This window comes from Mycolicibacter sp. MU0102, assembly GCF_963378105.1.
In the GTDB taxonomy this organism is placed as follows: Bacteria; Actinomycetota; Actinomycetes; order Mycobacteriales; family Mycobacteriaceae; genus Mycobacterium; species Mycobacterium holstebronense.
Window position 1 is genome coordinate 3376969 of record NZ_OY726398.1, and the last position, 53042, is coordinate 3430010.

Consider the following 53042-nt stretch of genomic DNA (forward strand, 5'->3'; position numbering starts at 1 on the left):
TGCCCAACGCCTCGCCGACTACCTGCACCCCGACGGCAACTACACCGACGAAGACCGCGCCAAACGCCGCGGCCTGACCCTCGGCCCCCAGGACCGCGATGGCATGACCCCCATCAAGGGCTACCTGGACCCGCAAGCCCGCGCCACCTGGGATGCGGTGCTGGCCCGCTGGGCCGCCCCCGGAATGTGCAACCCCAACGACGACATCGCCTGCACCGCCGGCACGCCGACTCAAACCCAGATCGATGCCGACACCCGCAGTGCCTCCCAACGCAACCACGACGCACTCACCGCAATGGGCCGCGCCCTGCTCGCCTCCGGAGAATTAGGCCAGCACAACGGATTACCGGCCACCATCATCGTCTCCACCACCCTGGCCGACCTGGAAACCGGCACCGGAAAAGCCCACACCGGCGGCGGCACCTGGCTCCCCATGTCCGCCGTCATCGCCATCGCCAGCCACGCACACCACTACCTGCGGATCTACGACGGCGCCAAAGAACTCGCCCTGTTTCACACCAAACGCCTGGCCTCACCGGCCCAACGCATCGTGCTCTACGCCAAAGAACGAGGATGCAGCCACCCCAACTGCCCCATATCCGGCTACTACTGCGAAGTCCACCACGACGACGACTACGCCAAAACACGACGCACCGACATCAACGGACTCACCCTGCGCTGCGGCCTCCACCATGAGCTCATCACCTCAGGCGGCTGGAAAACCCGCAAGCGCCACGACGGCACCACCCAAACCCTGCCCCCACCCCACCTGAACCGAGGCCAACCCCGAACCAACCACTACCACCACCGGAGAAAAACTGCTTCGGGACGGTCCAGACGGCGACGACGTTCCCTAGCCGGTCCGGTCGGGCGATCCGATGGCCCACACTTTAAGATCGTTTCTTATGACCAGTGTTACTGAGCACTCCGGTGAGGCCCACGTAGAGGCGCAAGCCGAGCATGTCGTCGACATCCACACCACTGCGGGCAAGCTCGCCGACCTCAAGCGTCGGACCGAGGAGACCCTGCACCCGGTCGGTGAGGCCGCTGTGGAGAAGGTGCATGCCAAGGGCAAGCTGACCGCTCGCGAGCGGGTCTACGCCCTGCTTGACGAGGGCTCTTTCGTCGAGCTCGACGCGCTGGCCAAGCACCGCAGCACCAACTTCGGCCTGGCCGACAAGCGTCCGCTCGGCGACGGTGTGGTGACCGGCTACGGCACCATCGACGGCCGCGAGGTCTGCATCTTCAGCCAGGACGCCACCGTGTTCGGCGGCAGCCTCGGCGAGGTCTACGGCGAGAAGATCGTCAAGGTCCAGGAGCTGGCCATGAAGACCGGCCGGCCGCTGATCGGGATCAACGACGGCGCCGGCGCCCGCATCCAAGAGGGTGTGGTCTCGCTGGGCCTCTACAGCAAGATCTTCCACAACAACATCCTGGCCTCGGGCGTGATCCCGCAGATCTCGCTGATCATGGGTGCGGCGGCCGGCGGTCACGTGTACTCCCCCGCCCTGACCGATTTCATCGTGATGGTCGATCAGACCTCCCAGATGTTCATTACCGGCCCGGACGTGATCAAGACCGTCACCGGCGAAGAGGTCACCCAGGAGGAGTTGGGCGGGGCGCACACCCACATGGGTAAGTCCGGCACCGCGCACTACGTCGCCTCCGGCGAGCAGGACGCGCTGGACTACGTCCGCGACCTGCTGAGCTACCTGCCCCCGAACAACTACGCCGACCCGCCGCACTTCCCGGTGCCAGCCGCCGAGGGTGCCATCGAGGACAACCTCACCGCCGAGGACCTCGAACTGGACACGCTGATCCCGGACTCGCCGAACCAGCCGTACGACATGCACGAGGTCATCACCCGGATCCTCGACGACGACGAGTTCTTGGAAGTCCAGGCCGGTTACGCGCAGAACATCATCGTCGGCTTCGGCCGCGTGGAGGGCCGCACCGTCGGCATCGTGGCCAACCAGCCGACCCAGTTCGCCGGCTGCCTGGACATCAACGCTTCGGAGAAGGCCGCCCGGTTCATCCGGACCTGCGACTGCTTCAACATCCCGATCGTGCTGCTGGTCGACGTGCCCGGCTTCCTGCCCGGCACCGAGCAGGAATACAACGGCATCATCCGGCGCGGCGCCAAGCTGCTCTACGCCTACGGCGAGGCCACCGTCGCCAAGATCACCGTCATCACCCGCAAGGCCTACGGCGGCGCGTACTGCGTCATGGGTTCCAAGGAGATGGGCGCTGACGTCAACGTGGCCTGGCCGACGGCCCAGATCGCGGTGATGGGCGCCTCCGGTGCGGTCGGCTTCGTCTACCGCCAGCAGCTCACCGAGGCCTCGAAGAACGGCGACGACGTCGACGCGCTGCGCCTGCAGCTCCAGCAGGAGTACGAGGACACGCTGGTGAACCCCTATGTTGCCGCCGAGCGGGGCTACGTCGACGCGGTGATCCCGCCGTCGCACACCCGCGGTTACATCGCGACGTCGCTGCGGCTGCTGGAACGCAAGATCGTCCAGCCGCTGCCGAAGAAGCACGGAAACATTCCCCTGTGAGCGGAACGAGTGGAGTGAGCTTGTGAGCGACGAGAACGAAGCCACCACTGCGGTCGAGGAGACTCCTGCGGTCGCCGAACCGCACATCAAGGTGCTGCGGGGCAACCCCACCGACGCCGAGATCGCGGCGCTGGTCGCGGTGCTCGGCACGGCAGGCGGCGCTGGAGCCGAATCCGGTGCACGGGACCGTAATCTCTGGGGCCACCCGGTCGACAAGCTGCGGATTCCACTGTTCAGCTGGCAGCGGATCACTCTGCTGGAGCGCACCCACATGCGCCGGTGACCAGCCGGTGACGCGGCTGGTCCTCGGCTCGGCCTCGTCAGGTCGGCTGGCCGTTCTGCGCGGCGCCGGAATCGACCCGTTGGTGGTGGTCTCCGGTGTCGACGAGGACGCCGTGATGGCCGGTCTGCCCGCTACTGCGTCCCCGGATGCTGTGACCGGCGCCCTGGCCGCCGCTAAAGCGGAGCAGGTCGCCTCCACACTGCAGCCTCCGGTGAGCACCGATTGCGTTGTGATCGGCTGCGATTCAATGCTCTATTTCGACGGCAAGCTGTGCGGCAAACCCCCAACGGTCGATGAGGCCCGCATCCGCTGGCGCGCGATGGCCGGAAATTCCGGGCAGCTCCACACCGGCCACAGCCTGATCCGGTTGCGCGACAACGAGATCACCCATCAGATCACCGAAACCGCCGTGACCACAGTGCGTTTCGGCCGCCCGGATGACGACGATCTGGAGGCCTATCTGGCCAGCGGCGAGCCGCTGCGGGTCGCCGGCGGATTCACCCTGGATGGCTTGGGGGGCTGGTTCGTCGACGGCGTCGACGGCGATCCCTCCAGCGTCATCGGTATCAGCCTGCCCATGCTGCGTCGGCTGCTGCGCCCAGCCGGGCTCTCGGTCGCTGCACTGTGGGCGGCCAACCCGGTCACCTGAGCCAGGTAACGCGCACCTGAAGTCAGCGAATTTCCGGCCATGGGAGTGGCACAACGGTTACCGACCGGTAGGCTCGGTTTTGTGCCAGTGCCTGCCGACCCCGCCCCCGCCCTGCAGTCCTACGCTCACCCGGAACGGTTGGTGACAGCCGACTGGCTGGCGGGCAATCTGGGCACACCCGGCCTCGTCGTGGTGGAGTCCGACGAGGATGTCTTGCTCTACGACATCGGCCACATTCCCACCGCGGTCAAGATCGACTGGGTCACCGATCTCAACGATTCCCCGGTCCGCGACTACATCACCGGCGAGCAGTTCGCCGACCTGATGAACCGCAAGGGCATCTCGCGCGACGACACCGTGGTGATCTACGGCGACAAGTCCAACTGGTGGGCCGCGTACGCGCTGTGGGTGTTCACCCTGTTCGGACACGAAGACGTGCGGCTACTCGACGGCGGGCGCGACCTCTGGGTGTCCTCGGGCCGCGAGACCACCCTGGACGTGCCGTCGAAGACCACGACCGGCTACCCCGTCGTCAAGCGCAACGACGCCCCCATCCGGGCCTACAAGGACGACGTGCTGGCCAACATCGGCCAGGTGCCGCTGATCGACGTTCGCTCGCCGCAGGAGTACACCGGCGAGCGCACCCACATGCCGGAATACCCGGAGGAGGGTGTGCTGCGCGGCGGCCACATCCCCACTGCGGTCTCCGTGCCGTGGAGCAAGGCGGCCGACGACGCCGGCCGGTTCCGCAAGCGCGAGGAATTGGAACGGCTCTACGATTTCCTCAAGCCCGAGGACAAGCCGATCGCCTACTGCCGCATCGGAGAACGCTCCAGCCACACCTGGTTCGTTCTGACCCACCTGCTCGGTCTCGACGATGTCCGCAACTACGACGGGTCCTGGACCGAGTGGGGCAACACCGTGCGGGTGCCCATCGTCGACGGCCCCGAACCCGGACAGCTGTCCGGAGCCCCGGGGAGCCCCGCCAGCTGATGAGCCTGCCGGAGGGACTGGCGCAGGTGGTTTCCGACTTCGCCGAGGTCGAAGGCCAGGACAAGCTCAGGCTGCTGATCGAATTCGCAGACGAACTGCCCGATCTGCCCGCTGAGCTGACCGAATCCGCCATGGAACCGGTACCGGAGTGCCAGTCGCCGTTGTTCATGCATGTCGATGCCGCCGACCCGCAGCGGGTGCGGCTGTATTTCAGCGCGCCAGTAGAGGCGCCGACCACGCGCGGCTTCGCATCGATCTGGGCGGCCGGCCTCGACGGCGAACCGGCCGACGTCATCCTCGGCGTGCCGGAGGATTTCGCGTCTCGGCTTGGGTTGGCCACCCTGATCAGCCCGCTGCGGCTGCGCGGTATGTCGGCCATGTTGACCCGCATCAAGCGGCATTTACGCGCCGCGTAAGGGGCACTGGAACAGGTTCAGCGGTCGCGCTTTACACTGCCTGAAGCTAGATTCTTAAAGACATTTCTTATACATGCCATCAGGAGGGCCAGTGGCGAACCATGCCAGCTCGAAGATCTCCAAGGTGCTCGTCGCCAACCGCGGGGAGATCGCCGTTCGAGTGATCCGCGCCGCGCGCGACGCCGGATTGGCCAGCGTGGCCGTGTACGCCGAGCCCGACGCCGACGCTCCGCACGTCCGCCTTGCCGATGAGGCGTTCGCCCTGGGCGGGCAGACCTCGGCCGAGTCCTACTTGGTGTTCGAGAAGATCCTCGACGCCGCGGCCCAGTCGGGCGCCAACGCGATTCACCCCGGGTATGGCTTCCTCTCCGAGAACGCCGACTTCGCCCAGGCCGTGATCGACGCCGGGCTGATCTGGATCGGGCCGAGCCCGCAGTCGATCCGCGACCTCGGCGACAAGGTCACCGCGCGCCACATCGCTGCCCGCGCCAAGGCTCCCCTGGTGCCCGGCACCCCGGACCCGGTCAAGGACGCCGACGAGGTCGTGGCGTTCGCCAAGGAGTACGGCGTACCGGTGGCGATCAAGGCCGCGTTCGGTGGCGGCGGTCGCGGCATGAAGGTGGCGCGCACCCTCGAAGAGATTCCCGAGCTGTTCGAGTCGGCCACCCGTGAGGCGATTGCGGCCTTCGGTCGCGGCGAGTGCTTCGTGGAGCGCTACCTGGACAAGCCGCGCCACGTCGAGGCCCAGGTCATCGCCGACCAGCACGGCAACGTCGTCGTCGCGGGAACCCGCGACTGCTCGCTGCAGCGCCGCTTCCAGAAGCTGGTCGAGGAGGCCCCGGCGCCGTTCCTGACCGACGCACAGCGCAAGGAGATCCACGAGTCCGCCAAGCGGATCTGCAAGGAGGCCGGCTACTACGGCGCCGGGACCGTGGAGTACCTGGTCGGCCAGGACGGCCTGATCAGCTTCCTGGAGGTCAACACCCGTCTGCAGGTGGAACACCCGGTCACCGAGGAGACCTCGGGCATCGACCTGGTGCGTGAGCAGTTCCGGATCGCCAACGGCGAGACGCTCGACCTCACCGAGGACCCCGAGCCGCGCGGCCACTCGATCGAGTTCCGCATCAACGGCGAGGACGCCGGTCGCGGCTTCCTGCCCGCCCCCGGCCCGGTCACCCGCTTCGACCCGCCGACCGGCCCCGGCATCCGGATGGACTCCGGCGTGGAGACCGGTTCGGTGATCGGCGGCCAGTTCGACTCGATGCTGGCCAAGCTGATCGTCACCGGCGCGACCCGCACCGAAGCCCTCGAGCGTGCCCGGCGCGCCCTGGACGAGTTCCACGTCGAGGGTCTGGCCACGGTCATCCCGTTCGACCGTGTGGTGGTTCGCGACCCGGCGTTCGTCGGCGACGAGAACGGCTTCACGGTTCACACCCGCTGGATCGAGACCGAGTTCGAGAACAACATCGAGCCCTTCACCGGCGGTGAGCCCCTCGACGACGAGGACGTGCAGCCGCGGCAGAAGGTGGTCGTCGAGGTCGGCGGCCGGCGCCTGGAGGTGTCGCTGCCGGGTGACCTGGCGCTGGGCGGCGGCGGAGCCGGCGGCGCCGCTGGAGCCATCCGGAAGAAGCCCAAGGCCCGCAAGCGTGGCGCGCACGGCGGCGCGGCGGCGTCCGGTGACGCTGTCACCGCACCGATGCAGGGCACCGTGGTGAAGGTGGCCGTCGAGGAGGGCCAGGAGGTCGCCGCCGGTGACCTGGTCGTCGTCCTGGAGGCCATGAAGATGGAGAACCCGGTCACCGCGCACAAGGACGGTGTCATCACCGGTCTGTCGGCCGAGGCCGGATCGGCCATCACGCAGGGCACCGTGCTCTGCGAGATCAAGTAACCGACATAGAGCCCGTCGAGATCAACGCCGGCCCGTGGTATCTGCGGATACCACGGGCCGACGATCGTATAGACGACCGTGTGACCCTGGCCGATCTCGGTGAGACCGACCCGGACTACGTCGTGAAGGCGGAATCCGGCTGGGCCGACGACTCGCGCTATCGCTGGGCGGTCTGCGAGCCGACGACGGGCGAACTGTTGGCCGAGGTGACGCTGAATCCCGCCTCGGGCGAGATCGCCAGTCGCCACCGGCCAGGTTATGGACAGGCAGCAGTGACCGGGGCACAGGCGGTGTCCCGGTTCGCCGCGGGGGCGTTAGGTCTGACGCCGGTGGTGACCGGCGTGGGTGGTCCGGCTTCGCCCGACGAAAACCCAGGTCAGACCGCCGATCGCCAACGCTAGGACCGCGATCCCGAAGCCCAGCGTCCACCCGGCGTCGTGCTGCGCGGCGGCGCTCATGAAGCCCACCAATGCCAGTGCCGCCATCAGCAGCATGGCCAAGCCCGGCAACTCACGGCGGTCCTTGAACACCAGTCCGGCCCGCGGCTGGGTCGTACGCCTCTGATCGATTCCCTCATCGGTGTCGCTGATGTCGCCCATGAGGCCCCTTGTACCCTCGGCGCTGCGACCCGAAACTCTTACGGTGCGTCGCGCAGTGCCGCCAGCAGCGGCTCTGCGGCCTCCTTGAGGAAAGCCTCCTGGTCCTCCCCACCGATCTGGATCAGCGCGATGTCGGTGAAGCCAGCGTCTCGGTAGGCGCCGACCGCATCGACGATCGGATCCAGTTCCGGCCCGCAGGGTATGGCCCCGGCGACGTCGCGCGGCTGCACGTAGCGGGTGGCGGCCGCGAACGCCGCCGGTGTCGGCAGCTCAGAGTTGACCGACCAGCCGCCGCCGAACCAGCGGAACTGTCGGTGGGCGCGCTGTATTGCCTTATCCCGGTCGGGATCCCAGCACACCGGTAGCTGCCCGATGATGCGGCCACCCGCCAATCCGGCCGCCTGCCGTGCGGCGTGCCAGGACTGGACCAGATCGCGGTCGGGCTGCACCGCGATCAGGTGATCGGCGGCCGCGGCGAATCTGTCCACGCCCTTGGGCCCCGACATGGCCACGGCCAACGCGACCGGGATGTCCGGCAGGTCCCATAGCCGCGCCTGGTCGACTTGGAAATAGTCGCCGTGGTGGTCGACCGTCTCCCCCATCAGCAGCTCGCGGATGATCTTGATGGCTTCACCGAGCATGGCCTGCCTGCGCACTACGTTGGGCCACCCCGCTCCCGTCACGATGTGCTCGTTGAGGTTCTCCCCGCTGCCCAGCCCCAAGGTGAACCGGCCCTCGGCCAAAATCTGCACGGTGGCAGCCTGCTGGGCCACGATCGCTGGGTGGTAGCGCATCGTCGGGCAGGTCACGTAGCTGTAGAGACCTATGTCCTGCGTGGCGTGCGCGACCGCGCCCAGCAGCGCCCACGCGTTGGGAGCGTGGCCCTGCGACACCAGCCACGGCGAGAAATGATCGCTGCACACCGCGAAGTCGAAACCGCGTTCCTCGGCGGCAACGGCGTAGCCGACCAGCTCTGCGGGCCCGCTCTGCTCGGTCATCAGGGTGTAGCCGAAGCGTGTCATGCTGCCGGAATACCCAACGGCCGACCACCGAAACGGGGCGCCGTTTGGCGCGGTCCGGGTGGCGGGTACCCGCAAGCGTGTCCACCGCAACGATCCACACCGAACCCCGCCTGCCCGCCGCGTGCGGGCCGTTGTCCGCGACGGTGTGCAGCCTCTTGCGTCGGCCTGCCGGCACGGTCCCCGAGCTCATCCCCCCGACCACCGGCGCCGACCCGTACGGCCGCGACCTGCAACTGGCGCTCTACGTCTGCTACGAGTTGCATTACCGCGGATTCGCCGATGTTGACCCCGGTTGGGAGTGGGACGTCACGCTGTTGGGACTACGCACGCAACTCGAATGCGCGTTCCTCGACCGCGTGCGTCGCGATGTCGGGGTGATACCGCCACATGCGACGGCCGATGCGGAAATGGAGGCCGCGGCATCCGAGCCCGTGCACGGCGCCGGACCGTCGTGGTTCCTGCGTGATCACGGCACCTGGGAGCAGGCCCGGGAGTACTTCGTCCACCGATCGCTCTATCACCTCAAGGAGGGCGATCCGCACGCCTGGATCATCCCGCGCCTGACCGGCCAGGCCAAGGCGTCGTTTGTCGCGGTCGAGTTCGACGAGTACGGCGCGGGGCGGGGTCCGCGGGTGCATCAGCAGCTCTTCGCCGACCTGCTCACCGCGGCTGGGCTGGATGCCGGTTACCTCGCCTACCTCGATGTTGTCCCTGCCGAGTCGCTGGCGGTGGTGAATCTGATGTCGCTGTTCGGGTTGCATCGCCGGTGGCGGGGTGCGGCCGCCGGGCACTTCGCGGCGACCGAGATCACTTCACCTCCGGGCTCGAGCCGGCTGGTCGCGGCGCTGCGGCGGATGGGTGCGCCGGAGCCGTGCGTGGTGTTCTACGCCGAGCACGTCGAGGCCGACGCGGTACACGAACAGGTGGTCCGCAATGACGTGATCGGCAACCTGCTGGAAGGCAATCCGCATTTGGAGACGGATGTCGTATTCGGTATCCGAGCTCTCGCCGCTGTGGAAAATCGGCTCTCCGATGTCATGCTCTCGGCCTGGTCTGCGGGGCGTTCGTCGCTGCTCACAACGTGAAAATTAAGGTTTCACTGGGATTTTCCAGAAATTGTCGGGCACCTCTTTGCCAATCCCGGCGGAGCTGGGTAACGTCTGGTTCCTCCGGTTGAGTTCACAGCCGCAGTGAAACGTCACCGCGTAAACGCAGCCCCGGAAGTGATTACGTTGACGTGATCCAACAGCACGATTCGTCGACTGATGGAGCCACAACATGACGATCAGCAAGGTTACTCAGAACGCATTCGCCACTCCTGCAACGGAAGCCACCCAAGTTTGGCGCAATCACGCCGCCAAGTTCACGGTTCATTGGGGTCGCACCGGAGCCGTCGTTGCCGTCAATGGCGAGATCGACGCGGCGAACGCCAGCCCATTCGCGGACTACGCCAAACGCTGCGCCGAGTGCTGCGAGTGGCTGGTGGTGGATCTCTCTGAACTGACATTCATTGGGACCACCGGGTTTTCAGCTCTTCAGTCGATCAGCGCGCAGTGTTCCAGCGCGCAGACCAACCTGAAGGTGGTGCCGAGTCCCGCGCTGACCACCTTGTTGCGGATCTGCGATCCGCACTCGCGACTTCCGCTGGTGGACTCGCTGACAGACGCGTTGGCCGAGGTGCAGCGGTCTGGTCGGCCGCTGCGCCTAGTGCCGTGAGCTAGGAATCTAGGCAGGAACCGCGTCGGCAGCGCGACTCCAAGCGCGGTGCTCGGCGAGTGCAGCGGCGAATGCGTCGAAGAACTCGTCATCCAAGTCATCAGCCGCGGCCGTCGTCGTCACCACACCGGTGGCGACGACGACCCCGGTGTCTTCGGCCGGTTGCTCGGCGATACCGGCCTTGGGCAACAGTTTGACGCCGGCACCGAACGCCCCGATGACCTTGAGGTGCTTGTAGGCCTCCGTGACGAAGTGCACCGCATACCCGTCGCCCGACAATGCCTGCACGGCGTCCGGCCCGCACGGCACCACCACTGCGTCGTAGAGCACCGAGGCCATCGTCGTGAAGGCCCGGTCGACACTCAACCGGCCGCCGGAGCCACCGTCCAATTCGCCGCCGGCGATAGGCGCCAGCACTTCGGCGATCGCGCCGCGTTCCCGCATCGCCGCGACGAACCGTTCCACGCCCACCACGTCCACACCGTCGGCGGCCAGCACAGCGATCTTGCGGCTTTCGATGCCGGGCGCATCTTCGCCAGCGGGGGTACCGGCATCGCTCAACTGCGAGAGCGCCGGTGAGAGCACCACCTCGTCGAGGGACTGCTCGTCGGGGGTGGCCAGGCCCAGTTTCTCGGCCACGCGGCGCGCCAGATCGTGGTCCACCATGTTCAGCTGTTCGAGGGCGCGCTGCCGAATCTCGACGTGTTCGCATTTCCCCAGTTCAAAGGCGTAGGCGGCGACGATGTGCTTCGCCTCGGGCTCGGTCATGCTGCGGTAGAACATCCGCGCCTGGCCGTAGTGGTTCTCGAAGCTCGCGGCACGCTTGCGGATCTTGGCCCCGTCCAGCTTCTCGGTGTAGTGCCGGAACACGCCCTCGTCCGCCAAAGCTGGGCAGCCACCACCCAACGAGTTCTTGAAGTAGCTGGACTTCCCCTGCGGAATCGCATGTTGGCTGTAGCCGTCGTGCTGGTTGTTGCGCACCTGCGCCACCGGCCGGTTGACCGGCAGCTGAGCGAAGTTCGGGCCGCCGAGCCGGATCAACTGCGTGTCCAGGTAGGAGAAGTTGCGGAACTGCAGCAGCGGGTCGTTGGTGAAGTCGATTCCCGGCACGACGTTGGCCGTGTGGAACGCCACCTGCTCGGTTTCGGCGAAGAAGTTCTCCGGGTTGCGATTGAGCACCATCTTGCCGACCGGGCGTACCGGAACCTGTTCTTCGGGAATGATTTTGGTGGCGTCCAGCAGGTCGAAGTCGAACTTGAACTCGTCGGCTTCGGCGACCAGCTGGACTCCAAGTTCCCATTCCGGGAATTGACCGGCCTCGATGGCGTCCCACAGATCGCGCCGGTTGAAGTCGGGGTCTTTACCGGCGATCTTCTGGCATTCGTCCCAGATCAGCGAATGCACGCCCAGCTTCGGCTTCCAGTGGAATTTCACGAACGTTCCCTCGCCGCTTGTGTTCACCAAGCGGAAGGTGTGCACGCCGAAGCCCTGCATCATCCGGTAGCTGCGCGGCAGAGCGCGGTCCGACATCAGCCACATGATGGCGTGCAGCGTCTCGGGCTGCAGCGACACGAAGTCCCACAGTGTGTCGTGAGCGGACTGGGCCTGGGGAATCTCGTTGTCCGGCTCGGGTTTGACCGCATGCACGAAGTCAGGGAACTTGATGCCGTCCTGAATGAAGAACACCGGAAAGTTGTTGCCCACCAGGTCATAGTTGCCCGCCTCGGTGTAGAACTTGGTGGCGAATCCGCGTACGTCACGCACGGTGTCGGCCGAACCGCGCGAGCCGGCCACGGTGGAGAACCGCACGAACACCGGCGTCCTGGTGCCCGGTGTGGTCAGAAAGCGTGCCGCGGTGTACTGCGCAAGCGAGTCGTCATAGGGCTCGAAGTAGCCGTAGGCGCCCGCCCCGCGGGCATGCACCACGCGTTCGGGAATCCGCTCGTGATCGAAGTGGGTGATCTTCTCCCGGGCGTGGAAGTCCTCCAGCAGCGTCGGCCCACGCTCACCGACAGTCAGCGCGTCGTCGGTGTGGTCGACGCGCACCCCCTGCTGAGTCGTGAGGTATCCGGACTGCCGGTCGACCCGGTAATCGTCGAGTTGTCGCTGCTTGCCGTCACGGTCCTCGGTAGCCACCGCTTTTCCTCTCGTCGGTATTTGGGAAATCCCTGGATGGGTATCCCAGCCAGGTCATCCGCAAACGACCGGGACCATCCGCGAACGAGAGGGGAAGATCGTGAGCACCCAATCGGCCGTGTTGTTCGACGTCGACGGCACCCTGGTCGATTCCAACTATCTGCACGTGCACGCCTGGCGGCGCGCGTTCGCCGAGCTACACCACGAGGTGGAGTCGTGGCGGATCCACCGCGCCATCGGAATGGACGGATCGGAGTTGGTGCGCCTGCTGTCCGACGACGCACCCGACGACGTCCGCCGGCGCCTGGAAGACCTGCACTCGCAGTACTACCTGCAGTCATCGGACTTGCTGGCGCCGCTACCGGGCGCACGCAAGCTGTTGGAACACATAGTCGCTCTTGATCTTCCGGTGGTGCTGGCCACCTCGGCACCCGAGAACGAGTTGGCGGTGCTGCGCAAGGTGCTCGGCTGCGACGACCTTGTCGCGGCGGTCACCTCCTCGGCCGACGTCGATGTCGCGAAGCCGAATCCGGACATCATCGGGATAGCACTCGACCGGGTCGGCGCAACGGCGGAGCGCGCCGTCTTCGTGGGCGACGCGGTCTGGGATGCCCAGGCGTGCGTGCGCGCCGGGGTGCCCAGCATCGGCCTGCTCAGCGGCGGCGTCTCGCGCGCCGAATTGGAAACGGCCGGTGCAGCGTTAGTTTTCGACAACGCCGAGGATCTGCTGGCGCACCTGGATCAGACGCCGATCGCTGGTCTGGCCGACGGGCGGGGCTAGAACGGCCGCCAGCCGGCTATTTGCCGCGGACTCGGCGATTGTGTTTCTTGATCGCCGTGACCAGTTCGGATTTCCGCATCGTCGATCGTCCGTGAATGTCCAGCCGGCGGGCGACGCCCAGAAGATGCTGCTTGCTGGCGTTGGCGTCGACGCCCTCTGCGGACGGCCCGGAGTTGTTCGGGCCGCCGCCGGTCGCGCGCTTGTCCGACGGGCCAGGCTTCTTCTTGGGTTCCCAGTGATCCCCGACCTTTTCGAAACTGTGCTTGAGCGCGGCATATGCGACCCGGTGCGCACGCTGCTCGCTGCCGTACTCCTTGGCGGCGGCGTCGTGCGCCTTGGCGAAAGTGCGCTGCGCCTTCGCTCCTGAGCGCTGCAGCGTACTGGGCAGCTCGCCGCGTTTGACGGTGCCGCTCTTCGTCGTCTTGGGCATGAGACCTCCAATCAGCGAATGCAATCGGGGTTGGTTACCCCATGAACTGGCCCAGCAACCATTTCGGGAGCGTGCGCGATTATCGGCACGCCGATCGGCCATCAGCTCTGGCCTGGGCGTTCACCAGCCCGTCGGGTCGATTTTTGCCGCGGCGTCCGAGGCGTCTGAGGGCTGCCGCATGGCCAGGTCGTCGTCGTTCAGGACGGCCAGTGGGCAGTGGCAGCGCGGCGTCAGCTCCGAGCCCACCGAGCCGAACAAGAGATGCCGCAACCGCCAACGGCCGCTCGACCCGACGACAACCAGCTCGGCTTGCCGGGACAAATCCTCCAGCGCGTCAACCGGATCTGTGAACTCCACTTTGGTGTTCAGCTGCGCGGGCGCGCCATCTGAAGAGCTGTCGGTTGCGACTCCGACGGCGTCATCGACAATCCGTTGGACGCGCCGGTGCGGCAACTCATGTTGACCGAACACGACCCATCGGGCCATCAGCGGGGACAACCGGGTTGAGGCCGCGTGTACCAGGGTCAGCGGTAGGGCACGGCGTTCGGCCTCCTGGGCTCCCCACCGCACCGCAGCCCGCGATGCCGACGACCCATCGACACCGACAACGATTCCGGCACTTGCAGTATTCGAAGGCATAGTGCCGGAGGTTAACCATCGCGGGTTGCTGTCAAACCCCGCCGCTCAACGCGGGCGGCGTGCGGCCAGAACGCCGGCTCCGGCCATCCCCAGCGCGGTCGCGGCCCCGGCGACCAATCCGGCGTGACGGGCCGCCCAGATCTGCGGGCTGTGCGCGTGCGAGGAGTCGTCGAACGCCCCGCGCGCACCGTGGTCGCTGCCCGGCCGTTCGTCGAGCGGTTCCCAGAGGTTGTACGGCTTGTCGCCGTCGACGCGCTCGCCAGTCTGCTGCGAGTCGTAGCCGGTGCGGGCCAAATAGCGATCGAGCAATGGCGCGGCGAATCGCTGAGCCAGCAAGGTGGCTACGGTGCTTTCGCCCACCCAGTACTGCTTGCGCCGGGGATGGTCGGCGGCCCGCAGCACCGCCTTGGCCACCAGCTGCGGCTGGTAGATCGGCGGCACCGGCTGCGGGTGGCGGGGAAGCCGCGACAGCACCCAGGAGAACTGTGGGGTATTGACCGCCGGCATCTGAACGAGCGTGATGTTGACCTTCGAACCGTCGTGCAGCAGCTCGCAACGCACCGATTCGGTGAAGCCGTTGACGGCGTGCTTGGCACCGCAGTAGGCCGACTGCAACGGGATCGACCGCTCCCCCAGGGCTGAGCCCACCTGTACAACAGTGCCGTGGTCGCGGGGCTTCATCCGGTCCAACGCCGCCATGGTGCCGTAGACGAAGCCGAGATAGCAGACCTCGGTCACACGTTTGAACTCCGCGGGCCCGATCTCGGTGAACGGCGCGAAGACCGATGCGAAGGCGACGTTGATCCAGGTGTCGATCGGCCCGAACTCGGCCTCGATACGATCGGCGGCGGCCGCCACCGCGTCGGGGTCGGCGACGTCGGTGGGAATGGGCAGCGCGGTGCCCCCGGCCTCTTCGACATCACGCGCCGCGCCGCGCAGGCCTGCCTCACCGCGCGCGAGCAGGGCGACATTGGCGCCGCGTTTGCCGTACAACTGTGCAACGGCCCGGCCGATCCCGGCGCTGGCTCCGGTGACGACGACGGTCTGTGTCATGGCTGGACTCCCTTCTTCGAGATGCGCTTTCCGGCAAGGCGTTCGGCGAGCCGAGAAGCCAGCGCCATGATGGTCAGCGCCGGATTGGCCGACCCCTGCGTCGGGCAGACCGAGCCGTCGGCGATGAACAGGTTGGGCACCCCCCACACCCGGTGGTCGGCATCGACGACCGAGTTCTCCGGCGCAGTGCCCATCCGGGCGCCGCCGATCAGGTGGGCGTAACGCTGGATGGTCAATACGTCCTGGGCGCCGGCCGCGTGCAGGATCTCCGTGATCACCCGGGTCGAGTAGGCCATGTTCGCCTTGTCGTTGTCGCAGCGGGTGTAGTCCATTCGGGCCACCGGGATCCCGTAGCCATCGACTTCGTCGGCCAGGGTGATCCTGTTTTCCGGCAGGGGCAGCAGTTCGTTGAGTACGCCGATCGTGCTCCAGTGGTTGTAGTCGCGCATGTACTCACGCAGCGCTCTGCCCCAGTGTCCGTCGGCGAGCACGTGCTCCGACCAGCCGATCGGCAGCGGCGACACGGTCTGGATGGAGAATCCGCGGGCGAATCCCCGGCCGGTGTCGGTTTCGTAGAACTGTTCGCTGGTCACCTGCGGCGGCGGGGCTTTGTACATTCGCAACTCCTCCGGCCATCGGCCTGCGGTCTGCGCCGCGCCTTGGACCATGACGTAGCGGCCGACTTGATCGGAGTTGTTTCCCAGCCCATGGGGGAACCGCTGGCTGGTCGAATTGAGCAGCAGCCGTGGGGTTTCGATTGAGTAACCGGCGACCGCCACCAGCTTGGCGCGCTGCAGATGCTCGGCACCGGTGTTGTCGTAGTAGACGACGCCACGTGCCGCTCCGGTGTCGTCGAGTTCGATGCGGGAGGCCATGCAGTCGGCACGGATCTCCACACCGTGTGCCAGCGCGTCGGGCAGGTGGGTGACGTACGGGCTGGCTTTGGCGTTGACCTTGCAGCCCTGCAGGCAGTAGCCACGGTAGATACAGTGCGGGCGGTTTCCAAAGGTGCCGTTGACGATTCCGACCGGACCCACCCGCATCTCGATACCCAGATTGCGGGCGCCCTCCCACAGCTTGGACGCGGCGCCGGAGATCGGGTGCGGCGACGACGGATAGCGGTGCGGATATCCCCATGGCCAGTTCTGTCCGGCGACCGGCAGTTCGGCCTCGAGCACTTCGTAGTGACGACGGATGTCCTCATAGTCGATCGGCCAGTCCGCCCCGACACCGTCAAGGCTGAATGTGCGTAGATCGCTGGGGTGAAAGCGTGGACAGTAACCGGCGTAGTGCACCATCGAGCCACCGACGCCCCGGCCGGAATTGTTCTTGCCCAACTCGATCGGATCGTCCCCGCCGATGATGCGCTTCTGCGTCCAGTACAGGGGATGCGATCCGGCTTCGTCGGAGACCCAGTCGGTGTCGGGATGCCAGAATGGTCCCGCCTCAATGATCACGGCGCGCCAGCCGGCCCGCGCCAGGCGCTGCGCCAACACTGATCCCCCGGCACCGGCGCCGATGACCACGAGGTCGACCTCGTCATTGAGTGCATACCGGCGCATCGTCTTCTCTCCGGGCAGTTCCCGCGACTGCACGTCCAGCAGGAACCGCGAGTCGTTGTCGGGTGGGCCCAACGATCCCTTGAGCAGGCCGCGCCAGAAGTCGCCCACTACGAATCCTCTTCTTGCACCAGTTCGACCGGGTCTTTGTCGATGGCACCACGCGTTTCGAACGGCTCACGCGCCGCTGCCGGACCGCTCGGGCCGCCGAGCCGCATGTATCCGCGCGGGTAGGCCGGGCCGCCGAAGCCGATCTCGTTCCACGCCCAGGGATGGGAGTAGAACGCCGACAGGGTCATCCGCATACACACCGACCACGCTCGGGTCGCGTTCAGCTGCGACCAGGAGCCGCCCTGCAATCGGCCGCGGGAGAACTGATCGACCAGAGCCAGTTGGGTGGGAATCTCGGCCTGGGCGAACGACGCCTTGCCGTATCGCTGTCCGGCGGCCTCGTCCAAGCCGCGCAACACCAGACGCCAGGTGTCCCGGTCGTCGGGCATGTCGGCGTACTGGTAGCCGTCGAGCTGGCCGTCGGCCAGTTTGGCGTCGACGAATTCGGCGACCGGAACCCGCGGTTCGGCGTCTTGTGCCAGCACGATGTCGCAGAACGACCGCAGGGTGGGTTCCTCGGCAGGGGTGAAGAACCGTAGCGGCCCCGGCGGTTCCAGCCGGGCCAGCACCACCTGTCTGGTGGCCTCGTCCCAGCGGTCCTTGGAAGCGAGTACATCGAAGTCCGGATAGCGCCCGATCATCTGCGGTGTGACGCCGCGGCGTTGCCGGGGCAGCCAGGACGGATGCGGTGGTTGACGATCGGCACGTAGGTTCGGCAGGTGGTCGGGACGGGAGGTGTCGGCCATGGCTGCCGGCCCCTCAGCGTTCGCGGCGCAGCACCGCAGCCAGCAAGCCCATCCCACCGACCATTGCCATCAGACCGGGCGCTGCGATCGGCGGCCCCATCGGAACGTTGTAGGACGCCATCTTCCAGCCGCCGGGCTTGCGAGCGACCCCGCGAGCGTGCAGGTACTCCCCCAGCAGGCCGTTAGCGGCGTACACCCCTGCGGTCAATGGCAGCCAGCGCTTGGCCCAGCGGCGGGAGAACACCCCTGCGACCCCGGCGACCACCACCGGCGGCGTGACCAGGACCGGGCTCCACATCCACTTGTTGCCGAAGCCGGCCTTGTAATGCTCGAGATAGATCTCGGCGGTCGTGACAATCGCCGCGAACGCCGTCAGCGCCGACAATGATCTTTCGAAGCGGCCGTGAGCGACGTTGCGGAGCATCCGGTCGACAATGTCACCGGCTTCACCGATCCACTCCGCGTGACTGCCCACCCGCACACCGGATTCGGCTGTCTCCAGCAACGTCATCTGCGCACCCCCGTTCGTTCGCCGATGTTCCACCGAATCCCCGCAGTACCCCGGCGCCGCGGCGGCCAAACATCGCCCGGCTCCCGTGAGGATTGCCAGGTTTCGAGCGCGTTCGAATGGGGAACTGATCGGGGTACAGATGAATGGAGGACGGATGCGATTCGGTGGATTGGCCGGGACTATTGTGCTGATCTGGCTGCTGATCGGCGTCTTTGCGGCATGGCAGCGCGACTATTTTCACGGCAGCCAAACGAGCTGTGCAACTGCCGGAACCATCGCTGTCACAACATTGGCGGGTCCGTTGAACTACCTCGGGTTCAACCCGGTTGTGTCCGATTGTCATTTACCGCAACCCTCTTCGTTGGGTGCGGTCGGTTTGATTGTCTGAGAAAGGATTGGCGATGATTGCCCTCGGAGTGGTCCTGCTTATTCTGGCGCTCATTTTCAAGATCAATATCCTCTGGACGATCGGCGTCATTCTGCTGGTCGTCGGTGCTGCCCTGTGGATTCTGGGCGCGGTCGGTCGTCCGGTCGCGGGTCGGCGTTACTGGTACTGATGCCAACCGCGGGATAGCGCAAACAGTCGGATCGTGCCTCGCACAGTTGGGGTTGGCGTAGCTGTGCGGCCGATTCGCGTTGGATGACAGGGGCACTCTCGATGACTGTCGCCGCCGGCGCTGATCGCGGCTCCTTCAGTCATATCGCGCTGTTCTACCGCTCACCGCAGGAATATCTCGACTACCTGGTGCCGTATATCGCCGACGCGGTGGCCGCCGAATTTCCGATCTTGGTGGCGGTGCCAGAACCAAACCTCTCGCTGCTCCGCAATGCCCTTCCTGCGGGCGCACCCAAGACGGCGAGCCTGTCCGATATGAGCCAGGTCGGACGCAACCCGACTCATATTCTGGGCGGTGTACTGGGGGCTTTCGCGGCCCGACACCCGTCGGGTCCGGTACGGATGGTGGCCGAGCCGGTCTGGAGCGGCCGGTCAAAGCTGGAATATCCGGCCTGCGTGCAGCATGAGGCTCTGGTCAACGAGGCGTTCACCGGACGAGATCTCACCATGCTTTGTCCTTACGATGCAACGCATCTGGACTCCGACATTCTCGTCGATGCCGAGATCACCCACCCGAGCCTCGGGCATTCCGGCCACCCGGAGCAACCCAGCTCCGGCTTCGCTCCCGACGCCGCGTGGGAGCGCTACAACGAACCACTGCCGGGCAGTGCTACCGCCGCAAACTACACCTTGCACCGACTGTCCGATCTGGCCGGGGCGCGCCAGTTCTCCGCCAAGTACGCCCGGTGGTTCGGTTTCGCTGCCGCCGAGGTCGCGGATCTGCAGTTGATCGTCAACGAGCTGGCATCCAACAGCCTGCAGCATGGCCGGGGCCCGTGCACTTTGCTGCTGTGGGCGGAGAGCGACCAATTGATCTGTCAGGTACGCGATTCCGGCCTCCTGACCGATCGGCTGGCCGGGCGGCGGCCCCTTATCAGCGACTACGACCACGGATGCGGACTGTTCGTGGTCAACGCGACAGCGGACCTGGTACGCATCCACACCGCGGCGAGCGGAACCACGGTGCAGGCGCATCTGCGGATGAGGAAGTCGGCGTGATGAGGGCGTATCGAGCAGATCGGTCCGGCGAATTCGGCCACGTCGGTTGGGAATACCAAGATCCCGGGGAGTTCCTGCTCCGTGCGGCGGAGTACGTCGCGGATGGATTGAACCTCGACCAACGCGTCGGCTATGTCGGCGCGGACGATCCCGCCACGATGCGGGCAGCCTTGGCCGCGGCCGGCCTCGGAAAGGACGCCCGCGAGGTACACGTTAAGACCGTGCCGGAGCACTTCTTGTTCCAAGGCGAGGTCGTCGACGCCGAGCGTATGACCGAGCGCTATGCGGCGGCTGCGGTCGCTGCGGTCGCCGACGGCTACAGCGGATTACGAATCGTCATCGATGTCACGCCGGTAGTGCGCACACCCGCACAGCGCGACGCGCAGGCGGCTCTGGAATTCCTCGGTGACCGGCGAATCTCCACCCTGCCGGTCGCGGTGATGTGCGGCTACAACGTCGCCGAGCTCGGCGACGCCGCGGCCGGGTTGTTGTGCCTGCACCCGGCGGCCGGACCCAGTTCGGTACCGTTTCAGCTGTATGCCCAGCCCGCCGGGCGCAATGCCATCGCCCTAGCCGGCACGCTCGACGCCGCCAGCGAGCCGTTGTTCCTGACCACCCTGCAGCGGGTCCTGCCACTCTTGTCGCACGACACCCTCGAGATCGACGCGCGGGAACTGGAATTCGTCGGTCACCGGCAACTCTGCCTGCTCGACCGCTACTGCGCCGCCCACGGCAGAACGGCCCTACTGCGCAGCGATCGCGCAGTCGTGCACCGGCTGGTCAATTTACTGGGCTTCGCCAACGTCCGCCTCGAGACGACGGTGTGACGGCTGCTGTTCGGATTCGGTCAGGGCGGCGGGGCCCGCTGCCGCGGAGAGCACTGCGGCAGCGTGACCCCGTCAGCCCATACGGTGATATCACGCGCGGCTAAGCGTATTTCGCTGCCACATCGGTGGCGATGCGCACGCAGTCCCCGGTCTGCGTCGAACGCTCACAATGGTCGAATAGCTGCGAGCGACACACGACTCACCGCCCGGCGGCGTCACGGAGGGGACCGCTGCGTCGGCCACACCCTCCTGGTACGCCGCCGCGTGGCCGACCGGTGTCGGCGCCCAGACGGCAGCGACACGTCGCGCCGTCCACTAGGGAGGCCGCACAGGACGAGCTTCGGGGGACGAGGCCGGGCGACGGGCATGTCGGTGGAGACCGCGGTCCAATACCCGGGCACTGCGGCGGTCAACAGGCGCAGCCATTCGGCGCGCACAATGCTCTCCGCCTCGTCGAGCACCTCCGCGGTCAAAGTGTCGGTGGTCATCGCGCACACCTCCTTCACCGGTTAGCAGGCCGCCGCCCGGCCTCTTGCAATCAGGCGTTAATGGCCCGTTCGCCGTGGCTACTGGCGATCTTGATCCGCCGGGGCTTCGCCTTCTCGGCGACCGGGATTGTCAGCCTCAGCACGCCGTCTTGATAGCTGGCCTGGATCTGGCCGGCATCCAGATTGTCACCGAGGAACAGCTGGCGGCTGAACACACCGCGTGGCCGTTCCGCGGACACCATCTCGCGGCTTTGATCCAGACCCGGGCGTTCGGCGTGCACCGTCAGCACATTGCGTTCGACATCGAGATCCAGGGAATCCTCTGCCACCCCGGGCAGGTCGAACTCGACGATGAACTGGTCGCCGTCGCGCCAAGCATCCATCGGCATGACCGCCGGCCGCGCCGCGGTGCCCAACACCTGCTGGGTCCAGCGGTCGAGATCACGGAACGGGTCGGTACGCATCAACATCATCTCCACCTCCTCTGTCTGCGGCAGATCATCTATGTCTGCCGACATAGATTTTTATATAGCACCGGTGGTAGGTTCATGCAAGGGGTGTACGAGAAAATTTCGACGAGTGGAAGCGACGCGCGGTGGACGACGAGATGAATGCCCGATCCGGGCTTGGGGTATACGGCATCTCGGTGGCAGCTGAGTTGTCCGGTATCGGTCCGCAGACCTTGCGGCTCTACGAGAGCCGCGGCCTGCTCACCCCGGCGCGCACCGCGGGCGGCACACGCCGCTACAGCGATGACGATCTTGCGCGGCTTCGACGGATCACAGAGCTGGTAGAGATCGGCATCAACGTGGCAGGTATCGGACAGATCCTCGGCCTGGAAGCACGTAACGCCCGATTGGAGTCCGACAACAGCCGACTGGAATCCGACAACACCCAGCTGAGGTCGGACAACTCCCAACTGAGAACGGACTATGCGCTGCTCGCCACCCAACGCGCCGACCCGGCCCGAACGCGGAAACGAAAGGGGTCATGATGACCAACCCTGATGTTCCAGAGGCAGATCTCGCCGAACAGCAGATCCCCGCCGACGGGAGCGACGACGACGGGCTCGATCCCGCCGTTCTGGAGAATGCCGACGACACCGATGCCAATCCGGCCGATCTCATTGATCAGGCCATCAGTGTTCCACTGCCCGACGACGACTACGACGCCGACCGATGAGCCAACCGCCCGGTAGTTACTCGGCTTTGACACCGTCTGCATCGGTACGACGGCGTGATGTTTTCCGGCAACGGTGACTGGTGTCGCACAGTGGATAGTTGCGGCTGCGCCCACATGCGCAGACAGCCACCATGAAGCGATCGGATTCGACGACGCCCTCGGGCGTCTCGATCCGGACCGGACCCGCGATCAGAACCGGGCCGTTGCGGACCGGTTGTACCACTCTTTTCTCCGGCGTCGTCATAGCTTGTCCGCCCGGATCACCACCAGTTGTTCCACGCGGCAACCGTGCGACACCCGGCCCGTGGATTCCAGCCAGCTCGCGTGCGCCGAGAGCACCGGCCCGAACGGAATATTCCTGACTGCGTCAATCTCGGCTGACAATCCCGAGTCCCGCAACATCTCCAGTGAATGCGTGACGTCGGCGAGGGCGGACTGCACCAGCAGCAGGGAACCGCCGCGGCGCAACAGCGCCGCCGCCGACCGGCAGAGCGGATCCAACACAACCCGCCCGTCCACGCCACCGTTCCACGACCGTTCCGGGCCGCCCGCTGACGGAATGGGTCCGCCGTCACGCGGCGACGGCACATAGGGCGGGTTGGTCACCACGAGGTCGAAAGGGGCGCAACGCAACGCGTCACTCCATGGCCCCCGCCGCACCGCCACGTTTACGCCGGCGGCACGCGCGTTATCCCGAGCACACCGAACGGCACGCGAGCAGATATCGAACGCGGTGACACTGTCCGCGCCCAGCTCCGCCGCCGCGATGGCCGCCACCCCACTGCCGGTGCACAGGTCCAACACCCTGGCCCGGCGGGCCAGCCCAGTGCTTTCCATGGTCTCAATGAGAAGATGCGAATCCTCTTGCGGCACATAGACACCATCTAGATTCGGCGGCCGACGCCGCAGGGCTCCGGGCACCCCCAACGTAGTCATCGACGATTACCCGCCGTTCTTGCTGCGGATATCGCGCACCGACTGCTTGGCCGATTCGGTGAACTCGTGCATCTTCTGCTTCGCACCCTTGGTGACCACGCTTACTCGGTCGGGATCCTTGATGATCGCTTTGGCGGTGTTCTTGGCGATCATCTTCTCGATGTGCGGCGGCACCGGCGGTATGTCGGGGTCCACCACGACTTCCAGCACCACCGGCCCGGGCGCAGAGAGCGCTTGATCCCAGGCCTGCCCGATCGTGTCCGGGCTGTCACATCGAATTCCGGTCAGTCCCAGAAGTTTGGCGAACTCGGCATAAGGCACATCCGGGATCATCTGCGAGTCTTCGAACTTGGGCTCACCGCCCATCGCCCGCTGCTCCCAGGTCACCTGATTGAGGTCCTGGTTGTTGAAGACGCAGAAGATCAGCGGACCATCGGACAACCGGTCCAGATAGCGCTTCACAGTGATCATCTCGGCCATCCCATTCATCTGGAACACGCCATCGCCCACGACGGCGATCACCGGCCGGTCCGGGTGAGCGAGCTTGGCGCTGATCGCATAGGGGGTCCCGGGACCCATGGTCGCGAGATTCCCAGCCAGCGAGGCCGCCATGCCGCGCCGCAGCCGCAAATGCCGCGCCCACCAGTTGGCGACCGACCCCGCGTCGGTGGTGACGACGGCGTTGTCAGGCAGGCGCTTGGAGAGCTCGTGGACCACCAGTTCGGGATTGAGCGGGTTGGCCTTGTCGTGCGCCCGGTCGTCGAGAACCCGCCACCAGGTCTCCACTTCGCTTTCGATCTTGCGACGCCAGGACCGATCCTCCTTGCGGTTCAGCAACGGAATCAGTTCGGCCAGAGTGTCTTTGGAGTCGCCGATTAGGTTGGCCTGTACCGGGTAGCGCACCCCGATCATCCGGCCATCGTGGTTGATCTCCACCCCGCGGGCCTGCCCTTCCTTGGGCAACCACTCGGCGTAGGGAAAGCTGGTCCCGATCATCAGCAAGGTGTCGGCACCCGACATCATGGCCTCGCTGGCCGTGGAGCCCAGCAGACCGATCGGCCCGGTCACATACGGCAGTTCATCAGGGAGCGCGGCGCGCCCCAACGACGTCTTGGCGACACCGGCGCCCAGCAGGTCGGCGGCCTCCACCACTTCGTCGGCGGCATCAGCAGCTCCCGCACCCACCAGGATCGCCACCTTCTCACCCTCGTTGAGGATCTCGGCGGCTTTGCGCAGCTCGTTCTGCGGCGGGATCATTCGCGATTTGGTCCACCCGACACTGCTGAAGACGGCCCCATGCTGGCGCGGTGGCGAGGGGACCGCCTCCTCCTCGGCAACGTCCTCGGGAAGGATGATGGTTGCCACAGTTCGATTGGTCAGCGCCACCTTGCAGGCCCGGTCCACCAGGTGGCGTGCCTGTACCGGCGCCATGCAGGTCTGGACGAAGTCCGACGAGACGTCTTTGTAGAGCGAGTTCGGGTCGATCTCCTGCTGGAAGGCCGCGCCCAGCGACATCCGCTTCTGCTGACCGATGATCGCAACCACCGGTTGGTGGTCAAGTTTGGCATCGTAGAGACCGTTCAGCAGGTGTATCGCTCCGCCGCCGGATGTGGCCAGGCAACATCCGAGTTCCCCGGTGAATTTGGCGTGGCCAGTGGCCATGAAGGCCGCCATCTCTTCATGGCGCGGCTGGATGAGTTCTGGGTCTCCGCCGGCGCGGTCCAGGGCGCCGACCATCGAAAGAATGCCGTCACCGGGGTAACCGAAGATCCGGTGCACCCCCCACTGACGGAGCCTATCGAGGATGAAGTCCGCGGTTTTCGGCATTGATTGCTCCCTTCAACAGGCACACGGTTACCCGCCACCGGCTTTGTCAAACGGTGGAGTGCACCAGCGGTGCACCACCTCCGGTCACGGCGTTACGGGCCTTCCGCAGGTCGTCGACGAATGCTTCGTAGGCCTGCGCACGCTGGTCGCTGCGGTCACGCAGCACCGCCGAAGGATGAACGGTGGCCAGGACCCTCGGCCGGCCGTTGGACCCCGCTAGGCCAGGCAGGCACAGCAGCTCACCGCGCCCGGTGGAGATACGGAACGAGGGCCCGAGCAGCGACTGCGCGGCCGTGGCGCCCAGGCAGATCACCACTTCCGGCCGCACCGAGTCGATCTCGGCGATCAGCCACGGCCGGCACGCCACCACCTCGGTGCGGCCTGGCTTCTGGTGGATCCGGCGTTTGCCCTCGCGGCGGGTGAACTTGAAATGCTTGACCGCGTTTGTGACATACGCCTGCGCCGGATCGATGCCGGCGTCGCGCACCGCACGGTCCAACAACCGCCCGGCCGGGCCCACAAACGGGTGGCCCTCAAGATCCTCGTGATCCCCGGGTTGCTCACCGACCAGCATCAGCGGCGCACCCCGCCGCCCCTCGCCGAACACGGTCTGTGTCGCGTCCCGGTACAGGGTGCAACCTCGGCACTGCGCAGCCGCCTCACGCAGGGCTCCCAGCGTCCGCCGCTCCGGTAGGTAGCGCTGCGCCCCAGGCTCTTTCGCCGATGCCATGACACTTACGCCGCCAACTCGCGCGAAGTCGCCCGGATCTCCGGGCGAGCCAGTTCCGTGGGACGAAACTTCTCCCCCCACAACGAGCAATTCAGGGACGTCATGAGTCAGACATACCCGTCGTGGCCGTGGCTAACCGTGGCTACCGGCAGGGCCGGTGGGCAAGCCAAGCGAAACTGGGCCCGATCCGAAGATCGGGCCCAGCTCAACGCCGGCGTCAGGCCTTGCTGGTCCAGACCAGTACGTCCTGGACACCGTCGTTGTATACGACTCCATCCGGCGCCGGACCGGTGACATCGAAGTAGATCTTGCCGTTCGCCGCAGCGCCCTGCGCGATCGGTCCGGGATTGATACCGCCCGGAGTGGGCACCGTGTTGATCACCCGGTAGGTGTCGCTGTTCGCCGCTCTCGCGTTGAAGTCGGCGACCACCGGGGTCACCGTGCCCCGGTCGGCACGAGCCGTCACGTCGGCTTGATACAGCTTGCCGTGAGGCTGGTACCCGGGAATGGTGACGTTGGCGGGCCCCAGGTTGCTGACTGTGTAGGACGTGGCCATCGCACCGTCATTGAGCTGTTCGGGCGTGCCGAACGGTTGGATCGCCGGCTCGGCCGTGGCGGTGGTCGCGGAGAAAACACTCAGCGCGGCAATTCCGGCCGCGCCGGCGGCGGTCTTGGCCGCAGTCTTGGAGAGCTTCACTTCTGACTCCTTCCATCGAGTCGATATTTCGTGGCGGTCCGCTTTGCTGGAACACACCTGTCACAGCGCTTACCCGGCTCGTCCGACGGGGAAACACAGTGGTAGTTGCGCAGCGCGACGAAATTGTGGATAGTTACGTCGCTCGGGCGTTCAGGAGGCAGCGCCAGTCTGGATCGTCCGTGCGTTCATTCCTGCGATTCCAGGCTGCGGTTTGCCCCGCCGGCCATTGGAATCAGCTCATACTGTTGGGGTACGAGAAGGCGGGTATGCGGTGGTCGGGGATGTCAACGCTTCGTTCGCGATGCCAATGGGCGACGACTCTGAGGTCCAGAGTGATCTCGATCTGGTAGTCGGCCACGGTGAGCCGCAGCGGGTCGGCCGGTTCCGTTACTGGCTCGGCGAGCAGCGCTGGGAGTGGTCGGATACGGTAGCCCGCATGCACGGCTACGAGCCGGGCACGGTGACACCGAGCACCGAGTTGCTGCTGCAGCACAAGCATCCCGAGGACCGCGCGCAAGTGGCTGAGGTGCTGGAACGCGTGGTGGAGGGCGAGCCCTTCAGCAGCCGGCACCGGATCATCGACACCGGCGGGCAAGAGCACTGGGTGATCGTGGTCGGCGACCGCATGCTCGACGACGCCGGCACGGTGACCGGCACGGCCGGCTTCTATGTCGACGTCACCAATGTGCTGCAGGCCGATGTCAGCGCCGCGGTCTCCGAGGTCGCCGAGTCCCGTGCGGTGATCGAGCAGGCCAAGGGCGTGCTGATGGTGGCCTACGGCATCTCCGCCGAACGCGCGTTCGACATCCTGGTGTGGCGCTCGCAGGAGACCAACGTCAAAGTGCGAGACCTGGCAGCTCGCTTCCTGGCCGCTTTCACCGGCAAGCTGCCGTCTGAGGTGCTCTCCGATCTGGACCACACCCTGTTGACTGTGAGCTGAAATTGCGACGGCACGACAGGTGAACTTGTCGCCACGGGCGGGTAATTAGCCCCTCAGTGGTGTACGAGTGCGATGACGGACTGCAGACCGGGTGCGGCCATGACTAGGGCGCCAGGTCAACTCACTGTGTCGGCAAGTGACGTGGGCGGGGTGTGCCTGCTGACCGCTGTCGGAACCCTGGACAGCAGCAACTACCTCCAACTGCGCGACAGCGTGATCAAGGCAGCGCTCACCGAACCGCCCGCGGTGCTGGTTGACGTCGGCGAACTGCACGTCCCGGCGCTCTCAGCGTGGGCCGTGTTCACCAGCGCCCGTTGGCATGTGAGGGTCTGGCCCGATATCCCAATCCTGTTGGTCTGCGACCGCCTCGAAACAATGGCGCGGCTCGCCGAAACCGGCGTGACGCGCTACGTCCCGGCACACCCGGACCTTGAGACTGCGTTGGGCTCGGTGCCACGCTCCAACCGCACCCGCTGCAGGGCCAGCACAGAATTGCCACGCCGCTTGAGCAGCCTGCGCCGCGCCCGTGACTTCGTCGCGGAATGGCTGGCTAGCTGGTCGCAGGATCAGTTGATACCAACGACCAAGGTGATCGTGGACGTGCTGGTGGAGAATGTATTGCGCCACACAGAAAGCTCACCGACGGTGCTGCTGGAAAGCGCCGGCTCCACGGTCACCATCGCGGTCCAAGACGCAGAGGCCGCCCCGGCGGTGCTCCACGAAGCGACTGACGGCTTCCCGGCCCGGGCCTCGGGCCTAGCGGTTGTCTGCGCGCTGAGTCGCGCATGGGGCAGTATCCCCACCCCTCGCGGCAAGACCGTCTGGGCGGCGATCAGGGCGGAAAGCCGACCTTAACGCGCTGCCTAGCTCCTCCGTGCCTGCGCGACCCACCAGTTGCTGTGCCACCTCAGCCAGCGGCGTGTTGGAGGTCTGCGATAGTCGCTTGAGCAGCTCGAAGGCTTGTAACGCGTCGATGTCGAACCGCTCCATGAGCATGCCCTTGGCCTGGCCGATAACGTCACGGGAGGCCAGCGCGCTGCGGAACTGTTCGTCGCGGCGAACCATATGCCAAGCCAGGGCGGCGTGGGTAGCCAAAACCAAACCCAACTCCACCGAGTCGTCGTCGAAAACGTTCGCGGACTGGGAGTAGAAGTTCAGGGCACCTGTGGTGCCGTCACCGGTGAATATTTCGAATGCCAGAACGGAACGGATCGGAGTCGTGGCTGCGACCTCCCGGCAATACAACTGCCAGCGCTCCTCGCTGCAGATGTCATCCAGGCGAATGACGTGATGCTTCCATGCCGCGGCCAGACAGGGCCCCTCCCGCTGCCGGCGCTGGATGTCGTCCAGCACCGCCGGGTACCGGTCAGTCGCGGCCAGAGTTCGCACCTCGCCACCCGATGTCGTGAGCGTGACACCAGCGTGTTGCGCACAAGACATGTGCCCCAACAGATTCGCCACCAGTTCATCGAGCGCACCGTCGGCGTCGACACGTGCTCGCTGATTCAACGTCTGCACCAGCTCCGCCACGTCGCGCATCATGTCACTGCGGCTCGCCACCGCCATGTCTCGGCTCCGCCCAGGTCCCCCGTTAGATGCCACCATATTCCTCCGATCATCCGGCGGCGACAAGCACTTCAGCGTCGCGGAAGGTAAACCGTGTTCCAGAACCAAGGGTTAGCCAAATAACGCTCAGGCCCTACATATTTGGCGCGCCGGCCATCACCCAGAGCCCGAGACCCGAGCAGCCATCCGGACCGTGGATACGGCCATGACGTTGACGGCTTCGCACATGCCGGCGTCGACTCCGCCCAGCGCTGCCAGCCGGCTGGCATGTTCGGAAATCATTGCGACCTTCACGGCAGTACTCCCCCGCTACTCCTGGCGCTGCATTGCGCTTCGATGACCTGGTCCCACTGACGCAGGAATCGGTCGAGTCCAAAGTGCTCCATGGCGTAATTACGGGCCGCCTTGCCGACCACCTCGGCCAGATAGCGGTCGGCGACCAGACCGCTGAGCGCAGTCCGCAAGGTGTCGAGGTCCGCGCTGACGACGCCCGCCTCGGGGGGCACCACGATCGGGGCCATCGTGGCGGCCACCGACACCACCGGCATTCCCAGGAACATGGCTTCCAGCAGCGACAGGCCCAGCGACGTCCAGCGCGCGGTGTGCAGGTAGACCCGCCGGTGCGCCAGTTCCTTCATCAACTGGTCGGTGCGCAGGTCGCCATGGCCGACGACGCCTGCGCACCGATGCGCCGGATCGTTGAGATCTTCGGTGCCGATCCCCCAAACGTCGACCGGCACCGATTGCCCCAACGCGCCCAGCAGGTCCGCGCCGACGGTGCGCCACCGCCGCAGCGGCTCGTTGATCAGGGCTCCGGCGGCCGCGATGTCCCCGGTGTACAGATGGCCTGGGTCGGCGATGCCATGATCGATCACCATGGTCGGCGCCCGGCCGTTGTCCCACATCAGCTGGTTGAACGCGGTGACGTGGATCAGCGGGATGTCGCCGCGATCCGCGATCGGGTGCAGGCTCTCCACCACGAACGGCCGCGGGGTGTTGTGCTCGACGTACACCGCGGGAACATCGATTCCGGGCCGCCGGCCCAGCAGGCGTGCGGTGAGCTCAAGCTCGTGTGGTCGCTGCAGTACCACCAGGTCGATGTCGTGTTCACGCAGTTCGGCCAGGGGAATTTCTTGCGCATGGGGCCAGTCGCGACCGCACAAACCGCGACCGTCGGGATCATGCGGAACGTTGACCGGAATGAGGTAGCGGTGTTCGCCGGCGACGAAGGAGTCCATCCACGACCCGTGCACATGCCAGACGAGCAGCGAACGCTGGGTGGTCTGCGGAAATGCCATAATCGGTTGTTACCCGCGACACCGACGCCTAAACGTGGAAATGGTCCCCGAAGCGGTTTGCTGCAAGGCCATTCGGAGGCGATCAAAATAGGTACCGTTACCGAATCGTTGCAGTGCGCCGAAGACCGGCGTAGGTTCGTTAGCAGGTTGAGTTCACAGCCACCCGGAAAGACGCGTCACCCACGCTAGCCAGGGAGGCTTCCTCCCTGCATCTCATCCGTGAAGGTGTAACTCGCATCGACGCGATCCACAGTACGAGTTTCGACTGATGGAGTAATTCAATGCCCGCTTTGAAAGCCGCCGGATCGGTGTTCCCGGCGAACCGAATACATTCCCTTCCCCCGTCCGATACCTGGGCGAGCCGCACCGCCCGTTCCGTCACCCGCTGGGGACGCTCCGGCGCGGTGATCAGCGTGGGCGGCGAACTCGACGCCTCCAATGCCGGCCAGTTGGCCGACTACGTGCAACGATGCGCGAGCTACTGCGAGTGGTTGGTACTGGACCTCAATGATCTGGAATTTATTGGCACCGCTGGCTTTTCAGCCCTGAAGACCATCACCGACCGATGCGCCGACGCCATGGTCTACTGCACGACGGTGCCCGGCGTCGCCGTGTCACGACTGCTGCGGATCTGCGACCCGGGCAACGCCGTGCCGACGATGTCGTCGGTGGCCGACGCGCTGGCCGGCGTGCAGGGGTTTCGGCACGTCCGCTAACCCTCACGTCCCGCGGCGAGTTCGCGTGCACGTGCTTCGCTCTCTACCGCCGACCCCGAGCCGGGTAACCGCCTGCCAGCGACCTCGGGGGTGAATACCAGCGCGAGCGCACCGATGGCCCCGGCTACGACCAAAAGGTAGGTCGGGGTCATCGGATTGCAGGTGGCCGAGACCAATGTCTCGGCTATCAACGGTGTGGTACCTCCGAACACCCAGACCGACAGGTTGAAGCCGATCCCAGCGCTCCGTAGCGCACCGGGGCGGGAAACAGTGCGGGCAGGGTCGCCGGCAAGGTCGCATCGAAGCACAGCAGCATCAGCCCGATCAACAGAACTCCGGCGCATGCCGCCGGATAGTTGCGGGCGGCGCGTATCAGACCGAACGGCCGAAACCGAAAAGGCCAGCAACATAGCGCATCCCGTACCACGCCACGAAGTTGTCGACGGCGGTTCCGTGGATGGAGCGGCGGACCTGGTCAGGATCGGTGACCCGGATCCGCTCGCCGCCACCGTCGGCGGCGATGTCTGCGCCCGACCAGCGGACTATCCCACGCGGCCCTGGAGCTGGCGGGCGGCGAAGTCGGCCCCCTGTTGGACCATCGTTGCGTCGTCGCCGGCGTAGCTGTCGTGCGCCGCGAAGTTCATGCCGTCGGAGCACACCGCGTCCTCGACGGCGCACACCTGCAGGGTCTTGGCCTGGTACAGGGGTCCGATCGCGATCGTGGGCTCTTTGAGGAAGTTCATCGCCCGTTCATTGGGCATAGCGAACAACACGACCGCGGCGACATGTTCGGCGACGTCGGGGTCCAGCGGCTTGGGAACTATCGCCGGATCGACCCCGTCGGGCACCTGAGCCGACGTGACGAAACCCATCACCGCCGCGCCCTGGGAGTAGCCGCCCAGCACCATCTTGGTTCTGGGACAGCTGGTCGCCCGGGAGACGACGTGAGCACCCGCGTCCCGAATGCCGTCGACGCCGGTGTCCCAGTGGTCGTTGGCCGGGTAATTGACCGCGTAAACGGTTGGGCTTGTTCCCAGGCGTGCGTTCAGCGCATTGAGGAACGCTTGACCGGTCGGGCCCACGCCCGGCGGCTCACCGGTTCCCCGCGCGAAGACAACCTCGGTGTCGGGGCACGGCGCAGCCCTAGCGGTGGGAGCGCCGGAAGCCAGAAGCATCGCGGTACCGGCTACCGATACCGCGATTGTCAGCGGGCCAATGGAATCGAGGATGGTACGCGCGGACATGTCGGTGTAGGTGCCCACCGCGCACTCGACTCAAACCGCTTGCGCGGAATTTTTTATCGCGGCAGTGCTTTGACGAACACTCTGGACAACGGTGCCCCACTTTGTTAAGACAAGTAGGTCAGATATCTGTCTTCAGACTGCAGGGCAGCCATCCGCGGATTTTCGCAATGCCGACGGGTGGACCCAAAGCCTTCGGGACCTGTGTCGATCTCTCCCCTCTCGCACACCCGGCCGACGGGCCTTGGCGCTCGGGTCTGCGCGAAAGGGGAGAACGATGTGGAACAACGCAACGCACCGGCCGCGCCGGGTCAGCGCGGTCGCAGCGGCGGCAGCGTTGCTGCCGGCATTGATCGGCCTGGGCGCATCGGCCCCGCCCGCCGGCGCCGCCGGGCCCGAATTCCTGTCGGTGCCCTCGCCGAGCATGGGCCACAACATCACCGTTGAATTCCAGGGCGGCGGCGCGCCGGCCGTTTACCTATTGGACGGCTTGCGGGCTCGCGACGATCGCAGCGGCTGGGACATCGAGACGCCGGCGTTCAGTGAGTACGCCGGTTCCGGGATGTCGGTGGTGGCACCGGTTGGTGGGCGTTCCAGCTTCTACACCGACTGGTATGGGTCGGCCAATGGGCAGACCTACAAATGGGAGACGTTTCTGACCAGTGAGCTGCCGAACTTCCTTGCCGGGAAAGGCGTGCGCTCCACCCGCAACGCGGTGGTGGGCATCTCCATGTCCGGGTCGTCTGCACTGATCCTAGCGGCCTACCACCCGCAGCAATTCGCCTATGCGGCCTCACTTTCGGCGCTGCTGACCCCGTCCAGCGGCAACGGACCCACGTTGATCGGGATGGCGATGGGCGACGAGGGTGGGTTCAACCCCCAGGACATGTGGGGACCGTCGGGCAGCGCGGGATGGCAGCGCGACGACCCGACCGTCCAAGCCGGGCGCCTGGCCGGCAACGGCACTCGACTGTGGATCTACAGCGGCAACGGCACTCCGTCTGAGATCGGCGAGGGCAGCCTGCCCGGCCAGGTGATCGAGCAGGTCGTCATGCAGAGCAACGTCGCCTTCCGCGACGCCTACACCGGGGCGGGTGGTCACAACGCGACGTTCAACATCGACGCTGCAGGGGTGCACAGCTGGGGCTACTGGAACGCCCAACTGGTGGCCATGAAGGCGGATATGCAGGGCACGCTGGGCGCGGGGGGCCGCGTCTGACAGGCGGTTCTGAATGAGGAAGTTGAACACCAAACGGTGACGCCACGCAAGCGATCAATACCAGTAGCGTCTACCGCCGACCGGCCGCCCCACTGCCCCCAACAGCCAGAACACCGCACCGACGACCAGTAGGACGATCCCGACCGCCCACAGGACGTAGACGTTGAAAACCAGACCCAGGATCAGCAGCAGCAACCCGAGGCCGATCATGAGTCATACCCCAGGATCGCGTCCCGTGCCCGGTCCATCATCGAGGCAAAGGGCCCGACCAACGCATTGGCCAGTGCACCCTCCACCCCGGCGTGCGGCCTGGTCGGGGCGATCGCCTCGGCGAGCGTGACCGCGCGCTCCAACAGCTTCAGTTCGGATTCGCTGAGTTCGTCACGCAGCTGGGCGAATTCGTCACGTTCTTCGTGGCCGGCATGTTCGAGGACGTCGTCGCGAAGTTCCCGGAGCTTTTCGGTGAAGAACTCCGAATCGACATTGACGTTCTCCAGCTCGCCCAGGACCTCTTTGGCCTTCTTCTCCTCGGCCAGCCGTGCGTCAATCATCGCGCGGCCGTTGTCGAGCTCGTGGGCAGCCCGCGGATGCACGATCTCCTCTTCTGCCGTCTCGTGAACGGCCAGCAGCCTGCGCAGCCGGACGAACGACTCGTCGCGCTCGCCGCCAGCGGCCAGCAGCGTCTCGTCAAACAGCGTTTTGATGCGCTGGTGCTGTTCGGTGAGGAAATCGACCACGTCTGTCCGGCTGTGCAATGTCGTCTGTGCCATGGCTATGGGCTACCCCGACGCAGTTGGGGCAAAACCCGCGCCTAGGCCACCACTCGGATCTGCTCGAGTGACGAGTCGGCGGCGTCGGGCAACGCCATCCCGGCGGCCAGCCCGGACCGCAGATAGTCAATGACGGCGGTGTCGAGGCGCTCGCCGGGCACCACTGCCGGCACGCCCGGCGGATACGGCGTGATCTGCTCTGCAGCGATACGTCCGGAAGCCCGCTCTGCGTCGATCATCTCGGTAGGGCCGAAGAATGCATCCCGGGGCAACTGCACGGTCTCCAGCTGCAGTTCCTGCGGCGAGGGCAAACGGATCTCGGGCGGTCGCTGGAAGGACGTTGCGGCGTCACGCCACCCTCGCAGCGCGTCCAGCAGCCGGTCAGCCGTGCCGGGGTCATCGGCGAAGGACATGGTGATCAGGATGCGCCGGTGATCGGCCAACCCCACGTCGAGGCAGCGCTGCTCGCGGAGCCAGTCCCTGGCCTGATAGCCCGACGTCCCGGTCCCCGACACATCGACCAGCACCTGCAGCCGGTCCAGATCGTGGGAGGCCTCCGCACCGAGCAACGCATGCTCGAGCACTTCGACCTCCGGAATCTCATCGATGCGCCCGCGCACATCGCGCGCCAGTTTCAGTGCGGCGTCCAGCAGTTCATGCCCGTGGTACACCATCTGGCGGCGCCAGCCGTCCAGCGCTGCGTAGATCGGCACGCTGGGGCTGGTGGTCATCAACAGATCGGCGCACGCCGTCAGTCGCTCCCGGTCGATGAGGTCGCCCTGGATGTGGTAAACCGAGCCCTGCTCGAATCCCGCTCCCATCTTGTGCACGCTGACCACGCAGACATCGGCGCCGGCGTCCATCGCCCAGGTCGGCAGGTCTTCATGGAAGGGCAGGTGCGCACCCCACGCCTCGTCGACGATCAGCGGCTTGCCGCGTTCATGGCAGATTTCGGCGATGGCGGCCAGGTCCGCGCAGGTGCCGTACGGCGACGGGCTGACCACCAGCGCGCCCGCTGCGTCGGGGTTCTCCTCCCACGCACCGGCAACCCGTTCGGGTGACGGCGGATGGCACAGATGCCGTTCGGCGTCCCAGCGCGGAACGATCCAGCGCGGTCGGATGCCGGAGAAGATCAGTCCACCCACCACGGACTTGTGGCTGTCGCGGGGCAGCAGCAGTCCGCCGTCCGCACCGCCGGCCACCGCCATCATCGCGGCACGAACGGAAAGCGAACTGCCACAGGTGGAGAAGAATGCCGACGAGGCACCGACGGCGTCGGCCATCAGCTGCTCGGCGTCGGTCAGGAACTTCCCGCGTGCTTCCCAGTCATCCAAGCCACCGCGGGGCGCGCACATCGGCGCGGAACAGATCGGCCCCCAACACCTCGAGGACTGATGTGTCTGCGCCACGTCCCCGGCGGTGTCCGGGCGGGCTGAACCCGTACCGGTTCTGGCGTTGGTAATCGGCCAGGGCTTCCAGCACAGGTGCTCGGCGCTGATCCATATCGACGAGCCGCCTGTCTCTTTAGCGCCGAAAGGCGATCACCAGCGCCAACAGATCGACCCCCAGCAGCGCCCAACCCGCCAGCGGGACCAGGAATCCACGCCGGCGCCCCGCTGTGAAGAACGAGACAAGGATGGTCAATGCGGCGATGGCCGGCGCACCGTAATAGAGCATTCCGAAGACCACTCCACTGGGCCCGAGGTCGGGGCACTCGGCGGTGCTGCAGGCGGCGGTGCTCATCACTGCACCCGTCGCCACCACCATCACCAGGGCGGCGCCGGCGGCGGTCAGCAGAGCAGCGGCCCAGTTGACCCAGAGTCGGGCGCGGCGGTTGTCGGTCTCGACCGGTACCGGCATCGGCTCTGCCATCACAACGTCGCCCCGCGTGCCGCGAACTCTTCCACGAGCGCATTGCAGAAGGCCGGGAGGTCGTCGGGTTTACGGCTCGACAACAGGATCGATGGCCCGCAGTCGCAGCGCACCAACTCCTCGTCGACCCAATCGCCGCCCGCGTTGACGATATCGGTACGCAAGCTCGGCCACGACGTAATCCGCCGTCCCGCAACGACTCCGGCTTCGACCAATGTCCACGGGCCATGGCAGATGACGGCGACCGGTTTACCGACGTCGAAGAACTCCCGCACAAAGGACACCGCGCGCTCATCGGTGCGCAACTGGTCGGGGTTGGCCACCCCGCCGGGCAGCACCAGCGCATCGAAGTCATCCCCCGACACATCCTTGACCTGGCGGTCCACGTCGAATTTGTCGGCACGGTCCAGATGGTTGAAGGCCTGAACCTGGCCATCGGCGGTGGACACCAGCGTCGGACGCGCACCGGCCTCGGTGACCGCGCGCCACGGTTCGGTCAGCTCGACCTGTTCGACACCCTCCGGCGCCACCAGAAACGCGACCCGTCGTCCTTCCAGCGATCCGGACATGACCTCTCCTTTCTGTGCTGCGGTCAGCTCCTCGATAGCGACCCGCATACCTGACCGCCCGATCCCACAAACGAAGCGTGTAGCCGTGCACCTGCGGGGGTACCCCGCCGTCATGAATTTGAGGGCCGGGTTCGGGGCGACAGCCCTCGGTTTGCTGGCCAGTGTCGGCTGCTCGGCGCCGGTCTCGCGGAGCACACCGGAAGCCGTATCGGTACCGGTGCGAATGCCGCTGCACTCCCCCGTATGGTCGTATGCCACCGGGGCGCTGCTCGCGCTGACCGACGACGGGCGATTGGCGGCGATCGATCACCCGGCCCGCCCCGACACGGTGGCCACCCGGCTGTCGGAGCCACTGGGCGCCGGGCGCAATGTTCAGATCAGCCGCGCCGATGAGCGGATCGTGTTCGTGCCGCAGCCGGCGCGCGACCGAGTAGCAGCGGTCGAGTTGAGCGGCCTGCGGCAACTCGGTGACGTCGATGCCGGGCCGGCGCCGACCACGCTGGCCGAAGACTCGGGGATGCGGGTGCTGCTCGCGTTGTCCGCCGACGGCGCGACGGTCACCCCGGTCGAGGAGTTCGGCCTGCGGAAACTGCCCGGCGCTCAAGTGTCCGCCGGCCCCACCGGTGCCATCGACGGCGCCAACCGCGGGCGCACCATCGAATACCACGTCTACGGGCCGGGTGGGCTGTCGCATTACAAGGGCTCATCGTCACCGCCGGAGCAACGCGGTCACTACGACGCAAGAGTTTTCGTGGCGGCGGGCGACGGAACCGCGGGAGACCGGGTCTATCTGGCCGACGCTCGCGGCGACACGCTCTACGCCGTCGAGTCCGCGCGCGGCGGGCACGGTTTGCAGGTCGTCGGCAGCTCGTCGGTCTCCTCGCCGATCCGCTACCTGGGCTCCGACGACACCCGCGTGTACGCCGGCACCGATACCGGCGTGACCGTCTTCGAGTCGGCGACTTTCACCGGCTATCCACACGCCAGCATTCCGGTGCTGGGTGTCCTTGACTACCGGGCCGGTCTACCGTCCGGGCCGGCCCGGTCCGCCCCCTTGTCCGGCATGGCGATCGGCCCCGACCGGATATACCTGACCCTGCGGGGCCAGCCGATCGTGGTCAGCGTCGCCAAACCGCGGCTATGAGGATCAGCATCGACGACGATATTGCGGTGCTCACCGAGCAGCTGCGCGCGCTACGGGATCTCGGTCGGCGCAGCGAAGTCGACGAGGAACAGGTCTACGACCTGAGCATCCGGTGGGGTACTGCGCTGGCCGGGCGGCTGCGCCGACTGGTGTACTACCACGACCGTGGTCTGCTCGACGACGACGCCGAGCGCCGCTTTGCCGCGATCTGCGACGAGATGCGCGACGTGGCGGATCTAGTCAAGCGATTCGATCTCGCCGGCCCCGACCTTCCTGACTAATTAGCCAGGAATTCCTTGTATCGCAGCCGGATCGCGGTTCGTGGCTGCGGGCACGAGGGATTACGGCAGGTCAGTGCGACGAGATAGGCGTCGTCGTCTTCATCGAGGAACAAGAACCCCAGGTACAGCGCCTGCCCCACCGTGAAATCGGTTCCACCGCAGGCCGCGCAGTATCCGCCGCGCACCGTGACCAGGTCCGACACCCGACGGCTGGCGACCTGGCTCAGATCGATCAGTTCCGGGCGCGCATCGACGGTTGCGGTCACGTCAGATCTCTCCGTCCATGCCGTAGTAGACGTTGTCCTCGCGCCAGCCACCCCGGCCCTTTCCGATGTGGGCGTAGTCGTCGACGAACTCGATCTGGTTGATCCACTTGGCCATTTTGAAACCGACCTGCGTCTCGGCGCGAAGCCGCAGGGGCGCCCCGTGTTTGATGGGCAGTGGCTGGCCATTCATCGCATAGGCCAACAGCATCTGCGGTTTATGGGCCAGCTTGAGATCGAGTACCTCGTAGAACTGCCCCCCGCCTTCCGAGCTCGGCTCGTCGGTGCTGTTGTCCTGCATGCTCATAAAGCAGACGTAGCGGGCCTGCGGCAGCGGCTTCACCAGGTCCACCAGGGTTCCCAGCGGGACGCCGGTCCACTCGCCGATCGACGTCCAGCCCTGCACGCAGTTGTGCAGTACCCGCTGAGTCTGTGGCTCGGCCAGCGCCCGCACCCCGGCCAGGTCCAGCGTCGTCGGTTGTTCCACCAGCCCGCCGACCCGCAGGTGCCAATCGACGAAGTTATGCACCGCCATCACCTTGTAGTACTCGGCGGTCGGCGGCTTGCCATTGACACGGTGCTCGGTCGACAGCATGCGCACCGGGTAGTTCTGCCGAGAGTCCAACCGGCGCAGCAGACCTTTGCGCGGCACGCTGATCAGCGCGCCGAGTACCCGCCGCACCGAGGAGGGGCTGCGCTGGCTCCACACGGTGGCCGCAATGTGGACCGCGACGATAGCCGCGATGATGAGCAATGACAGCCCGGTCGCCCAGTAAGCGTTGCGGACCGACCCGAAGATCATCAACGCCGTGAGCCGGCCCCACCCCCAGAAGAAGACCATCGCCAGGTGGATCCCGATGAACACCACGAACGCGACCAGGCCGAGGAAGTGCAGGCTGCGGGCAGCCTGTCGGCCGCCGAACATCCGCACATACCAGGGGAACCGGGCCTCGATCGCCGGTGACTGCGCGGCCCCGGTGAGGATCTGGAATGGTGCCAGCCCGAAGATCACCGCGGCGTAGGTCAGCTTCTGAATGGCGTCCAGCGGTTCGCCCGGCAGCAGCGGGGGCAGGTTGAAGCTGGCGTAGGTGACGATATCGTTCCAGGCGTCGGTGAAGATCGACCAGGAGTACGGCCAGTACCGGTGCCATTGTCCGGTCACGAAAAGCAGTACGTAGTAAGACAATCCGACGAGAATCCAGCCGATGACGGCGGCGAAGTGCCAATGCCGGCCCATGCCCAGTGCTTTGTGTCCAGGCAGCGCGATCAGCGGAGAGTAGTCCTCCTCCTCATCCAGGGTGTCGTAGAGCTTGTTGGTGGGCATCACCTTGCGGGTGAAGCGAGCCCACTCCGTTCCGGGTGCACTGTCTGCGTGCCAGTACAGCTTGGGATGGGTGGAGAGGATCTCGAAGCCGCTGCGCAGCAACAGGGTTAGGAATAAGACGTTGAGCCAGTGGTCGATCCGCAGCCAAGCTGGATAGTCGAGCAACATCAGTCATACCAGCCCCTGCGCTGCCCGAATGCCACATTGACCCCGGTCAGCACCGTCAGATGCAGCACCAAGAAGGCCGCCGCGCAGGCCAGCGCCAGGTTTCCCGGGGCCAGGTCCCATCTCCCGGTCAGCGCCGACAGGCCCGGCAGACTCACCATCCGGCTGATCGGATAGCCGATCAGGAAAGCCGTGCTCAGGATGCCGCCCGCCACCCACCCCGCGGCCGGCACAATATCGTCGACGTCGACCCAGGTGATGCCGGCGGCGACCACACAGCCGATGATCATCGCGGCGCAGTACACCGCGAAATAGCCGGGACGGTGCGCTGCGGTCGCCAGCATGTAGGCATGCATGCCCGCCAAGCCCAGCAGTGCGGCGTCCGCCGCCAGGGTCACTGTCCGCGGCAAGTTGAACGCGATGCTCGTCATTGGGGTGCGTGGGCCGGCCACGGGCGGTCAACCGGCACTGCGGTGTCGCGAGGTCGGCGGTCGCATCGAAGTGCGCGGGTTAGACGCCGCGGTATCCGCATCGGTCGTGGATGCGCATATCCAGACAAAACGGTCATGTCAACAGCTCCCCCAGGCTGTGACACAGCGCGCTGGAGCGCCTGGTCTCCTCCATCACCTCGGCGGGGCCGCCGGTACCCGCGTAGTGGGCAAAGGGCGCGCGCAGCGGGCTGGTCACCGCGTCCTTGGCCAATGTTCTGGACAGCTTGTGGGTCCCGAGAGTCACCGTCAGCAAGTCTGCGGTCGCCCAGCCCTGGCGGCAGGCGGCGCCCGGCGGCCACGGTTACCACCGCGACCAACCCGCCGTAGACCAGCAGCACCATCGCGTACCCCCCAGCGGGCGCGGGTTGTCGCCGCGGTATGCGTCGGCTTCCCGCTTGGCCGCGTCCACGATGGTGCTGCCGGCCCCGGGCGATTGAGCCATCACTCAGTACTTGTCACAGGTCTTGGCGATGGGTCCGACCATGTTGACGAAGGGCGCTGCCTCCGGCACCCCCTGCGCCTGCTCGAGCATCTGCTCACGCTGCGGCGCCGGCGAGGCCAGGAAGTTCTGCAGGAACGACTGCGCCATAGGCGTGGCGTTGAATTGTGCTGCCGTGTCCGGCGATTGCGCGTTCATTGCCGCTACGACCTGCGAGTAACTGCAAGTCGTGTTCACCGCGGGGTTCTGCGACCATTGGCCCGGTTGCACCGGCTGCCCCGGTTGGGCAGGCTGCCCGGGTTGGGCCGGTTGTCCGGGTTGAGCAGGTTGGGCCGGCTGGCCCGGTTGAGCTGGCTGGGTCGGCGGGGCCGGTACGGCGTTTGCCAGTCCGGTGCCGCTCGCCAACGCCAGCGCCATGCCGCCGGCCGCGGCAAGCCTGGTCAAAGACGTTGTGATCATGGACTTCTCCCCTTCAATCCTTCAATTCATGTTTGTCACATGTTCCGTCGACGACGGCACCGAACTAGGCTTGCCGTTTTCGCCCGCGCTAAACCACGGTTTGCCCGCCGGTTGTAGTGGGTATCGGACGAAGTGCTGTGATTACTCGGATCCTCACCGCGGTGACCCTGTCTGGGTGGACGCTGCTGTGTTCGCCCGCCGGCGGCGACGCGGGCGCCACCGGCTGCCCCGACGTTCAGGTGGTATTCGCCCGCGGCACCGGCGAGGCGCCCGGCGTCGGATGGATCGGACAGCAGTTCATCGACGCACTACGGTGGCGCACCTGGGGTCGCAACGTGGACGTCTACCCGGTGAACTTTCCGGCAGTACCCGAATTCGGCCCGTCCGCCGCCGGTGTCACCGATGCGGCCGGCCACATCCGCGATATGGCAGCCGGATGTCCGAGCACCCAGATGGTCCTCGGCGGATACTCCCGCGGCGCCGCGCTGATGGGGTATGTCACCGAGCCGACGGCCGGCGGGCTCGGGGCGGCGCTACCGCCCGAGGCGGCCGGGCACGTCGCCGCCGTGGCGCTGCTGGGGAAGCCGTCGGCGGCGTTCCTGAACTCCATCGGCGCGCCGCCGGTGACGGTCGGGCCGGGCTATGCAGCCAAGACGATCGACCTGTGCGCGCCCGGCGATCCGGTCTGCTCGGTGGGCGGCGACGGCGCCGCGCACGCCGCGTACGCGGCAAACGGCATGACCGCGCAAGCGGCGGACTTCGCCGTCGAACACCTCAGGCCACCCGAAAGTGTTCCAGGTCAGTCGCTTTGACCGTCAACCCGTGACCGGCACAGCTGCGGTCGGGACGCAGCACGCCGCCCGGTTGCGGGAGCAGAACACCGTCGAAGGCCATGTGCTCGATCCGCACATGATCGTGGAAATACTCCAGATGACGCAGATGCCACAGTGCGGTACCGACGTGCGCGCTGATCTGCGGCGCACAGTGCAATGACAGATCCAAACCCCGGGCATCGCACAACGCACCCACTTTGAGCACTCCGGTGATGCCCAAGCAGCGGGTGACGTCGGCCTGCAGACAGTCGACGGCACCAGCATCGAGCATGCGCTGGTAATAGGGAACGTCATAGCCGTATTCCCCAGCGGCGATATCCATGCCCGCCGGGCTGCGGTCGCGCAGCAGGCGCAAGCCTTCGAGGTCGTCGGAGCTGACTGGTTCCTCGAACCAGCTCACCTGCTGCTCAGCGAAGCGCCCAGCCCAGCCCAGCGCCTGCTTGCGCTGGTAGGCGCCGTTGGCGTCGACGAACAACTCGGTGTGAGTGCCGATCGCGCGGCGGGCCGCCGCCACACGTGCGGCATCGACGGCGGGGTCTCGGCCGACTTTCATCTTGACCCGGCCGATGCCCTCCTCGACCCATCCGCCGAGCTGGCGGCACAAGCTGTTGTCGTCATACGAGGTGAAGCCCCCGCTGCCGTAGATCGGGGCGACCTCGTGCACCGCTCCCAACGCGACCGCCAACGGTTCGTCGAGCAGCCGGGCCCGCAGGTCCCATATCGCGACGTCGACGGCGGCGATCGCCTCGGCCACCACTCCGGGCCGGCCCAGGTTACGCACCGCATGCACCATGTCGGCCCAGCGTGCCGGCGGCACCGTGGCGTCGCCACCGGTGACGACTTCGGTCAGCTCGTCACGCACCACCGTGGCCGCCGCGGTGCCGGCGTAGGTGTAGCCGGTGCCGATATGTCCGGCGGCGTGCACCCTTACCAGCACTATCGTGGCGGAATCCCACATTGCGGTGCCGTCGGATTCCGGCGAATCCGTGGGAATCGAGTAGGCGGCGACCTCGACCGAGTCGACGGGGACCGGCATGCCGCAGGGCAGGCTCATGGATCGGTGACTACCCGCGCGCGGCGGCGGGTATGCATCTGCCATGGACGAGGGACCTCCGCTGCTTGAACGCTTCCCGCCTCAGGTGCTGCGCCAGTATGCGTTGATCGCCGATGGCGAACGCGGGATCGTGGTCGGGCCGCGCGGCGATTTCGGCTGGATGTGTTTGCCCCGCTGGGACAGTCCGGCGGTCTTCAGTTCGCTGCTCGGGGGCTCCGGGGTCTATGCCGTCACCCCGGAGCTGCGCTACGTGTGGGGCGGCCGATACGAGGACCGATCGCTGATCTGGCGTTCCCGCTGGGTCACTACCGATGGGATCGTGGAGTGCCGCGAGGCGCTGGCCTTCCCCGGGGACATGCACACCGCAGTGGTGCTACGTCGCATCCGCGCACTCGATCGGCCGATGCGCTTGCAGGTTGCACTGGACGTTCGCGCCGACTTCGGCGCCACCGCCATGTCGGGGCTCTCTTGCGAAGATGGCGTCTGGACCGGACGGTCGGGGCCGCACCGATTCCGGTGGGCGGGCGGGGCCACGGCCCGCCCCGCCGCCGACGGATCGCTACGCATGGTGCTCGACGTCGCGCCGGGAAGCGACCACGATCTGGTGTTGGAGTTGTCCGATCGCGAGCTGCCGGACCAGCCTGTGGGCGCGGAAACGGCCTGGGATGGAACCGAAAATGCTTGGAAGCAAGCTGTTCCCGAGGTCACCGGCACGCTGGCCGATATCGATGCACAACTGGCCTATGCGGTACTGCGCGGCCTGACCAGCACCGGCGGTGGCATGGTCGCGGCGGCGACGATGTCGCTGCCGGAACGGGCCAAAGAAGGGCGCAACTACGACTATCGCTACTGCTGGATTCGCGACCAGTGCTACACCGGACAGGCGATCGCCGCTGCCGGCCCGCATCCGCTGCTCGATGACGCCGTCCGGTTCGTCACCGAACGGGTGCTGGCCGACGGACCTGACCTGCGGCCGGCGTACTGCGTCGACGCGACGATGCCGCCGCCCGAACACGACCTGTCGCTGCCCGGGTACCCGGGCGCGTCGGCCAAAACCGGAAACTGGGTGGGCGGGCAGTTCCAACTCGACACCTTCGGGGAGGCGCTGTTGTTGCTGGCCGCCGCCGGCCGGCTTGACCGGTTGGACGGCACCCATTGGGGCGCGGTGCACACCCTGGTGGATGCGATCGAAAAACGTTGCGCCGAACCAGATGCCGGCATTTGGGAACTCGACAACCAACGCTGGGCCCATTCCCGGCTGATGTGCGCGGCCGGGCTGCGCCGAATCGCCGGCGTGGCGTCGCTGGCCGAAGGTGCCCAGTGGCAGCGGCTGGCCGACAAACTGGTCAGCGACACCAGCAGCGATTGTCTGCACCGAGACGGCAGATGGCAACGCGCACCCGATGACTCCGGGATCGACGCCGCGCTGTTGCTGCCCGGCCTGCGCGGAGCCGTCGCGGCCGATGATGCCCGCACCCTGGCGACCCTGGCCGCCGTGCGCCGGGACCTCACCCAAGACGGATTCGTCTACCGCTACCGGCCCGACCAGCGCGGCCTCGGCGAGGCCGAGGGGGCCTTTCTGCTGTGCAACTTCGTCATGGCGCTGGCCGATCACCAACAGGGCAATGACCTTGCTGCGCTTCAATGGTTCGAGCGGGGCCGCACCGCATGCGGACCTCCGGGCCTGCTCGCCGAGGAGTATGACGTGAGCCAACGTCAGTTGCGCGGCAACCTGCCGCAGGCCTTCGCGCACGCGCTGCTGTTCGAGGCCGCACACCAGTTGGCCGGTCTTAACACGACTTGAGTCACGGCTTGAGCGTGATCTTCACCGCGCCGTCGCGCTTCTCCTGAAACATCGCGTAGGCCTCTGGCGCTTGTTCCAGCGGCAGTTCGTGCGTGGCAAAGGTTTCGACGCCCAGCGGGTCGTCGTCGGTCAGCAGCGGCATCAACGAGTCGATCCGCGGCTTGACGTTGGCCTGGCCCATCCGCAGCGTGATCTGCTTGTCGAACAAGGTGAACATCGGCAACGGGTCGAGCTTTCCACCGTAGACACCGACGATCGACAGGGTGCCGCCGCGGCGCACGATATCGATCGCGGCGTACAGCGCGGCAAGCCGGTCGATGCCGGCCTTGCTGATCAACGGTCCAGCCACGGCGTCCGGCAGCAGCGAGCTGAGCTGCTGGACGGCCTTGGCGCCGCCGGAGCCGTGCGCCTCCATGCCGACGGCATCGATCACCGCATCGGTCCCGCGGCCGTCGGTGCGGTCGCGTATCACCTCACCAAGGTCGGACACCTCACGCAGATCGACGATTTCGATCCCGCGTCTGGCCAGCCGGCCCAGCCGCTCGGGCACCAGATCCACGCCGATCACCCGGGCCCCCTGATGCGTGGCGATCCGGGCCGCCATGTCACCGATCCGCCCGAGTCCCAGCACCGTCACCGACCCGCCGTCGGGTATCGCCGCGTAGTCAACCGCCTGCATTGCGGTCGGCAGCACATCGGACAGATAGACGAAGCGCGAATCCGGCGGGCCCTCAGGAACTTTGATGTGGGTGTATTGCGCCTGGGGAACCCGCAGGTATTGCGCCTGCGCCCCCGGAACCTGGCCGTAGAGCTTGGAGTAACCGAACAGTGCGGCTCCGGTGTCCTGCTCGCGGACCCGGGTGGTGTCGCACTGGGTCGGCAGGCCGTGTTGACACATACAGCAATGACCGCAAGCGATCTGGAACGGGATGACCACTCGATCACCGGGTTTGAGGTTGCTGACCTCGCGTCCGACCTCGGCCACGATGCCGATCGGCTCGTGCCCCAGGATGTCACCGGGGTCCATGAACGCACCGAGCACCTCGTAGAGATGCAGATCGGATCCACAGATATTGGTGGTCGTCACTTCGATGACCGCGTCGGTCGGCTTCTCGATCACCGGGTCGGGGACGGTGTCGACCTGGACTTTGCGCTTGCCCTGCCATGTGACTGCCCGCATCGGGTCGCCTCCATCGTGTCGCGCGAACACCGCCGGGCTACCCGCCCACTCCGCAGCGCAAACACGTTGTCCATGCCGGCGAATCCCGCACGTTTCACCACCGCCCCGCGGGGTACTGATCGACCATGACCTCGTTGTGGCTCGCCGACCGGATCGCAACATCGCCTGCTTCGGGCACCGCCGAAGATCTGCCCGGTGTCGCCGACGTGGTGGTGGCCGGCGCCGGTATCACCGGTCTGATGACCGCGGTGCTGCTGGCCCGCGCAGGCCGCCAAGTGCTGGTGCTGGAGGCGCGGACGGTCGGAGCCTGCGCGACCGGGAACACCACCGCCAAGATCAGCTTGCTGCAGGCCACCCAGCTGTCGACAATCGCGGCGAAGCAGGGCAAAAGCCTGGCCGCTGCGTACCTGGACGGCAACCGCGCCGGACAGGACTGGCTGCTGTCGTTCTGTGCGGCCGCCGGGGTGCCGGTCCAGCGCGAGGACGCCTACAGTTTCGCCCAGTCCGAGCGTGGGGTGGCGGCGGCACGCGCCGAGTTCGAGGCCTGCCGCGCGCTGGGACTGCCGGCGACATGGGAGGCGCACGCCGACGTGCCGTTCGACTACCACGGCGGTGTCCGACTGGCCGAACAGGCGCAGTTCGACCCGATGCCGTTCCTGGACGCACTGCGCGCCGAGCTGCTCGCCGCCGGCGGACAGCTGCTGGAACACACCCGGGTACAGCGGGTTTCCAGCATCCGTCGCGGACTTCGACTGGAAGTCGACGGCCCGCACCGGCACGCCGAACTACAGGCCACCCAATTGGTGCTGGCCACCGGGATCCCGATCTTGGACCGCGGCGGATACTTTGCCCGCGTCAAACCCAGCCGGTCATACTGCATGGCGTTCGACGTGCCCGGCGAGGTCACCCGTCCCATGATGATCTCCACCGATTCGCCGACGCGGTCGCTGCGCTACGCCCCGGTCAACGGCTCCGAACTGCTCCTGGTCGGCGGGGCCGGCCACACCGTCGGCCGCGAAAAGCACCCGATCGATGCGCTGGCCGAACTCGAGTCATGGACGGTCAGACATTACCCGGGCGCCATCCGCACGCACCTGTGGTCGGCGCAGGACTACGCGCCCGTCGACGAGCTGCCCTATGTCGGTCCCATCCTTCCGGAGAACGAAACCATCTACGTGGCAACCGGGTTCAACAAGTGGGGCATGACCAACGGGGCGGCCGCCGCACTGGCGTTGTCGGGCCGGCTGCTCGGCGAGCGACCGGAGTGGGACCGGGCGTTCGCCAGCTGGAGAACCAGCGAGCTACGCGGCCTGCCGACGGCCCTGGCGGCCAATCTTGCGGTCGGCGTCAACCTGGCGAAGGGCTGGATCACTCCGACCGCCCACATCGGCCAGCAATGCCTGGGCACCGATGTCGGCGTGGTCAGCGGACCCCCGTGGCGCCTGCAGGCCCAGTGCCGGGTGGACGGCGTCGAACACCGCCTCTCCCCGGTCTGCCCCCACCTGGGCGGCATCGTGAACTGGAACGACGCCGACCGGGCCTGGGAGTGCCCGCTGCACGGGTCGCGCTTCGCCCCCGACGGGACCCTTCTGGAAGGCCCCGCCACCCGCGGTCTGGCCGCCGGCAGCTGAGCAGCCGCCGACGTCGTTTACCGTGCGCCGGGACGGGTAACCGACCGCTGGGCGGTGAATGACGGCTGCGAAGCGACGAGGTGAGCGGTGTGCATCATCGACCATGACATGCGCCAGATCGTCGAGAGCGCAAAGCTGGCGTTCGTGGCCACCGTCTGCGACGACGGTTCGCCGAACCTGTCACCCAAGGAGTCCCTGCTGGTCTACGGGGACGAGCACCTGGCATTCATGCACATGGCGTCGCCGACGACGGCGGCCGATCTGCGCCGGGACCCGCGCATCGAGATCAACGTGGTGGACTTCCTCAAACGGCGCGGCTACCGCTTCAAAGGCACCGCACAGTTGCGACCGCCCGGTGACGAGGTCTACGAGTGGCTGCGGCAGTGGGTCGTCGACACCCAGGGACCCCAGTTTCCGTGTCGCGAAGCCGTACTGGTCCGGGTCGAGCGCGCGCTGCCGATCGCCTCACCGGCCTACATGTTCGGCGATGCCCACGAAGCCGAACTCATCCGGTGGTGGTCGCAGATCTACGGGTTGCGATGAGCAAGGCTACTGCAGCTGATCGCGCAGCTTCGCCAGCGATTTGGCCAGCAAGCGCGACACATGCATCTGCGAGATACCGACCCGCTCGGCGATCTGGGTCTGGGTCATCGAGTCGAAGAACCGCAACACCAGCACCGTGCGTTCGCGTTCTGGAAGGGCATCCAGCAAGGGCCGCAACGCCTCTCGATCCTCGATGCGGTCCATCCGGGCGTCGACCTCACCAAGGGTGTCCGCGATCGAGCGGACGTCGTCCTCGTCCGAGCTGCCGCCGCCGTCAATCGACAGCGTGTTGTACGAGCTGCCCGCGACCAGTCCTTCGACCACCTCGTCGCGGCTCAACTCAAGCTCGGCCGCGAGCTCGGAGGCCGTCGGTGCCCGGCCCAGGCGTTGCGACAGTTCGGCTGTGGCCACACCCAATCGAAGATGCAGCTCTTTGAGCCGGCGGGGAACCTTGACCGACCAGCTGTTGTCACGGAAATGGCGGCGGACCTCGCCCATGATCGTCGGCACCGCGAACGAAACGAAATCCGAGCCGGTCTCGACGTCGAAGCGGGTCACGGCGTTGACCAGACCCACCCGAGCTACCTGTACCAGGTCGTCTCGCAACTCCCCGCGGCCTTCAAACCGGCGGGCGATGTGGTCGGCCAGCGGCAGACACCGCTCGACGATCTTGTCCTTGCGGTTGCGGAAGTCGGGTGAGTCGGCATCGTATTGGGCGAGCTCACGAAACATGTCGCCGACGTCGGCGTACTCCGATCCGGACTGTGAGCCGCTGCCGGCGGCACGCGGAGTCACCTCCCGGAATCCGCCCGGCGGGTCGTCAGCGTGACCCCGAACACCTCACCCGCGCCGTTGGATTCGTGCCCGTCGCGGAACGTCTCGACGTCGTCGACCAGCGAAGTGAGCACGTGCCAGCTGAAACTTCCCGGGGTCAGCACGCCGGCCCCGTCACCGGCCGCCGACGCCTGGATCGTCACGTGATCGTCGTGCGGGTCGATGACGACAGTCAGCATCGCGCCGGGTGCGGCGCTACGGATCAGCTGGGTGCACAACTCATCGATCGCCAGCCGCAGATCAGCGACGGTGTCGACATCAAGGTCCTCGTAGGTCGCGATCGCACCGACCAACATGCGCACCACCGCCAGGCTTTCCAGCCGGGGCGCAACCCGTAGTTCGACGGCGCGTTCGCTGCACGATCGCTGAGCCCGGTCACTGTCAATGTCGGTCATGAGGCCTCCCGGCGAAATCGGACCGAGACTACTGCTGCGTGTCAATCGACTGCTCACCACCCTCGCTTGCAGGCACCCTCGCGCATTTCGCGTTCAGCCGACACCGTCAACATCGCACGCCGGCTGCCCGGAGATCAGTCATGGGAAGTCTGTACCCCATCGCCGGGGAACTCAATCATCGATTTCGCCGCCCAGACATAGAGCGGCCCGGCCGGAACACCGGCCGGGCCGACTTGACCCCCTCGGGTTAACTCGTGGAGGGCTGCTGGTGCATCTCGGCGTGCGCCAGGTGCCACTCGTGGTTCACCTTGCCGATCCGGCGATGCTCGAACAGCAGCCACACCGTGCCCAGGACGGCGGCGAGCACCGCGATAACCGCGACCTCCACGCCCTGACGATCGTGACCGGTCCCAAATGCGGCGAGACAACCGATACCGGCCACCATGCCCACCACCAGCAATGAATAGCCCGGCCAACCCATGACGTCGATCATGGCGCGGCCCGCGTGGGGCCGAGTCGTCCGGACATGGTCGACCGGGTCATGAAACGTGTCGCCCATTGCAATTCCTCCTCCTGAACAGCAATCTGGAGCCGCTCCAGAAGTCGACCGATATGAGGTGAACCCGTCCGCGACCCAAAACTATCGTATGCCGATACGTTGATCCCGGCGTCTCGTTTACAGGATGTTCACAGACATGCAACAGCGAAGCCAATGCCGGTCTCGTCATCGGTCCACGCCCATGATCGGCACCGCGCTGACCAGCAATACGACCAGCATCAACGTCAGCAAGAACCATCCGGCGCCCTGCCACCCCCACCAGGTTCCCCGCCCACGCCAGACCCGGTAAGTGCGTGCAAACGCCCGCAACCCACCAGCGGCCAAGATCACCGGAGCACCAACGGCAAGAACGGTTCGGTACTGCCTTCCGCAGCCCGCGGTGGCCGACCCTGGATTGCACGTGCTCACCCACAAGACCGCTATCACGACAAACGCCAGCGCGATAGCGGTCACCAGCCCGGCGAATCGAGCAGCCGCTCGGACCTCCCGGTCCTCCTGGCCCAGCCGATCGCCACCGGGAACAGAGCGCGACGGTGTGCGCGGTCCCACATCTCCCACCGTCCGCGCTGATGAGCTCTGCGTCAAGGCGATTCATTCGTTTGGGTCAACGTTTGGACGCCGGGCCGCCCGGGAAGCCTTGCCGTTGTGGCGGGCTCTACACCGCGTGGAGTTGCCACAGAACACGAAGGGAGGACCTATGTCGGACGACAAGAGCAGCGCTACCGAAGACGGCATCCGCGGCGCCGTGGAAGGCGTCAAGGGCAAGGCCAAGGAGGCGTTGGGGGCCGTGACCGGCAACGACGAGATGGCCCGCGAAGGCCGGGCGCAGCAGGACAAGGGCGAAGCCCAGCGCGACGCCGCCAAGCACCAAGCCGAGGCCGAATCGGCCCGCGCGGGCGCTAAGGCAGCCGAGGCGCGCGAGCAGTCTCACCAGTAGCCCGAGGGGAGGGCAGGCCCGGTTCGCCTGGCGGGCCGGGCCTGTCGCTATCCGCTGGGGGTTACTTCCTGGGTGCAACGGGTAGTAAAACCCTTGAAAGCCTTGAGGCGGCATAGCATCCATGGGTTGGAGCCTGGCGATGGAAATCGTGTTACTGACCGACCGCGACGAATTCGCGCAGCCGCTGCTGGGGTTGGGCGTCTTCGGACATTCGATCGTGCGCGGTCCGCTCGCCGTCAACGCTCGGGCCGACTACCGCGGCGCAAACGCCGCTCTGGTGGACGGTTGCGCCGATCTTCCGGTAGCGCGGGAGAGCTGTCGCAAACTCGGAGCCTGGGAGCCATCCGCTGCCGTACTGGCCGTCGTCGCCGCCGAAGACTTCGCCGCGGTCGGCCTCGACTGGCACGTCGACGACGTCCTGAGCGCGACCGCAGGGCCCGCCGAGGCGAACGCGCGGCTGCGACTGGCCTTGGCCCGTCGGCGCGAATCCACCCACAACACGCTGGAATTCGGCGCCTTGGTCATCCACCCGGACAGCTTCACCGCCTCGCTGTCGAATCGCGATCTCGACCTCACACTCACCGAATTCAAACTGCTCAACTATCTGGTTCAGCATGCCGGGCAAGCATTCACCCGGGCCCGGCTGCTGCGTGAGATATGGGGCGGCGAGGGCGGGCGTCGCAAAGTCGATGTCCACGTACAGCGATTACGCGCCAAGCTCGGTGCCGACCACGAGTCGATCGTCGATACGGTCCGCGGTGTCGGTTACATGACGCCGGAGTTGCCCCAGTCGCAATGGGCCATCGCCAACTGAGAGAGCCAAATGCCATGACCGAACAACCTGATTCCGATTCCGCGGCGACCGACACCACACAGGACGACACGTTGCCGCCGAGTGAGGCCACCGATTCCGACGAACTGCGCAATGACGACGGCGACGCAGCCGTCAGTCCACCGGACGAATGGCAAGCCGCTGACAGCGAGACCGCACATGAGTCGTTGGACGCCAAGCTGGCGGCTGAGCAGCCCGATGCGGCCGGCCCTGACCACGATCCAGACGAAGCTGTGCCAGGCGGTCGACACCGCGCGCAGATGTCCGGAAGTCCCGAAGACGGCGACTCGTTCTTCACCGTCGAGGAGTGAGCTCAGTAGTAGTTGTCGCAGGCGTTGGCCAAGGGACTGAAGAGCGCAACGTAATGGGTGCCATCTGGCGTGCCCTGCGCTTGGTCCACGATCTGCTGGCGCTGCGCGGGCGGGGCGGCCAGAAAGTTCTGCAGCCAGGACCGTTCGGCCGGTGTGGCGTTGAACTGCTCGGCGTCTCCGGGTGCCTGGTCGTTCATCGCCGACACCACCTGTGAGTAAGTGCAGGTGGTGTTGACCACCGGGTCGGTGTCCGGGTCGGCGGAGGCCGCTGCCTGCCCACCGGTCAGCACCAAGGCGGCAAACCCGACCGCGGCGGGCATTGAAATCAGGTCAGACATCTCGCGATCCCCTCTGTAGATCCGCCACTGGGTCCGTCAAAACATCAGGACTAAAACCGCCAAGTCGGCCAACAGCAGCGCCCACCCGCACGCCCAGACCACGATCCCGCGGCGGTGCGTCGCCAGGAAGAAGGCGAGGAACAGCGTGAGCGCCGCTACGCCGGCCGCTCCGTGATAGAGCACGCCGAACAGCGACCCGTTCACCTTGAGCTCCGGGCACGCCGCCCGGTTGCACAGTGCGGAGCCGGACACCCTGGCCAGCGCGAACGCCATGAGAAGTGCGGCGGCCGGTGCGGTCAGCAGCGACAGCGCCCAGTTGGCCCACGTCCAATCGCGGGGCAGCGCTTCGGGCGGCGCGACCCCTGCCGCGCGCGGTTGCGCGTCGGCGAAGATCGGCCGGACCGCCGTCACACCGTCATCGGCAATGATCATCCCCCGCCTCCGATCACCGCAATCACCGTTGTCGGATACCCGGCGGCGACGAGCACAAAACCGCAGCGCGGGAGCGCTCCGGCTCCGAACTTGGCACCATGGCTGGGTGAGCCCACAAGACCGAGGAACGCCGGCGCCGCTGGCTCGGTTCTCGGCGCTGACCCGGGACTGGTTCACCGGCACCTTCCCAGCGCCGACGCCGGCCCAAGA

66 protein-coding genes and 4 pseudogenes (2 of these 70 only partly in view) are annotated in these 53042 nt (G+C 66.4%); 31 read left to right on the forward strand and 39 right to left on the reverse strand.

Translation table 11 applies throughout. The annotated features are described in order from the left end of the window. The 8 genes and pseudogenes from RCP37_RS15890 to RCP37_RS15925 form a co-directional block, all read left to right on the forward strand. Positions 1–857 (forward strand): annotated as a pseudogene (locus RCP37_RS15890) (13E12 repeat family protein) (it extends 512 nt beyond the left edge of the window). Positions 858–905: 48 nt separating this feature from the next. Beyond that, a complete protein-coding gene (locus tag RCP37_RS15895) occupies positions 906–2558 on the forward strand; it encodes an acyl-CoA carboxylase subunit beta (RefSeq protein ID WP_308483995.1) in 1653 nt (550 codons plus the stop codon). A 22-nt stretch (positions 2559–2580) separates the two neighbouring features. Then, the gene (locus RCP37_RS15900; RefSeq protein WP_308483996.1) at positions 2581–2841 is read left to right on the forward strand and encodes an acyl-CoA carboxylase subunit epsilon; all 261 of its coding nucleotides are present in this window, start codon (positions 2581–2583) and stop codon (positions 2839–2841) included. A 7-nt stretch (positions 2842–2848) separates the two neighbouring features. Continuing rightward, a complete protein-coding gene (locus RCP37_RS15905; protein ID WP_308483997.1) occupies positions 2849–3490 on the forward strand; it encodes a Maf family protein in 642 nt (213 codons plus the stop codon). Between the two features lie 81 nt (positions 3491–3571). Further along, the gene (locus RCP37_RS15910) at positions 3572–4483 is read left to right on the forward strand and encodes a sulfurtransferase (protein WP_308483998.1); all 912 of its coding nucleotides are present in this window, start codon (positions 3572–3574) and stop codon (positions 4481–4483) included. After that, positions 4483–4899, forward strand: coding sequence for a SufE family protein (locus RCP37_RS15915; RefSeq protein WP_308483999.1), 417 nt, complete (start codon positions 4483–4485; stop codon positions 4897–4899). The genes RCP37_RS15910 and RCP37_RS15915 overlap by 1 nt, the downstream gene beginning before the upstream one ends. A gap of 91 nt (positions 4900–4990) precedes the next feature. Then, entirely contained in the window at positions 4991–6787 is a 1797-nt protein-coding gene (locus RCP37_RS15920; RefSeq protein ID WP_308484000.1) for an acetyl/propionyl/methylcrotonyl-CoA carboxylase subunit alpha, read from the forward strand. A 5-nt stretch (positions 6788–6792) separates the two neighbouring features. Continuing rightward, entirely contained in the window at positions 6793–7188 is a 396-nt protein-coding gene (locus tag RCP37_RS15925; protein WP_308487115.1) for a GNAT family N-acetyltransferase, read from the forward strand. Here RCP37_RS15925 and RCP37_RS15930 read toward each other — a convergent pair. Both RCP37_RS15930 and RCP37_RS15935 read right to left on the reverse strand, forming a co-directional pair. Next, positions 7102–7386 (reverse strand): hypothetical protein, encoded by a 285-nt coding sequence (locus tag RCP37_RS15930; protein ID WP_308484001.1) that lies wholly within the window; start codon positions 7384–7386, stop codon positions 7102–7104. The two genes, RCP37_RS15925 and RCP37_RS15930, sit on opposite strands and share 87 nt — an antisense overlap. Positions 7387–7424: 38 nt before the next feature. Then, positions 7425–8408, reverse strand: a complete 984-nt coding sequence (locus tag RCP37_RS15935) for a TIGR03557 family F420-dependent LLM class oxidoreductase (protein WP_308484002.1) — start codon at positions 8406–8408, stop codon at positions 7425–7427. Positions 8409–8485: 77 nt separating this feature from the next. Here RCP37_RS15935 and RCP37_RS15940 point away from each other — a divergent pair, with 77 nt between their 5' ends. Next, positions 8486–9493, forward strand: a complete 1008-nt coding sequence (locus RCP37_RS15940; RefSeq protein ID WP_308484003.1) for an iron-containing redox enzyme family protein — start codon at positions 8486–8488, stop codon at positions 9491–9493. A 193-nt stretch (positions 9494–9686) separates the two neighbouring features. Further along, the gene (locus RCP37_RS15945; protein ID WP_308484004.1) at positions 9687–10124 is read left to right on the forward strand and encodes an STAS domain-containing protein; all 438 of its coding nucleotides are present in this window, start codon (positions 9687–9689) and stop codon (positions 10122–10124) included. 9 nt (positions 10125–10133) lie between these two features. Here RCP37_RS15945 and RCP37_RS15950 read toward each other — a convergent pair whose 3' ends face one another. Continuing rightward, the gene (locus tag RCP37_RS15950; RefSeq protein ID WP_308484005.1) at positions 10134–12260 is read right to left on the reverse strand and encodes a catalase; all 2127 of its coding nucleotides are present in this window, start codon (positions 12258–12260) and stop codon (positions 10134–10136) included. A gap of 100 nt (positions 12261–12360) precedes the next feature. On the opposite strand from RCP37_RS15950, the gene RCP37_RS15955 reads away from it, so the two are divergent. Continuing rightward, positions 12361–13041: an HAD family hydrolase gene (locus RCP37_RS15955; protein ID WP_308484006.1), complete on the forward strand. Its 681-nt coding sequence runs from the start codon at positions 12361–12363 to the stop codon at positions 13039–13041. A 16-nt stretch (positions 13042–13057) separates the two neighbouring features. On the opposite strand, the gene RCP37_RS15960 is transcribed toward RCP37_RS15955, so the two are convergent. From RCP37_RS15960 to RCP37_RS15985, 6 genes are all read right to left on the reverse strand, one after another. Then, positions 13058–13471 carry a ChaB family protein gene (locus RCP37_RS15960; RefSeq protein ID WP_065039090.1) on the reverse strand — a complete coding sequence of 138 codons (414 nt, stop codon included), beginning with the start codon at positions 13469–13471 and terminating at the stop codon, positions 13058–13060. A 120-nt stretch (positions 13472–13591) separates the two neighbouring features. Then, positions 13592–14110 (reverse strand): universal stress protein, encoded by a 519-nt coding sequence (locus tag RCP37_RS15965; protein WP_082980827.1) that lies wholly within the window; start codon positions 14108–14110, stop codon positions 13592–13594. 45 nt (positions 14111–14155) lie between these two features. Beyond that, entirely contained in the window at positions 14156–15163 is a 1008-nt protein-coding gene (locus RCP37_RS15970) for an SDR family oxidoreductase (RefSeq protein WP_065039088.1), read from the reverse strand. After that, a complete protein-coding gene (locus tag RCP37_RS15975; RefSeq protein ID WP_308484007.1) occupies positions 15160–16833 on the reverse strand; it encodes a GMC family oxidoreductase in 1674 nt (557 codons plus the stop codon). The genes RCP37_RS15970 and RCP37_RS15975 overlap by 4 nt, the downstream gene beginning before the upstream one ends. Beyond that, positions 16833–17579: a gluconate 2-dehydrogenase subunit 3 family protein gene (locus RCP37_RS15980; RefSeq protein WP_224972586.1), complete on the reverse strand. Its 747-nt coding sequence runs from the start codon at positions 17577–17579 to the stop codon at positions 16833–16835. Before RCP37_RS15980 ends, RCP37_RS15975 begins: the two co-directional genes overlap by 1 nt. Positions 17580–17592: 13 nt before the next feature. After that, complete coding sequence (locus RCP37_RS15985; protein ID WP_373693195.1) at positions 17593–18003, reverse strand: hypothetical protein; 411 nt, start codon at positions 18001–18003, stop codon at positions 17593–17595. 241 nt (positions 18004–18244) lie between these two features. On the opposite strand from RCP37_RS15985, the gene RCP37_RS15990 reads away from it, so the two are divergent. The 4 genes from RCP37_RS15990 to RCP37_RS16005 all read left to right on the forward strand — a co-directional run bounded on the left by RCP37_RS15990 (position 18245) and on the right by RCP37_RS16005 (position 20532). Continuing rightward, positions 18245–18478, forward strand: coding sequence for a hypothetical protein (locus RCP37_RS15990; RefSeq protein ID WP_109413498.1), 234 nt, complete (start codon positions 18245–18247; stop codon positions 18476–18478). Positions 18479–18491: 13 nt separating this feature from the next. Beyond that, positions 18492–18647, forward strand: a complete 156-nt coding sequence (locus tag RCP37_RS15995) for a DUF6131 family protein (protein WP_165607563.1) — start codon at positions 18492–18494, stop codon at positions 18645–18647. A gap of 101 nt (positions 18648–18748) precedes the next feature. Continuing rightward, positions 18749–19705 carry an anti-sigma factor RsbA family regulatory protein gene (locus tag RCP37_RS16000; RefSeq protein WP_308484009.1) on the forward strand — a complete coding sequence of 319 codons (957 nt, stop codon included), beginning with the start codon at positions 18749–18751 and terminating at the stop codon, positions 19703–19705. Then, positions 19705–20532 (forward strand): MEDS domain-containing protein, encoded by an 828-nt coding sequence (locus RCP37_RS16005; protein WP_308484010.1) that lies wholly within the window; start codon positions 19705–19707, stop codon positions 20530–20532. The genes RCP37_RS16000 and RCP37_RS16005 overlap by 1 nt, the downstream gene beginning before the upstream one ends. Before the next feature lie 215 nt (positions 20533–20747). Here the strand turns inward: RCP37_RS16005 and RCP37_RS16010 are convergent, their stop codons facing one another. Together RCP37_RS16010 and RCP37_RS16015 are read right to left on the reverse strand one after the other, a co-directional pair. Beyond that, positions 20748–21020, reverse strand: a complete 273-nt coding sequence (locus RCP37_RS16010; RefSeq protein WP_308484011.1) for a hypothetical protein — start codon at positions 21018–21020, stop codon at positions 20748–20750. Positions 21021–21070: 50 nt separating this feature from the next. Then, positions 21071–21493, reverse strand: coding sequence for an Hsp20/alpha crystallin family protein (locus RCP37_RS16015; RefSeq protein ID WP_308484012.1), 423 nt, complete (start codon positions 21491–21493; stop codon positions 21071–21073). Positions 21494–21627: 134 nt separating this feature from the next. Between RCP37_RS16015 and RCP37_RS16020 the strand changes: the two genes are divergently transcribed. After that, positions 21628–22014 (forward strand): MerR family transcriptional regulator, encoded by a 387-nt coding sequence (locus RCP37_RS16020; protein WP_308487116.1) that lies wholly within the window; start codon positions 21628–21630, stop codon positions 22012–22014. Then, positions 22014–22202, forward strand: coding sequence for an Rv3202a family protein (locus RCP37_RS16025; protein ID WP_373693037.1), 189 nt, complete (start codon positions 22014–22016; stop codon positions 22200–22202). The genes RCP37_RS16020 and RCP37_RS16025 overlap by 1 nt, the downstream gene beginning before the upstream one ends. Before the next feature lie 16 nt (positions 22203–22218). Here RCP37_RS16025 and RCP37_RS16030 read toward each other — a convergent pair whose 3' ends face one another. The 5 genes from RCP37_RS16030 to RCP37_RS16050 form a co-directional block, all read right to left on the reverse strand. Then, positions 22219–22446: a CDGSH iron-sulfur domain-containing protein gene (locus RCP37_RS16030; protein ID WP_308484014.1), complete on the reverse strand. Its 228-nt coding sequence runs from the start codon at positions 22444–22446 to the stop codon at positions 22219–22221. Then, positions 22443–23138, reverse strand: a complete 696-nt coding sequence (locus RCP37_RS16035) for a HemK2/MTQ2 family protein methyltransferase (RefSeq protein WP_308484015.1) — start codon at positions 23136–23138, stop codon at positions 22443–22445. The genes RCP37_RS16030 and RCP37_RS16035 overlap by 4 nt, the downstream gene beginning before the upstream one ends. Positions 23139–23144: 6 nt before the next feature. Beyond that, a complete protein-coding gene (locus RCP37_RS16040) occupies positions 23145–24965 on the reverse strand; it encodes a thiamine pyrophosphate-requiring protein (RefSeq protein ID WP_308484016.1) in 1821 nt (606 codons plus the stop codon). A gap of 46 nt (positions 24966–25011) precedes the next feature. Then, positions 25012–25695, reverse strand: coding sequence for a UdgX family uracil-DNA binding protein (locus tag RCP37_RS16045; RefSeq protein WP_308484017.1), 684 nt, complete (start codon positions 25693–25695; stop codon positions 25012–25014). Between the two features lie 217 nt (positions 25696–25912). Beyond that, positions 25913–26392 carry an MPT63 family protein gene (locus RCP37_RS16050; RefSeq protein WP_065039076.1) on the reverse strand — a complete coding sequence of 160 codons (480 nt, stop codon included), beginning with the start codon at positions 26390–26392 and terminating at the stop codon, positions 25913–25915. A gap of 301 nt (positions 26393–26693) precedes the next feature. On the opposite strand from RCP37_RS16050, the gene RCP37_RS16055 reads away from it, so the two are divergent. Continuing rightward, on the forward strand, positions 26694–27332 hold the full coding sequence (locus RCP37_RS16055) for a PAS and ANTAR domain-containing protein (protein WP_308487117.1): 639 nt from the start codon (positions 26694–26696) through the stop codon (positions 27330–27332). A gap of 99 nt (positions 27333–27431) precedes the next feature. Next, entirely contained in the window at positions 27432–28187 is a 756-nt protein-coding gene (locus RCP37_RS16060) for a sulfate transporter (protein ID WP_308484018.1), read from the forward strand. Here RCP37_RS16060 and RCP37_RS16065 read toward each other — a convergent pair. The 3 genes from RCP37_RS16065 to RCP37_RS16075 all read right to left on the reverse strand — a co-directional run bounded on the left by RCP37_RS16065 (position 28089) and on the right by RCP37_RS16075 (position 30196). Then, complete coding sequence (locus RCP37_RS16065; protein ID WP_308484020.1) at positions 28089–28898, reverse strand: GAF and ANTAR domain-containing protein; 810 nt, start codon at positions 28896–28898, stop codon at positions 28089–28091. The genes RCP37_RS16060 and RCP37_RS16065 overlap by 99 nt on opposite strands. 156 nt (positions 28899–29054) lie before the next feature. Beyond that, positions 29055–29192: a hypothetical protein gene (locus RCP37_RS16070; RefSeq protein ID WP_308484021.1), complete on the reverse strand. Its 138-nt coding sequence runs from the start codon at positions 29190–29192 to the stop codon at positions 29055–29057. After that, positions 29189–30196: a glycosyltransferase gene (locus tag RCP37_RS16075; RefSeq protein ID WP_308484022.1), complete on the reverse strand. Its 1008-nt coding sequence runs from the start codon at positions 30194–30196 to the stop codon at positions 29189–29191. Before RCP37_RS16075 ends, RCP37_RS16070 begins: the two co-directional genes overlap by 4 nt. Positions 30197–30477: 281 nt before the next feature. On the opposite strand from RCP37_RS16075, the gene RCP37_RS16080 reads away from it, so the two are divergent. Next, entirely contained in the window at positions 30478–30912 is a 435-nt protein-coding gene (locus RCP37_RS16080; protein ID WP_082980823.1) for an STAS domain-containing protein, read from the forward strand. Here the strand turns inward: RCP37_RS16080 and RCP37_RS16085 are convergent. After that, positions 30909–31334, reverse strand: a pseudogene (locus RCP37_RS16085) (MFS transporter); the annotation flags it as partial. The gene RCP37_RS16080 and the pseudogene RCP37_RS16085 sit on opposite strands and share 4 nt — an antisense overlap. 120 nt (positions 31335–31454) lie before the next feature. Beyond that, entirely contained in the window at positions 31455–32156 is a 702-nt protein-coding gene (locus tag RCP37_RS16090) for a cutinase family protein (RefSeq protein WP_308484023.1), read from the reverse strand. 274 nt (positions 32157–32430) lie between these two features. Between RCP37_RS16090 and RCP37_RS16095 the strand changes: the two genes are divergently transcribed. Continuing rightward, a complete protein-coding gene (locus RCP37_RS16095; RefSeq protein ID WP_308484024.1) occupies positions 32431–33372 on the forward strand; it encodes an esterase family protein in 942 nt (313 codons plus the stop codon). Between the two features lie 54 nt (positions 33373–33426). On the opposite strand, the gene RCP37_RS16100 is transcribed toward RCP37_RS16095, so the two are convergent. The 5 genes and pseudogenes from RCP37_RS16100 to RCP37_RS16120 form a co-directional block, all read right to left on the reverse strand. Further along, entirely contained in the window at positions 33427–33582 is a 156-nt protein-coding gene (locus RCP37_RS16100; protein WP_308484025.1) for a hypothetical protein, read from the reverse strand. Then, complete coding sequence (locus tag RCP37_RS16105) at positions 33579–34142, reverse strand: hemerythrin domain-containing protein (RefSeq protein WP_308484026.1); 564 nt, start codon at positions 34140–34142, stop codon at positions 33579–33581. Before RCP37_RS16105 ends, RCP37_RS16100 begins: the two co-directional genes overlap by 4 nt. A 41-nt stretch (positions 34143–34183) precedes the next feature. Further along, positions 34184–35645: pseudogene (locus RCP37_RS16110) on the reverse strand (aminotransferase class I/II-fold pyridoxal phosphate-dependent enzyme). A 21-nt stretch (positions 35646–35666) separates the two neighbouring features. Continuing rightward, a complete protein-coding gene (locus RCP37_RS16115; RefSeq protein ID WP_308484027.1) occupies positions 35667–36014 on the reverse strand; it encodes a hypothetical protein in 348 nt (115 codons plus the stop codon). Then, entirely contained in the window at positions 36014–36583 is a 570-nt protein-coding gene (locus RCP37_RS16120) for a type 1 glutamine amidotransferase domain-containing protein (RefSeq protein ID WP_308484028.1), read from the reverse strand. Before RCP37_RS16120 ends, RCP37_RS16115 begins: the two co-directional genes overlap by 1 nt. Positions 36584–36695: 112 nt before the next feature. On the opposite strand from RCP37_RS16120, the gene RCP37_RS16125 reads away from it, so the two are divergent. Next, a complete protein-coding gene (locus tag RCP37_RS16125) occupies positions 36696–37727 on the forward strand; it encodes a hypothetical protein (protein WP_308484029.1) in 1032 nt (343 codons plus the stop codon). After that, entirely contained in the window at positions 37724–38008 is a 285-nt protein-coding gene (locus RCP37_RS16130) for a hypothetical protein (RefSeq protein ID WP_308484030.1), read from the forward strand. The genes RCP37_RS16125 and RCP37_RS16130 overlap by 4 nt, the downstream gene beginning before the upstream one ends. Here the strand turns inward: RCP37_RS16130 and RCP37_RS16135 are convergent. The 5 genes and pseudogenes from RCP37_RS16135 to RCP37_RS16155 all read right to left on the reverse strand — a co-directional run bounded on the left by RCP37_RS16135 (position 38005) and on the right by RCP37_RS16155 (position 41149). Continuing rightward, a complete protein-coding gene (locus tag RCP37_RS16135; protein WP_308484031.1) occupies positions 38005–38274 on the reverse strand; it encodes a hypothetical protein in 270 nt (89 codons plus the stop codon). The genes RCP37_RS16130 and RCP37_RS16135 overlap by 4 nt on opposite strands. Before the next feature lies 1 nt (position 38275). Then, positions 38276–39766 (reverse strand): molybdopterin-dependent oxidoreductase, encoded by a 1491-nt coding sequence (locus RCP37_RS16140; protein ID WP_308487118.1) that lies wholly within the window; start codon positions 39764–39766, stop codon positions 38276–38278. After that, complete coding sequence (locus tag RCP37_RS16145) at positions 39763–40191, reverse strand: oxidoreductase (protein WP_308484032.1); 429 nt, start codon at positions 40189–40191, stop codon at positions 39763–39765. The genes RCP37_RS16140 and RCP37_RS16145 overlap by 4 nt, the downstream gene beginning before the upstream one ends. Positions 40192–40327: 136 nt before the next feature. Beyond that, positions 40328–40693 (reverse strand): annotated as a pseudogene (locus tag RCP37_RS16150) (DUF1360 domain-containing protein); the annotation flags it as partial. A 3-nt stretch (positions 40694–40696) separates the two neighbouring features. Further along, positions 40697–41149 (reverse strand): hemophore-related protein, encoded by a 453-nt coding sequence (locus RCP37_RS16155; RefSeq protein ID WP_308484033.1) that lies wholly within the window; start codon positions 41147–41149, stop codon positions 40697–40699. Between the two features lie 161 nt (positions 41150–41310). On the opposite strand from RCP37_RS16155, the gene RCP37_RS16160 reads away from it, so the two are divergent. Then, the gene (locus RCP37_RS16160; protein ID WP_373693038.1) at positions 41311–41961 is read left to right on the forward strand and encodes a cutinase family protein; all 651 of its coding nucleotides are present in this window, start codon (positions 41311–41313) and stop codon (positions 41959–41961) included. Here RCP37_RS16160 and RCP37_RS16165 read toward each other — a convergent pair. After that, entirely contained in the window at positions 41924–43036 is a 1113-nt protein-coding gene (locus RCP37_RS16165) for an enolase C-terminal domain-like protein (protein WP_308484034.1), read from the reverse strand. The genes RCP37_RS16160 and RCP37_RS16165 overlap by 38 nt on opposite strands. Positions 43037–43079: 43 nt before the next feature. Between RCP37_RS16165 and RCP37_RS16170 the strand changes: the two genes are divergently transcribed. Further along, positions 43080–44840 carry a glycoside hydrolase family 15 protein gene (locus tag RCP37_RS16170; RefSeq protein WP_308484035.1) on the forward strand — a complete coding sequence of 587 codons (1761 nt, stop codon included), beginning with the start codon at positions 43080–43082 and terminating at the stop codon, positions 44838–44840. A 1-nt stretch (position 44841) separates the two neighbouring features. Here the strand turns inward: RCP37_RS16170 and RCP37_RS16175 are convergent, their stop codons facing one another. Further along, positions 44842–46020: an alcohol dehydrogenase catalytic domain-containing protein gene (locus RCP37_RS16175; protein ID WP_308484036.1), complete on the reverse strand. Its 1179-nt coding sequence runs from the start codon at positions 46018–46020 to the stop codon at positions 44842–44844. A gap of 125 nt (positions 46021–46145) precedes the next feature. On the opposite strand from RCP37_RS16175, the gene RCP37_RS16180 reads away from it, so the two are divergent. Next, positions 46146–47651, forward strand: coding sequence for an FAD-dependent oxidoreductase (locus RCP37_RS16180; protein WP_308484037.1), 1506 nt, complete (start codon positions 46146–46148; stop codon positions 47649–47651). A gap of 87 nt (positions 47652–47738) precedes the next feature. Continuing rightward, positions 47739–48194 (forward strand): pyridoxamine 5'-phosphate oxidase family protein, encoded by a 456-nt coding sequence (locus RCP37_RS16185; protein WP_308484038.1) that lies wholly within the window; start codon positions 47739–47741, stop codon positions 48192–48194. 6 nt (positions 48195–48200) lie between these two features. Here RCP37_RS16185 and RCP37_RS16190 read toward each other — a convergent pair whose 3' ends face one another. The 4 genes from RCP37_RS16190 to RCP37_RS16205 all read right to left on the reverse strand — a co-directional run bounded on the left by RCP37_RS16190 (position 48201) and on the right by RCP37_RS16205 (position 50531). Further along, positions 48201–48989 (reverse strand): RNA polymerase sigma factor SigF, encoded by a 789-nt coding sequence (locus RCP37_RS16190; protein WP_308484039.1) that lies wholly within the window; start codon positions 48987–48989, stop codon positions 48201–48203. Continuing rightward, positions 48986–49423 carry an ATP-binding protein gene (locus RCP37_RS16195; RefSeq protein WP_308484040.1) on the reverse strand — a complete coding sequence of 146 codons (438 nt, stop codon included), beginning with the start codon at positions 49421–49423 and terminating at the stop codon, positions 48986–48988. Before RCP37_RS16195 ends, RCP37_RS16190 begins: the two co-directional genes overlap by 4 nt. A 247-nt stretch (positions 49424–49670) precedes the next feature. Beyond that, positions 49671–49982 carry a protein UsfY gene (gene usfY, locus RCP37_RS16200; protein ID WP_308484041.1) on the reverse strand — a complete coding sequence of 104 codons (312 nt, stop codon included), beginning with the start codon at positions 49980–49982 and terminating at the stop codon, positions 49671–49673. Between the two features lie 165 nt (positions 49983–50147). Further along, on the reverse strand, positions 50148–50531 hold the full coding sequence (locus tag RCP37_RS16205) for a hypothetical protein (protein ID WP_308484042.1): 384 nt from the start codon (positions 50529–50531) through the stop codon (positions 50148–50150). A gap of 148 nt (positions 50532–50679) precedes the next feature. Between RCP37_RS16205 and mbp1 the strand changes: the two genes are divergently transcribed. From mbp1 to RCP37_RS16220, 3 genes are all read left to right on the forward strand, one after another. Further along, positions 50680–50919 (forward strand): microaggregate-binding protein 1, encoded by a 240-nt coding sequence (mbp1, locus tag RCP37_RS16210; RefSeq protein ID WP_065039057.1) that lies wholly within the window; start codon positions 50680–50682, stop codon positions 50917–50919. A 139-nt stretch (positions 50920–51058) separates the two neighbouring features. Then, positions 51059–51733, forward strand: a complete 675-nt coding sequence (locus RCP37_RS16215) for a winged helix-turn-helix domain-containing protein (protein WP_308484043.1) — start codon at positions 51059–51061, stop codon at positions 51731–51733. Between the two features lie 14 nt (positions 51734–51747). Further along, positions 51748–52062 carry a hypothetical protein gene (locus RCP37_RS16220; RefSeq protein WP_308484044.1) on the forward strand — a complete coding sequence of 105 codons (315 nt, stop codon included), beginning with the start codon at positions 51748–51750 and terminating at the stop codon, positions 52060–52062. 2 nt (positions 52063–52064) lie between these two features. Here RCP37_RS16220 and RCP37_RS16225 read toward each other — a convergent pair whose 3' ends face one another. Then, entirely contained in the window at positions 52065–52400 is a 336-nt protein-coding gene (locus RCP37_RS16225; RefSeq protein ID WP_065039055.1) for a hemophore-related protein, read from the reverse strand. A 36-nt stretch (positions 52401–52436) separates the two neighbouring features. Then, positions 52437–52832, reverse strand: coding sequence for a hypothetical protein (locus RCP37_RS16230; protein ID WP_308484045.1), 396 nt, complete (start codon positions 52830–52832; stop codon positions 52437–52439). A gap of 106 nt (positions 52833–52938) precedes the next feature. Here RCP37_RS16230 and RCP37_RS16235 point away from each other — a divergent pair, with 106 nt between their 5' ends. Further along, positions 52939–53042: the 5' portion of an ATP-dependent helicase gene (locus tag RCP37_RS16235; protein ID WP_308484046.1), read on the forward strand. Its footprint extends 4357 nt past the window's final position; the window shows 104 of its 4461 coding nt (coding positions 1–104); the start codon lies at positions 52939–52941; its stop codon lies beyond the right edge, outside the window.

Bases quoted from the DNA above. Each gene is read 5' to 3' on its own strand.
- RCP37_RS16095 (WP_308484024.1), top strand. From the start codon at position 32,431: ATGTGGAACAACGCAACGCACCGGCCGCGCCGGGTCAGCGCGGTCGCA.
- mbp1 (WP_065039057.1), top strand. From the start codon at position 50,680: ATGTCGGACGACAAGAGCAGCGCTACCGAAGACGGCATCCGCGGCGCC.
- RCP37_RS16060 (WP_308484018.1), top strand. From the start codon at position 27,432: ATGACTAGGGCGCCAGGTCAACTCACTGTGTCGGCAAGTGACGTGGGC.
- RCP37_RS16080 (WP_082980823.1), top strand. From the start codon at position 30,478: ATGCCCGCTTTGAAAGCCGCCGGATCGGTGTTCCCGGCGAACCGAATA.
- RCP37_RS16230 (WP_308484045.1), bottom strand. From the start codon at position 52,832: ATGATCATTGCCGATGACGGTGTGACGGCGGTCCGGCCGATCTTCGCC.
- RCP37_RS15990 (WP_109413498.1), top strand. From the start codon at position 18,245: ATGCGATTCGGTGGATTGGCCGGGACTATTGTGCTGATCTGGCTGCTG.
- RCP37_RS16175 (WP_308484036.1), bottom strand. From the start codon at position 46,020: ATGCGGGCAGTCACATGGCAGGGCAAGCGCAAAGTCCAGGTCGACACC.
- RCP37_RS15965 (WP_082980827.1), bottom strand. From the start codon at position 14,110: ATGCCTTCGAATACTGCAAGTGCCGGAATCGTTGTCGGTGTCGATGGG.
- RCP37_RS16030 (WP_308484014.1), bottom strand. From the start codon at position 22,446: ATGACGACGCCGGAGAAAAGAGTGGTACAACCGGTCCGCAACGGCCCG.
- RCP37_RS16025 (WP_373693037.1), top strand. From the start codon at position 22,014: ATGACCAACCCTGATGTTCCAGAGGCAGATCTCGCCGAACAGCAGATC.
- RCP37_RS16220 (WP_308484044.1), top strand. From the start codon at position 51,748: ATGACCGAACAACCTGATTCCGATTCCGCGGCGACCGACACCACACAG.
- RCP37_RS15980 (WP_224972586.1), bottom strand. From the start codon at position 17,579: ATGGCCGACACCTCCCGTCCCGACCACCTGCCGAACCTACGTGCCGAT.
- RCP37_RS15895 (WP_308483995.1), top strand. From the start codon at position 906: ATGACCAGTGTTACTGAGCACTCCGGTGAGGCCCACGTAGAGGCGCAA.
- RCP37_RS16040 (WP_308484016.1), bottom strand. From the start codon at position 24,965: ATGCCGAAAACCGCGGACTTCATCCTCGATAGGCTCCGTCAGTGGGGG.
- RCP37_RS16145 (WP_308484032.1), bottom strand. From the start codon at position 40,191: ATGACGAGCATCGCGTTCAACTTGCCGCGGACAGTGACCCTGGCGGCG.
- RCP37_RS16130 (WP_308484030.1), top strand. From the start codon at position 37,724: ATGAGGATCAGCATCGACGACGATATTGCGGTGCTCACCGAGCAGCTG.
- RCP37_RS16165 (WP_308484034.1), bottom strand. From the start codon at position 43,036: ATGAGCCTGCCCTGCGGCATGCCGGTCCCCGTCGACTCGGTCGAGGTC.
- RCP37_RS16155 (WP_308484033.1), bottom strand. From the start codon at position 41,149: ATGATCACAACGTCTTTGACCAGGCTTGCCGCGGCCGGCGGCATGGCG.
- RCP37_RS16065 (WP_308484020.1), bottom strand. From the start codon at position 28,898: ATGGCGGTGGCGAGCCGCAGTGACATGATGCGCGACGTGGCGGAGCTG.
- RCP37_RS16020 (WP_308487116.1), top strand. From the start codon at position 21,628: ATGAATGCCCGATCCGGGCTTGGGGTATACGGCATCTCGGTGGCAGCT.
- RCP37_RS16180 (WP_308484037.1), top strand. From the start codon at position 46,146: ATGACCTCGTTGTGGCTCGCCGACCGGATCGCAACATCGCCTGCTTCG.
- RCP37_RS15930 (WP_308484001.1), bottom strand. From the start codon at position 7,386: ATGGGCGACATCAGCGACACCGATGAGGGAATCGATCAGAGGCGTACG.
- RCP37_RS15985 (WP_373693195.1), bottom strand. From the start codon at position 18,003: ATGCTCCGCAACGTCGCTCACGGCCGCTTCGAAAGATCATTGTCGGCG.
- RCP37_RS16125 (WP_308484029.1), top strand. From the start codon at position 36,696: ATGAATTTGAGGGCCGGGTTCGGGGCGACAGCCCTCGGTTTGCTGGCC.
- usfY (WP_308484041.1), bottom strand. From the start codon at position 49,982: ATGGGCGACACGTTTCATGACCCGGTCGACCATGTCCGGACGACTCGG.
- RCP37_RS16035 (WP_308484015.1), bottom strand. From the start codon at position 23,138: ATGACTACGTTGGGGGTGCCCGGAGCCCTGCGGCGTCGGCCGCCGAAT.
- RCP37_RS16005 (WP_308484010.1), top strand. From the start codon at position 19,705: ATGAGGGCGTATCGAGCAGATCGGTCCGGCGAATTCGGCCACGTCGGT.
- RCP37_RS16100 (WP_308484025.1), bottom strand. From the start codon at position 33,582: ATGATCGGCCTCGGGTTGCTGCTGCTGATCCTGGGTCTGGTTTTCAAC.
- RCP37_RS15935 (WP_308484002.1), bottom strand. From the start codon at position 8,408: ATGACACGCTTCGGCTACACCCTGATGACCGAGCAGAGCGGGCCCGCA.
- RCP37_RS15970 (WP_065039088.1), bottom strand. From the start codon at position 15,163: ATGACACAGACCGTCGTCGTCACCGGAGCCAGCGCCGGGATCGGCCGG.
- RCP37_RS16225 (WP_065039055.1), bottom strand. From the start codon at position 52,400: ATGTCTGACCTGATTTCAATGCCCGCCGCGGTCGGGTTTGCCGCCTTG.
- RCP37_RS16075 (WP_308484022.1), bottom strand. From the start codon at position 30,196: ATGGCATTTCCGCAGACCACCCAGCGTTCGCTGCTCGTCTGGCATGTG.
- RCP37_RS16170 (WP_308484035.1), top strand. From the start codon at position 43,080: ATGGACGAGGGACCTCCGCTGCTTGAACGCTTCCCGCCTCAGGTGCTG.
- RCP37_RS16215 (WP_308484043.1), top strand. From the start codon at position 51,059: ATGGAAATCGTGTTACTGACCGACCGCGACGAATTCGCGCAGCCGCTG.
- RCP37_RS16115 (WP_308484027.1), bottom strand. From the start codon at position 36,014: ATGGCAGAGCCGATGCCGGTACCGGTCGAGACCGACAACCGCCGCGCC.
- RCP37_RS15995 (WP_165607563.1), top strand. From the start codon at position 18,492: ATGATTGCCCTCGGAGTGGTCCTGCTTATTCTGGCGCTCATTTTCAAG.
- RCP37_RS15915 (WP_308483999.1), top strand. From the start codon at position 4,483: ATGAGCCTGCCGGAGGGACTGGCGCAGGTGGTTTCCGACTTCGCCGAG.
- RCP37_RS16105 (WP_308484026.1), bottom strand. From the start codon at position 34,142: ATGGCACAGACGACATTGCACAGCCGGACAGACGTGGTCGATTTCCTC.
- RCP37_RS16045 (WP_308484017.1), bottom strand. From the start codon at position 25,695: ATGGCATCGGCGAAAGAGCCTGGGGCGCAGCGCTACCTACCGGAGCGG.
- RCP37_RS16120 (WP_308484028.1), bottom strand. From the start codon at position 36,583: ATGTCCGGATCGCTGGAAGGACGACGGGTCGCGTTTCTGGTGGCGCCG.
- RCP37_RS16195 (WP_308484040.1), bottom strand. From the start codon at position 49,423: ATGACCGACATTGACAGTGACCGGGCTCAGCGATCGTGCAGCGAACGC.
- RCP37_RS15960 (WP_065039090.1), bottom strand. From the start codon at position 13,471: ATGCCCAAGACGACGAAGAGCGGCACCGTCAAACGCGGCGAGCTGCCC.
- RCP37_RS16000 (WP_308484009.1), top strand. From the start codon at position 18,749: ATGACTGTCGCCGCCGGCGCTGATCGCGGCTCCTTCAGTCATATCGCG.
- RCP37_RS16010 (WP_308484011.1), bottom strand. From the start codon at position 21,020: ATGACCACCGACACTTTGACCGCGGAGGTGCTCGACGAGGCGGAGAGC.
- RCP37_RS15945 (WP_308484004.1), top strand. From the start codon at position 9,687: ATGACGATCAGCAAGGTTACTCAGAACGCATTCGCCACTCCTGCAACG.
- RCP37_RS16090 (WP_308484023.1), bottom strand. From the start codon at position 32,156: ATGTCCGCGCGTACCATCCTCGATTCCATTGGCCCGCTGACAATCGCG.
- RCP37_RS16015 (WP_308484012.1), bottom strand. From the start codon at position 21,493: ATGATGTTGATGCGTACCGACCCGTTCCGTGATCTCGACCGCTGGACC.
- RCP37_RS16055 (WP_308487117.1), top strand. From the start codon at position 26,694: ATGCCAATGGGCGACGACTCTGAGGTCCAGAGTGATCTCGATCTGGTA.